Genomic DNA, 54,728 nt, shown 5'->3' with positions numbered 1-54,728 from the left:
GGCCGCCATTGGCCTCTCGCTATTGGGGGTGAAATTGGTGGCGGCCAATGCTCTTTTGGCAGGTCTGTTGAACATCATTCCCAACGTCGGACCAACCCTGAGCACGGTCTTTCCGATGTCGGTCGCGCTGCTCGATTCACCCGTCAAAGCACTACTGGTCTTGCTGCTCTATGTGGTGATCCAACACATCGAGAGCTACCTGATCACCCCTTCGGTGATGCACCACCAGGTGAAGTTGTTGCCTGGGCTGACCTTGATCGCTCAGTTCCTCTTCACGGTCATCTTTGGTCCTCTCGGTCTGCTCTTGGCGCTGCCCATGGCGGTCTGCCTGCAGGTTGTCGTGCGAGAGGTACTGATCCAGGACGTCCTCAACGGCTGGGAGCTCCCTGTGGGTGGGCGGCCATGACACCACGCAGTTTGCTGCTGCTGCTCTCCCTGGTGGTCCTTGGGCTCCTCGCCTGGCAACTGCGTTGGGTGCTGATGGTGCTGTTTGGCGCAGTGGTGCTGGCCGTGGCCCTGGATGTGCCGGTGAGCTGGCTGCGCAGGGTGGTCCGCTTGAGCCGTCCGCTGGCCCTGCTACTGGTCTTGATGGTTCTGGGCCTGCTGAGCTGGCAACTCGCAGAGCTGCTGCTGCCTGAACTGCTGGAGCAGCTCAACCAGTTGACCCAACTGGTTCCGGCCTTAATTGCGCGGCTGGCCGAACTGCTCGGCGGTGTCAGCGTTTTGGAAGGACTAGGTGGTCGACTCTCCGAGCTGATCACCATCGACAAGCTGCAGCCGATTGGCGCCCAACTGCTTGGCTTCGCCGGTGGCGCCGCCAGTGGAACGGTTCTGTTGCTGTTGATGGGTCTGCTGGCGATTCTCTTGGTGCTCGATCCACGCAGTCATCAGCGTCTGGTCCTGGCCCTGACGCCCGCCCACAGCCGCGCTTTGGTCCAGAACCTCCTCACCGAGAGCCGCCAGGCCTTGGGGGGCTGGCTGGCGGGGATGACCCTCTCGGCATCGGCGGTCTTCCTGCTGACCTGGGCTGGACTGGCCGCCCTCAAGGTGCCATTGGCCCTCTTGAGCGGGCTGCTCTGCGGCCTGCTCACCTTTGTCCCCACCATCGGACCGACCCTGGCAAGCCTGTTGCCTGTGGCGGTCTCCCTGTTGATCTCGCCAACCCTGGCCGTTCAAGTCATCGTGCTGCGCTTGGTGCTGCAAAACGGGGAGGCCTTCCTACTCACCCCGCTGTTGCTCAGCAGAACGGTCAACCTCTTGCCCACCGTGGCCCTCATGGCCCAACTCAGCCTGGGGGCATTGCTGGGCTTGCCCGGGGTGCTGCTTGCCCTGCCACTTGTGGTCGTGCTCCAGGTCTTCTCCCAACGGGTGCTGGTGGAGCAGGTCATGGACCGTTGGACCTGATCAGCGCTGCGGCTGACGGGATTGACGCATGAGGGTCGGGGTCAGCAAGAGCACGGTCACCGCCAAAAAGTGAAAGCGGGGTATCGCTAGCAAGCTGATCCAGGTGAAATGCTCAGCGAGGAGCTTCAGTTCAGAGCGCAGATCCCAAAGGGCAATGGCGGCGAGAAGGAGTGGGGCCCAGGGAATGCGACGCGTCATCGTCGGGAGAGCACGGGCAGCAGGGTCGGAGCAATCCCAATACTCGACCAGCTGCCGACCCCGATGCCGATGGTCAGGGCCACGGCAAACCAGAACAAGCTGCTGCCGCCAAAGAGGAGCAACGACACCAGAGGCAAAAGGGTGGTGAAGGAGGTGTACAGAGAGCGGGTCAAGGTGGCATCAACAGCTGCATCGACCTGCTCAAGCAGTGTCAGACCCTGCAGCGCGCGTTTTTGCTCTCGGATCCTGTCAAAGACGACCACCGTGTCATTCACCGAGTAGCCCGCCACGGTGATCAGAGCCACGGCAAAGAGGGAATTCACTTCGATGCCACTGATCAAACCAAGCCAAGCAAAGACCCCACAGGTGATCACGATGTCGTGGGCGAGGCAAAGCAGGGCCAGGCCCGCAAACACCCCGTCGTAGCGGAAGCTGATGTAAGCCGCGATCGCCGCAAAACTGACCAACAGGGAAATCAAGCTGCCCTTGAGCAGCTGAGAACCAAGGGTGGGGCCGATGGTGTTAATCGAGACCTGCTGCGGATCGACCGTGCCGATCACTGGAACCAGGCCCTGGATCAGGGCGCGGGTCTGTTCAGGCTCAAGATCCGGCAAACGCAGATCGACAGAACGACCGCGATCCAAGACCTGAACACCTGCATTCGACAGCTGAGGAGCGGCTTGTCCTGCCACCTCCGGCAGCGTGAGCGAACGCAACTGTTGACGAACGTCGGCGGCCTTGAGACCAGAGCAGTCAGCACCGCCGCAAGTGCGCTGGATCTCCACTTGAGTACCACCGGTGAAGTCCAAACCGGGCTTCAGGGGAGCTGCGATGCGAGGGTTGCTCCAACACAGAGCCATGCCGACCAGGCTCAGCAGAACCGCCAAAGCGGAGGCCAGCCAGCCCTGACGGCGGATGCGGCTGATGCGAAAGCGGGGAGCGGGGGCGGCCACGGCGGTCGAGGGGTCGGACATCAGGAGGCCTGGGCGGGAAGCTGAGACTGGGGCAGGAAGTTGGTGGAACGGCGGAGGGCGGGATAGCCCATCAACAGCCGCAACAGGGTGCGGGTGCAGGTCAGCGCAGTGAAGAGGCTGAGCACCAAACCAATGCCCAATGTCACCGCAAAGCCCTTAACCAGACCCGTTCCCAGAGCAAACAAGGCCACGCAACTGATCAGGCCGGTGATATGGCCATCCAGGATTGAGGAGAAGGCCAGCGAGAAGCCCGCATCAATCGAGCGAATCAGGGTATTCCCGCGCCGCAATTCCTCTTTGACCCGCTCAAAGATCAGCACGTTGGCATCAACAGCGATACCAACCGAGAGGATGAAACCGGCGATCCCAGGCAACGTGAGGGTGACCGGAATCAGGGCATACATCGCCAGGTTGAACAGGGCGTAGAGCGCCAAGGCCACGACGGCGACCGCGCCAGGCAAGCGGTAAACAACCACCATGAAGACGGCCACCAGGGCCAGACCGAGGAGAGCCGCCTGCAGGCTGCGTTGGACGTTCTCACTACCGAGCGTGGCACCAATGGTGCGCTGCTCGATCACTTCGACCGGCAACGGCAGTGAGCCGCCTCGGAGCTGAACCTCAAGGTCCCGGGCCTCTTCAGCGCTGAAGTTGCCCGTGATGCTTGCAGCACCTCCGCTGATGCCGGCGGGCTTGAACTCAGGACCAACACTGGCTTCGCTGATGGAGCGGCCGTCGAGAACGATGCCCAGCAGACGACCGCTGCCAGCAATGCTTTGGGTGAGTTGGGCGAATTTGCGGCCACCCTCGGTGTTGAAGCTCAACGTCACATCCCAGGCGCTGCCGGCCTGGTTCTGCTGCCGACCAGCTCCGGTGAGGTCCTTACCGGTGAGAGCAGCGGGCTCGAAGAGGTCAACGATTTTGGTGTTGACCGCGGCCAGAAGGAGCTCCAACTGATCGATCTCACTGCTACCCGCCGGGGCGCTGACCCCAGCTTCACTCAGAAGCTGTGCCAGACCGTCCGCATCCAGGTCAGCCGCCTTCGCTTGATCCTGATCCTTGGAGCGACGCAAATTCAGTACGGCTTGGGCCTGGCGCTTGAGCTTCAGCAGACCGCTCATCTGCTGTTCAGTGCCCGGCTTCTGAGCGCGAAATTCAAGAAGGGCCGTGGTACCCAGAACCTTGGCGGCACGGCTGGGATCCTGCTCGCCAGGTAGTTGCAGCAGCAGCTGATCGTCACCGATGGTCTGGAGGGTGGATTCACTCACCCCGAGGCCATTGATGCGGCGGTCCAGCACGTCCTTGACAGCCTCCAATTGCTCGCTCTGGACGCGCTTAATCGCGCCAGCTGGCATGACCTGCAGGGTCAGCTGACTGCCACCACGCAGGTCAAGGCCCAATTGCAGTGGGAAAGAGGTCAGAACGGCTCCGGCGGCAAAAGCCAGGGCCAGGATCAGGGCAAACCACCCCTGTTGACGTGCCATCTCAGACCTGGCCAGCCTTAAGCGCTTTGGCCGCTTCCACGATCTGATGCGGCTGAATGATCGTCAGATTTTCGAGGGTGCCGTTGTAAGGAGTCGGGATGTCCTGGGAGGACAGGCGGATGGGGCGTGCATCGAGATCGTCGAAGCAGTGCTCGGTGATCAGAGCGAGCAACTCGGCGCCAATGCCACCAGTCTTCATGCATTCCTCGACCACCAAGACCTTGTGGGTCTTGCGAATCGAGCGGGAGATGGTCTCCATGTCAAAGGGCTTCAGGCTGATCAGGTCGATCAGCTCAACGCTCACACCCTCCTTTTCCAGCTGCTCCACGGCCTTGAGGCAGTGGTGGCGCATGCGGGAGTAGGTGAGGATCGTGACGTCGCTGCCTTCCTTGACCAAGTCGGCCTGATCCAAGGCACAGGTGTAGTCGCCCTCAGGGATCTCTTCAGAGAGGTTGTAGAGCAGAACGTGCTCGAAGAAGAGAACGGGGTTGTTGTCTCGGATCGCCGCCTTCATTAGGCCCTTGGCGTTCGTCGGGGTGCTGACCGCCACGATCTTGATGCCAGGCACCGCGTGGAAATAAGCCTCAAGCCGCTGGCTGTGCTCAGCACCAAGTTGACGGCCCACACCGCCAGGGCCACGGACCACAGACGGGATCGTGAAGTTGCCGCCGCTGGTGTAGCGCAGCATCCCCATGTTGTTGGAGATCTGGTTGAACGCGAGCAGCAGGAAGCCCATGTTCATGCCTTCGACGATGGGGCGAAGGCCCGTCATGGCAGCACCAACCGCCATGCCGGTGAAGGCGTTCTCAGCAATCGGGGTATCCAGGACCCGCAGTTCGCCGTACTTGTCGTAGAGATCCTTTGTGACCTTGTAGGAACCGCCGTATTGGCCGACGTCTTCCCCCATCACGCAGACATGGGGATCACGGGCCATCTCTTCGTCGATGGCCTCACGCAGGGCGTTGAAGAGAAGGGTCTCTGCCACGGTTGAAAAGCGGGTCCGGCACTGGACCGGGGTGGGGCCAACCTATCTCAACCGCCTGCGGCGAAGGTCAGCAATAACAACACCGACAACAGCATTCCTGGTGAAAGGAGCAGCACCAGCAGCTGCAGGTCGTGGCCGGTCATGACGAGGAGGGGCAGCCCGTGACCAGAGGCTAGGGGGTTTCTTCGGCTTGTTTCCAACCCGGTAAGAGGCTGCGGATAAATGTCAGAAACAACCCCAAGCCAACAAAGGCAAAGGTGAACGTCGCCAGAAAGCTCATGCCGACCGCCAAGGTCTTCAGGAACACCGCGATGCTCTGAGCAAAGCCGGCTTCGTAATGGGGAGGATGCTCGGCGTAGTAGCCGACGACCTTGCCGGCCAACTGCAGAGCAAGCCAGCCCAAACCAAAGCTCGTCAACGAACCGCTCAAGAAGCTGATCGGACCCTTGCGCGGCCTCTGGGAGATCTGACCTTCGCTCGTCTGCTGAGCACTGGCGAGGTCTTGGCTGTCGCTTTGGGTCTCACTCACGCGGGGTGCATGGGGATGCGTTCAGACCAGCGTGGCACCAGAGCCCGTGCAACGGCACACCCAGAACGCAAAGCCAGCAGCCTCCAGGGCAGCGGCCAGCTGCTGCTGAGCCCGGGTAGCGGCCTCATGATCTGCGAACAACGCGAACATGCTCGGACCAGAGCCACTCATCGACACCGCCAGAGCAGCATCAGCGCGCCGAAGGATCGAGAGACCCTCACGCACGCTGGCCACCTCAGGCTCCACCACCTTCTGAAGATCGTTGCGAATCTCTTGAAGCGGACCTTCGCCGCTCAATCCCGTCAGCAGGGGTGCCTGACGCAGGGCCCGGCGGCGCTGCTCAAACTCCGCCTCACCTGAGAGATAGCTCGCCCCGAATTGCTCGCGGCACTGCTTGTAGGCCCAGGGGGTTGAGACGCTCGAGTCGGGATGCTTGATCAAGAGCACCCCCAGGGAGGGGGGCTTGGCCAGGCCAGCGGATTCCAGGACCTCTCCCCGTCCAAAGCAGAGCTGGGTTCCACCATCGATACAGAACGGCATGTCCGAACCGAGCTCAGCGGCCATGGCTGAGAGCTGCGCGCTGCTGAAGCCACAGCCCCAAAGGGTGTTCAGCCCCACCAGGGCCGCCGCACCGTTGCTCGAGCCTCCGGCCAGACCAGCACCAATCGGAATGCGCTTGGTCAGCTCCATGGCGACGCCCAGCTCCGGTAAGCCAACCCGCTGTTTGATCAGCTCCGCCGCCTTGACAATGAGGTTGTTGCCGTCGGTCGGAAGGTCCGCTCGGTCGCAGCGCAGGGTCACCGCCCCATCAGCCGTGGGACGAAGGCTGAGGTTGTCCGCCAAATCCAAGGTCTGCATCACCATCGCCAGCTCGTGAAAGCCGTCGGGGCGCAGGCCCAGCACCTCGAGATGCAGGTTGATCTTGGCGGGGGTGCTGACCTGCAGCTCTGCCATGGCGAGGTTGCGTGAGTTAGGAGATCAGCCGATTCAAGCCCGCCGCCAGGCGCACCCAACGCTCTGGCGACACCTCCTGAGGACGCTGCTGCAATTCAATCTCGGCTTCATCCGTCAGACCCTGCAACTGCTCGGCTTCCACCAGTCCGGAGAGGGTGTTGCGGAGCATCTTGCGACGGGCGGCAAAGCAGCGCCGCAGGAGCATCTCCACCGTTTTGGCCAGAGCAGGATCCAACCGTTGCTCCACCGGCAGGGGGTCGAGCGCCACCACCTCACTCATCACCTTCGGCGGCGGTTGAAAGCAGCGGGGGGGCACCGGGCAGACCGTGTTGCAGTGCGCCAACAACTGCATGCGCACACTCAGCGCCGAGAAGGCACTGCTACCGGGACGCGCCCGGATGCGCTCACCCACCTCCTGCTGCACCAACAGAACCAAGCGGCGATAGGGCCGGGCCACCGGGTTATCGAGGCGACCAACCAGGCGCTCCAACAGGGGGCCTGTGATGTTGTACGGGATGTTGGCGACCACGGCTGTGGCCTCGGGTAATTCGACGGCCAGCACATCCCCTTCGGTCAGAGCAAAGCGGGGGTTGGCTCCAAAGCGCTCCTGCAGCCCAGCCACCAAATCACGATCCAGCTCAACGGCACGAACCCCGCTGGCGGAGGACTCCAACAGCCGCTCAGTCAGTGCTCCACGGCCGGGTCCGACCTCAAGCACCGTGTCAGCGGAGGTCAACTCAGAGGCATTGAGGATCTGATCGAGCACGGACTGGTCCTTCAACCAGTGCTGGCCAAAGCGTTTGCGGGCGCGATGGGCCGCGAAGGACATCAGTTGGGGTGCAGGCCTCCCTCCACATTGCTCCAAGCCCGGCCCGATCAAAGCCAAGGCATCCAACGAACGGGCACACGACTGGGGGGAAGCGGAACCAATGCACAGATCCATTCCCAGCGGCAGTCCTGATACGCGGGATGCAGCTGCAACCACAGGTTCAAGGTCGTTTCAAGCCGCCGCCGCTTGGCGCCCTTCAGGGCAGCCACCCCCCAGCCATCCCGCCCTCGACAGGCTCGCCCCTTGACCTCCACCAACAGCAGGCGCTGAGGTTTGTGGAGGAGTAAGTCCAATTCACCCCAACGGCAGCTCCAGCGCTGCTCCAGCAGAGTCCAACCCGCAGCCTGCAGCAGACGCAGGGCCCGCTGTTCAGCCCAATCCCCTCGCCTTTGAGAAGCGGAGCGTCCCATGGCATCGGCCGCAGTCTGCACTGCTCTTGAGGCTTCCCCGACCTCCGGCCCTTGCGCTCCATCACTGCCCAGCGACGGACTGGGCCGTTCACCGCAACCCCAAACCGTCTGCATCAAGGCACCCTGCCTAGGGTTGCTCGATACCGGCTCTCCACCATGCGTCGCTTCTTCCGGTCACTGCTCTGCCCCGCGCTGTTGGCTCTGCTGATCAGTGCTGCAGTTCTGCCTGCCCAACCGGTGCAGGCGGCCATGGACTACGCCAAGCAAGTGCTGATCGGCCATGACTTCGCCGGAGTTGACCTGCACGGCGCCACCTTCAATCTGACGAACCTGCGGGAAGCTGATTTCCAAGGGGCCGACCTGCGCGGCGCCAGCCTCTATGGCGCCAAGCTGCAGGACGCCAACCTCGCCGGCGCCGACCTCAGTGACGCCACCCTCGATTCGGCCGTCCTCGATGGAACGGACCTACGCAACGCGGTGCTGGAAAACGCTTTTGCCTTCAACACACGGTTTAAAGATGTCCTGATTGAAGGGGCGGACTTCACCAACGTTCCCTTCCGCGGCGACGTGCTGAAAACCCTCTGCGCCAGCGCCAGTGGCACGAACCCCATCACCGGTCGCGCCACCAAAGACACCCTTGAGTGCAGCTGAGGCCGGCCCGCCATGAGCTTCGACGCCCGCAGCCTGGAGCGCCTCCAAGAACTGGGGCGATCGCTCCCCAAGCCCCTACCCAAACCAGAGAGCAGCAGCGAGCCGAAGGGCTCATCCGGCAAACGCCATCGCGTTGAAACCGAGACGAATCCCCAAGCTCTCTTTGGCGAGTTGATGAAGGCCAGCGAGGACGGCACCGTTCCGCCCCATCTGATGGATCGCCTGCGCCAGAGCGAAACCGATCAAGAACGGAAGCGCCAAGCCGCCCAACGGGAGCAACTTCAGGCCCTGCAAAACCGGACCAACCGCAACCCAACCGGCTTACAAGCACAAGGCAAACCCCAGGAACTCCGGCCGAACCAACAGCGCCGCCGCCCCGCCACGAGCGAAGAACAGGATCTCTACGTGGCCTTTCAACAACTTCTCTTGGAAGGGGACGAGGAAGACCAAGCCACCCCATAAGTAGTACAGGCAAACTATCCTGCAGGGGTTCCTGCGGCGCCCGTGGCCTTGCCAGCTTCCCTGTCATCCGACGGCCCGCTGCAGCTGTTGGGCCCACTGCGGGATGAGCCCCTGGGGCTAAGGCTGCCCCTCGCCGCCAGCACCGTGGCCGCTGGCTTCCCCAGCCCGGCCGATGACTACATCGATGTCGGCATCGACCTGAATGAAACCCTGATCCGGCACCCCAGCAGCACCTTCTTTCTGCGGGTGAGCGGCGATTCAATGGTCGATGCCGGAATCCAGCACGGTGATCTCTTGGTGGTGGACCGCAGCCTCGAGGCCAGGCCGGGCCACATCGTCGTGGCCGTGCTCGATGGCGCCTTCACCTTGAAGCGTCTGGTCCGCCACCAAGGCCGGCTGCGGCTCGAGGCAGCCAACAGCGCCTATCCCCCCTTGGAACTGCACCACTGCGGCGACGTGCAGATCTGGGGCGTGGCGATCCACGCCATTCACAGCCTCTCCACCCATGGCTGATGCCCTCGGGCTGATCGATGCCAACAACTTCTACGCCAGCTGTGAGCAGGCCTTCGATCCAGCGCTCCTGGGCCGTCCCGTCGTGGTGCTCTCCAACAACGATGGCTGTGTGGTCTCCCGCAGCAGTGAGGCCCGGCAACTCGGCATTGGCATGGGCAAGCCCTACTTCCAGATCGCCGAACAGCTCCAGCAGCACGGTGTGATCGTGCGCAGTTCCAACTACGCCCTCTACGGCGACATGAGCCAACGGCTGATGAGCAGCCTGGAGCCCTTCGTCGCCGACCTGGAGGTCTATTCGATCGACGAAGCCTTCATTCGTCTGCCGAGGCCCCAAAACGGTGACCTGATTCCCTGGGCCAGTGCCCTGCGTAGCCGGATTCGCCACAACCTGGGGTTGCCCATTGCCATCGGTCTCTCCACCAGCAAGGTGCTGGCCAAAGTGGCGAACCACATCGCCAAGGGGGATCGGCAACACGCGGGGGTTTTTGATCTCAGCCCACCCGAAGAGACCACAACCTGGCTGAAACAAACACCGGTGGAGGAGATCTGGGGTGTCGGCCGGCGCTTGAGTCGCTGGTGCCGGCTGCGGGGTGTCAGCACGGCGCAACAACTACGGGACATGCCCAGCGGAGAACTGCGGGCCAAAGCCGGGGTGGTGGGTCTGCGCCTGCAACTGGAACTGCAGGGCATCAGCTGCCTACCGCTGGAGCAGCAAGCCGGGGACAAGCAGGAAACCTGCGTCAGCCGCAGCTTCAGCCGGCCCGTCACAACCGAAGAGGAACTGCGCCAAGCCATCGCCAACTACGTCAGCCGCGGAGCGGAGAAGTTGAGGCGGCAACGGCAACGGGCCGGACGGCTCACGGTCTTTGCCCGCACCAGTCCCTTTGCCTCTGGCTTCTACAGCCAGGCCGCCAGCGTCAGCCTGCCCCTCGCCAGCAACGACACCGGCGTCCTGCTGCAGGCAGCCTGCCAGATGGTCCCCAGTCTTTATCGGCCCTACAAACGCTTTGCGAAGGCCGGAATCCTGCTGCAGGAGCTGCAACCCGAAAGTCAGTTGCAACACCACCTGCTGCAACCGCTCAGTGGCACCGAGCAGCAGCGGCGGGAGGCCCTGATGGCCAGCATTGACGATCTGAACCGCCGCCATGGCCGTGGAACAGTGCAGTGGGCCGCCTGCGGCCTACAGCCCGCTTGGTTAATGCGACGGGAGCAACTCTCCCGGGCCGCCACCACCCGACTCAGCGACCTCCCCACAGTCTGGGCGCGCTAAGGAGACTTAACAGCGCCGTATTTCGCGGTGCTCTGTTTCACGCAGAAGGTTTTTGCCTCCTCGATGGAGTCGAGCTTCTCGATGCGCTCGGCAACGCAGTTGCAGGTGTCTTGAACCATGCCAGGCGGCGGAGTTTTACCCGCGGCCTTGAAGTCCGCATTCATCGCCCTGGAGCACTGGTTCTGAATGATCTGAACGACCATGTTCTGCGCCGAGACCGGCACGGCAACAAACAGGCTGCTGCCGCTAAGAACAGCCACACCGGCGGCGCGAGTCGCGAGTGAACGGACGTCAGTCAGGGGAGAGACCGGAGAGCTTCAACCTTGTGATAGCGACGGTGGGCAGGAAAGAACAGAGCTGTAGGGAAAGGACATTCCGCCCTAAGCCGGCTGAGCGTCCTGGGACTCGGCAACGACGTCTTCAAAACTGGCCCGCCGCTGAGAATCGAGGTGGTCAATATGTTTTCGCTCGTTGTAATAGAGGTCCTGGAAACGCAGGGCATCGCTGTTGAGCTCGGCAAACATCGCTTCGATGCGGGTTTCCATATCGGAGCTCTCGGCCTCCGCCTCAGCGGGCGGAGCCTGGGAGTCATCCAGCAACCGGGCAATGCAGCGCTCCAAGGTCTCCAACCGCTGACTGCTCCAGGCATCCAGGAGGTGACGGGCACGCTTCATGCTCCGCTGGCGTTCCAACGCCGCGGTGGCACCCCGCAGTTGCAGGGGAGGGTTGCTTAGGGATAAGCGCTGAACGTCACTGGGCTCCAGCAGTGGTGTGAGACGAGCGAGCAATTCCGTAGACAGTCCTGAGTCGGGATCGTCCGCAAGCAGAAGCTGATCGCTCAGCAGGCGCGGCAGATCCAGATCGGTCAACTCCATGCCGGGATCGCTGCCCCGGTTGATCGCCTCCAGTCGTCCGACACCGAGGTTGTCCTCCTCCAAGGAGCTGATCACAGCCCAGAGCTGGCGGTGATGGGCAATGGCGAAATCATCAAGCTCACGGCGCCGCAACTCGGCGCGAATCGGACCGCGATAGGTCGGGCAATGGAGATAGAGCCGCAGGACCTCCGCTTCGGCCCGCTCCCGCAGACCCGCCTCACCGGGCTGCTCCCAACGGCGGGAGCGGCCATGCCAGCGCTGACCTTTGACCTGCTGACGCAGATCGTCCTCCAACTGCAGCGCGAGCCGGGCCTGTCCGCCACTGAGACGCTCGGCCACCTGCTGCAGGTAGCGGGATCGAACGGCGCTGGCAGGCAGCTTGCCCAGCAGGGCTACCAGGTCGGTTACCGCCTTTTGAAACTGATCGGCCTTGCTGAGATCGCAGCCGTGCAGAACCTGGTCGATCTGCCAATCGAGCCAAAGGGGAGATTGATCGAGCAGAGAACGGTAATCCGCTGCTCCGTGCACCTTCAGGAATTCGTCGGGGTCCTTGCCGCTGGGCAGGTGCAGAACCCGCAGCTCCAACTGGCCCTGGAGAGCCAGTTGCTCGACTTCGCCGATGGCGCGCTGGGCGGCACGGACCCCAGCACCATCGGCGTCAAAATTCAGGATCAGCCGCTTGCCATCACAGCAACGGCAGAGCTGGGTGATCTGCTGATTGCTCAGGGCCGTGCCAAGGGCCGCCACCGCATTGGTGATCCCAGCGGCATGGAGGGCAATCACGTCGAAGTAGCCCTCGACCACAACGGCGCGATCCGCCTTGCGAATCGCATTGACCGACTTGTCGAGGCCAAACAAATGTTTGCCTTTCTCGAAGACCTCGGTCTCCGGAGAGTTGAGGTACTTGGGCTCACCACCATCGAGGCTGCGGCCACCAAAGCCAATGATTCGGCCCTGGCGATCCGCAATCGGGACCATCACCCGATGGCGAAAGCGGTCGTAAAAGCCATCCCCCCCGCGGCGTGGCACCACAAGGCCTGCAGCCTCCAAGAGCTCCGGACTCAGTCCCTCCACCTGCTGGAGATGGCTTAAGAGACCATCCCAACGCTCTGGGGCATAGCCCAGGCCAAAACTCTCGAGGGTGGCCTCATTGAGACCACGACTGGTCTTCAAATAATCCAGCGCAGCGGCTCCCTCAGGAGCACGCAGTTGCGAGCGAAACCAACCAGCAGCCAAAGAGAGGGCCTTGTGGAGCTGATCGCGGCGAGAGAGCTGCTGACGAAGGCGCTCCTGCTGGGGGCCCTCGAGGGTTTCGACGGGAAGCTGGTACTTACGCGCCAACTCCAGGACCACGTCACTGAAGCTCTGGCGCTGCAACTCCATCAAAAACTTGATCGAGTTGCCACCAGCACCGCAGGAGAAGCAGTAGTAGAACTGCTTGGCCGGTGACACCGTCATCGACGGTGATTTGTCGTCGTGGAAGGGGCAAACCCCGACGAATTCCCTGCCCTTCTTTTTGAGCACGACGTGCTCACCCACCACATCGACGATGTCAGCGCGCTCTTTAACGGCCTCGATCGTGCGGGGATGGAGGCGAGGGACTGACACGCTCCGGGCGCAAGTGACGCTCCAGGATGGCAGGGCCAGCCTGTGGATGCTGTCCAGCACGCTGAGCTTCAGCCTGATGGGCGTTTGCGTCAAAGCACTGGGCGGACGGATTCCTGTGGCCGAGGTCGTCATGGCCCGCTCCGCCATCAGCCTGTTGCTCAGTGTGGTGATGCTGCGGCAGGCGGGGCTGGATCCCTGGGGACAGCGCAAAGGACTGCTGATCCTGCGGGGAGCCATTGGCACAGGAGCCCTCTTTTGCGTCTTCGCGGCTCTGGCAACACTGCCCTTGGCACCGGCCACGGTCCTTCAGTACCTGCAGCCCACCTTCACGGCACTGCTGGCCTGGCTGTTCTTGAAGGAACGGCTGGGAGCCAAGGTCTGGATCGCTGCTCTTCTGGGCTGGATGGCTGTGGTGATCCTCAGCAACCCAATGGAGCTCACGGGCATGCTTGGCCCATTCGGCAGCACATGGCTCGGGGTCCAGGCCTCGCCATTGCCCTTGGGGGGAGTTTTGCTGGCACTAGCGGGGGCGCTGCTATCCGCCTGCGCCTATGTCAGTGTCCGCGCCCTCGGCCGCACCGAGCACCCGCTGGTGATCGTCTTTTATTTCCCCTTGGTGGGATTGGTGCTCACCGCTCCCATGGTCCTGCTGCAGCCGGTTTGGCCAAGCAGCTGGGAACTCTTAGCCCTGGTTGGTGTGGGTCTGTTCACGCAGCTGGGACAGATCGGAATCACGAAGGGACTTCTTGGGATGCCGGCCGCACGGGCGACGGCCATGAGCTATGGACAGGTCCCGCTGGCGGCCCTTTGGGGCTGGCTCCTGTTCCAGGAGCCCTTGGACCCTGACACCACCACAGCAGCGATCCTGGTGCTGACCGCGACGCTCTTGAGCCTGAAGCCCGAGCGACGCAAGTCCGCTTAGGTCTGTTCTCCCTTCAAGGGCAGGGGGTAGGTCAACCAGTCCTGGGTTGCTCCGTCTTCGCTGCCGCTGGGGCGAGCCAAGCGCCAACTCTGGCCTCGCTCGCCCCGCTGCAGATAGAGGTCAAAGGCGCTGTCAACACGGATGGGGTCCCCTGCGAGGCGCCAATCAAAACGGCCACTGAGATGGATGCCCTTGCCGCCACCGATAGGAAGGCTCTCCTGGGACTCCACGCGAACGCGACTGACCTGCGGCGGACCAGCAGCATCCAAGGTCAGGGCATCGGCGATCGAGCGTTGGGTCAGGTCGATCTGGAGTGCCAGAGCCGAGAGCAACACCTTTTGGGGCGGCTGCCCGGAACCGACACATCCCCCGAGCCCCAGGCCCAGTACGGCCGTCAACAGCAGGGCGAAACCCCAACTCAACAGGCGGGAAAGTGGTGCAAGGCGATCAGCCTGGGTGGTCAGACCGGGCAGCATGGGCAGCAGTAAGCGTCTCCCCATGATCGGCTGGCTGCAAGGGCAACTCGCCGATCGCTGGCATCTGAACAACCGATTCGCCGTTCTGCTGGTCTGTTCAGGCGTGGGCTACGAAGTCCACATGCCCCGCAGGCACTGGGATCAGCTCGGGGGGAACGGCACAGAAGCCACCCTTCATATCCACCAGGTCATCCGTGAGGACAGCTGGACGCTCTACGGCTTCTCTGCGCGGCATGAGCGGGATCTATTCCGCGAGCTTGTGGCCGTCAGCGGCGTTGGGCCGCAGATGGCCCTGGGGCTACTCGGTCTTCTGAGTTGCGAAGAGCTGGTGCGAGCGATTGTGCAGGCCGACCTGCGTCAGCTCTGCCAGGCGCCCGGGGTGGGCAAGCGCACCGCAGAGCGGCTCTCAGTGGAGTTGCGAACGCGGCTGCAGGAGCGCTACGGCGAGAGCCTGCAGTTGAGCCAAGCCGATGATCTTCAGGCCGGCGACGGCGTAGGGGGTCCAGCGGAGGGCGTCAGGGAGGAAGTTCAGCTGACCCTTGCGGCCCTGGGCTACGAAGCACTGGAGATCAACCGGGCCCTGCGGGCCGTCAGCCAGCAAAGCCAGGAGTTGGGTGAGGACGGTGACGCCTGGCTACGTGAAAGCCTGCGTTACCTCTCCCGCGATGCAGCCTGAGGCGTGGTCTGCCCCACGGGGCAGTAAGTTGGTTGTTTGCACCGTCAGGGCCAGACGCCGCGCATGTCGCTCGACACAACCAAGAAGCAGGAACTAATCAACGCTCACCAGACCCATGGCACCGACACCGGTTCCGTGGAAGTTCAGGTGGCGATGCTGAGCGAGCGCATCAGCAAGCTGAGTGGTCACCTGCAAGGCAACATCCATGACTTCTCGTCCCGCCAGGGTCTGCTGAAGATGATCGGTCGCCGCAAGCGCCTCCTCAGCTACCTGCGCAGCAACAGCGAGAAGCGCTACACCGACCTGATCCAAAAGCTGGGCATCCGCGGCTGAGATGGCAAAGGAGGGGAAAAACCGCTCCCGCCCACAAACAGGTGGCGGCGGACTTGCTCCAAGCGTCCCCTCGAGCCAATCCAAAGCAACCAAAGGTCGTTCCACACCGACCAACCCACAGGCCATCCCACCCGCCGTCGCCAATCGCATGGCACGACGTGTGGCCATCGCCACCGGGCTCCCCACCTTGATGGGTATGGGCAGCTTCATCGGCAGTTATGTGGTGGTGAGCCGTGGTCTGTTGGACATTCCCCCCGTCGCCACCCTGGTGACGTCTGGGGGGTTTTTCCTGTTGGGACTGGTTGGATTGAGCTACGGGGTCTTGTCAGCGAGTTGGGAAACCTCAGCAGGAAGCCTGCTGGGATTTGAGCAGGTCGGCGTCAACATCAACCGCCTGCGCAACTCTGTTAAGCGGCCACCAGCTTCGAGCTGAGACGTGCTCGGAAGGCCTGCGCCTCCAGACTGCTGAGTGCGGCGCGGCTATCGCGCACGCAGAACTGGTGGCCCAGGCGCACATAACGAACTTGGCTTTGGTCCTTGACCATGGCCACGACGGGGACCCGCACGCCGCCCTCATCTTTTTCGGTGCGGTGCTGGTTCAGGCATTCCCGCAGCTTGTGCTGAATGGCAATGTCACTGGCCTGGTGACCATCCAGTTCCACCACCAAAAACTGCAGCTCATCGATCACGCGACAGTCGTCCACGATCAGCTGAACCTGCTCGTCTCGCCGGTCGACGGACGCCCAGACCAACAGGCGGGCATCGACCATGAGGTGATCCGAGAGGCGGGCATAGGTCTTCGGAAAGACGACTGCTTCGCAACTGCCGCTGAGATCCTCGAGTTGAAGGACGGCCATGCGGTCACCCTTTCTGGTGGTCACTGGCCGCAGTCCCGAAACCATGCCCACAACACTGACCCTCGCCTTGTCGGCTTGCTCCTCGAGACCACCGAGGCCCACCGGTGAAAGCAGCTGGACAGGACGGGTGAGCTGCTTGAGGGGGTGATCGGAGAGGTAAAAACCGACCAACTCCTTCTCAAGCCTCAGCTTCTCAGTGGGGGGGTAATCCTTCACTGGTGCCGCCTTTGGAGCGGTGCTCACATCGTTGCCGCCCCCCTGGGATCCATCGGCTTCGTTGGCTTCAGGAGCCGCAAACAGATCAAAGAGGTTGCCTTGACCACTGGCTCGATCACGGGCCCTGGAGGCCGCCCAATCAACGATCAAGTCCAGGTCTGCCATTAGCTGAGCCCGGTTGGCCTCAGGTTCGAGGGCATCCATGGCGCCGCAGTGGATCAGCGCTTCAAGGGAGCGACGGTTCAAGGTGGTCCCTGGAATCCGGTCGCAAAGATCAGCCAGAGACTGGAAGGGACCATCATTCGTGCGGGCCTCTAACAGGACGCGAATCGCCCCATCCCCAAGGTTTCGAACAGCCGAGAGACCGAACAAGATGCGATCACCGACGGGGGTGAAGTCAATGCCAGAGGCATTCACATCGGGGGGCATCACCTCGATCCCCATCGCATTGCAATTGGAGATGTAGCGCTGCACTTTGTCGGTGCTGCCGGCATTCACCGTGAGCAGCGCCGCCATGTAGGCCACGGGATAGTGAGCCTTGAGGTAGGCGGTCTGATAGGTCACCGCGCCGTAGGCGGTGGAATGGCTCTTGTTGAAGCAGTACTCCGCGAAGAGCACCATCTGATCGAATAGCTCATCGGCGATCTTGGCGTCGACGCCGCGGTCACTGGCCCCCTTCACAAAGATGCCTCGGTGCTTCTGCATCTCCGACACCTTCTTTTTGCCCATGGCCCGGCGCAGCAGATCTGCTTCTCCAAGCGAATAGCCAGCCAGATCCTGAGCGATCTTCATGATCTGCTCTTGGTACACCATGATCCCGTAGGTCTCCTGCAGGATCGGTTCCAACTTGGCGTGTGCGAAATCAATCGCCTCACGGCCGTGCTTACGGTTGATGAATTTCGGGATCAAACCAGCATCCAGCGGGCCGGGTCGATAAAGGGCAAGGATCGATGAGATGTCCTCAAGGGATGAGGGTTTGAGGTCGCGCACGATCTGTCGCATCCCACTGGATTCCAACTGGAAAATGCCTTCGAGATCTCCGCGGGCCAAGAGACCAAAGGTGCCTGGATCGTCCAGCGGAAGGGCATCAGGATCGATGCTCACTCCAGAACTCTGGTGAACCAAATCGACGGTCTTGTCGATCATCGTGAGGTTTTTCAACCCCAGAAAGTCCATCTTCAGAAGGCCCATCGACTCCACGTCTTCCATGAAGTACTGGGTGATCACCTGACCGTCGTTGTTGCGTTGCAACGGCACAACTTCATCGAGGGGATCCGCGGCAATCACAACGCCGGCGGCATGGACGCCAAAGGTTTTGTTGGTGCCCTCGATGCGCATGGCCATGTCGACCCAACGCTTCACCGCGGGGTCGCCGAGATACTTCTCTCGGAACTCAGGAGCTGGTGATTCCTCGCCAATCATCTCCTTGAGCTTGGCGGGCTTTCCGCGCACCACCGGGATCAACTTGGCGAGACGATCGGCATCGCCGTAGGGGATGTCCAGCACGCGGGCCACATCCTTGAGGACGGCCTTCGAGGTCATCCTGTTGAAGGTGATGATCTGAGCGACCTTGTCTTCGCCGTAGCGCTCGGTGACGTAGTCGATCACCTCTCCACGTCGCTCGATGCAGAAGTCCGTGTCGATATCAGGCATCGACTTCCGCTCTGGATTCAAGAAGCGCTCGAACAGCAGACCGTTCGTGACCGGATCAATGTTGGTGATGCCCAGGGCGTAGGCCACCAGTGAACCGGCGGCGGAGCCTCGACCAGGGCCGACGGGGATGCCGTTGTCACGGGCAAATCGGATGTAGTCCCAGACCACCAGGAAGTAGGTCGGGAAGCCCATTTGCTCCATCACCTGAAGCTCGAAGTCAAGCCGTTCCCCGTAGGTGGGTTCGAAACCGCTGTCCTCGGGCAGACCCAATCGCACCCGCAGGCCCTGCTCGGTGACCTCACGCAGGTAACTCACCGGCGTGTGTCCCTCAGGAATGGGGAAACGGGGCATTTGGTAGCGCCCAAGAATGTCGTAGTCCTCAACCTTTTCGGCGACCAGTGCCGTGTTGGCGACAGCCTCGGCCACGACCTCAGGCTCGAGATGGTCGGCGAAGAGCCCGAGCATTTCCTGCTCGCCTTTGATGAATTCGGTGCCTGTGTAGCGAAGACGCTTCTCGTCGGTGACCAGCTTGCCGGTCAGGACGCAGAGCAGGGCGTCATGGGCTTCGGCGTCGTTGCTGGTGAGGTAGTGGGCGTCGTTGGTCGCCACCAACGGGATCCCCAATTCTTTGGAGATCTTGGCCATCTCCACATTGACGATCCGATCTTCCGGGGACCCATGGTCTTGGATCTCGAGGTAAAAATCGTCACCGAAGACCCCCTGATACCAGCGGGCCACATCCCGAGCAACGTCTGGTCGGTCCCGCAAGATCGCCTGGGGAATCTCTCCGCCGAGACAAGCGGTGGCAATGATCAAACCCTCGCTGTAGCGCTCGAGGGTTGGTTTATCGATGCAGGCCCTTGAAAAGATGCCCCGACCTCGCATGCCGCGCAGGTGGCTGATGCTGGTCAACTTGACCAGATTGCGATAGCCGACGGCGTTCTTGGCCAGAACAACCAGGTGATAGCGGCGCTCTTTCTTCGGTGGGTTGGGGTCATCAATGGAGCCATTGATGACATACATCTCGTTGCCAATGATCGGCTTGACCGAGCTGCCGCGGCAGAGCTTGAGCAGCTCAATGGCGCCATACATGACGCCGTGGTCCGTCAGGGCAATCGCCGGCATGCCCAACTCCTCCGCCCGCTTGACCATGGCCGGCAGCTGACTCGCCCCATCCAAAAGGCTGTAATCGCTGTGGTTATGGAGGGGGACGAAGGCCAAGCGGGAAGAAGACAATGGGGCCAGGGCTGGGCCCAGGCTAAGCCGGCAACACCAGATTCAGGGCTTTGCTCGCCAGTTCTTCAGCTCAACACCCCATCCCTAGCGATCAAGGAACCAGGGACGCCTGGGGACGCTTCTCCATGACGCGAGCGGCCTGCTCGTAGTGGTAAGCCACCTGCAGGAGGCGCTCCTCTTGGAGCACGCCGGTGATCAGCTGAACACCAATCGGCAGGCCCGAACCATCGAAGCCACAGGGAAGGCTGATTGCAGGCAAGCCAGCCATGTTCGCGGGGATCGTCAGCAGATCAGCCAGGTACATCGCCAGGGGGTCTTCAGCATGGGCGCCAAAGCCAAAGGCAGTGGTTGGAGAGGTGGGGGTCAGAAGCACATCGACCTGGCCAAAGGCCGCGTCAAAGTCGCGGCGGATCAAGGTGCGGACCTGCTGGGCCTTCTTGTAATAGGCATCGACATAACCGGCGGAGAGGGCGTAGGTGCCGATCAAAATTCGACGCTTCACCTCATCGCCAAAGCCTTCCGCCCGGCTGCGGGACGTCATTTCCGCCAGGCTGCCGGCCTCTTCTGCGCGATAGCCGTACTTCACGCCGTCGTAGCGGGCCAGGTTGGCTGAGGCCTCCGACGGAGCAATCACGTAATAGGTCGCAATGCCGTCGTTGAAGCGAGGGCAACTGACATCGACGAGGTCACAGCCCAGGGCTTCCAGCTGGGCGGCGGCGGCCATCACCGAGGCCTTGACCTCAGGATGCAGACCTTCCGCTTCAAAGCACTCCCGCACGATCCCGACCCGCAACCCGGCTACGGGCTGGGTCAAGGCAGCCCGATAGTCGGGCACAGGTGCCTTCAAGCAGGTGGAATCCCGAGGATCCTCACCAGCAATGACCTGAAGCAGCTCAGCCGCATCAGAGACGCTGTTGGCGAAGGGGCCCACCTGATCCAGGGAGCTTGCGAAAGCAACCAAGCCGTAGCGGCTGACGCGCCCATAGGTGGGCTTCAAGCCGACGACGCCGCAGAACGAGGCGGGCTGGCGAATGGAGCCACCGGTATCCGAACCCAGAGCACCCACGCACTCGCCGGCCGCAACAGCAGCGGCACTGCCACCGGAGCTTCCCCCTGGAACCTTCTCGGAGTTCCAGGGGTTACGGCTAGGGCCGAACACCGAGGTCTCGGTGGAGCTGCCCATGGCGAACTCATCGAGATTGGTCTTGCCAAGCAAGACCGCGCCCGCGCCCCACAGGCGCTCGGTCACCGTGGATTCGTAGGGGGGAACAAAGTTCTCCAGCATCCGACTGGAGCAGGTCGTACGGATCCCCCGGGTGCAGAGGTTGTCCTTGATTGCAAGCGGGACACCGGCCAACGGGGGCAGCTCGGCTCCGGAGGTCCTCAGGGCGTCAATGCGGTCGGCATCGGCCCGCGCCCGCTCTGCGGTGACCTCGGTGTAAGCGTTGACGCTGGGTTCGACCGCCTCAATCCGGCTGAGGTGATGGTCGGTGAGCTCGCGCGCGGAGACATCGCCACTCTTGAGCTGGTCGCGCCACTCGGCGATACCCATCAAACCCAGGTCCAAACCAAGGGTTGACGCTATCAGCCAACCCGGGGTCCCTCAGGACCTCAGCCCCCTGCCTCTATGGTCAGGGGTTCAGCCCGCCGGGTCTTGAGCAGGGCATGGTTGATCTCAGCTGCCCCTTCACTGCGCAGATCAGCCAAGAAAGGAGGAAGGGCGGCCTCCAGGCTGCTGCGCCGGATGTAGGGGCCAAACCAGTAGGTCACATCCGGCTGCCTGGTTTCGACCCGGGCCCACCAAGCCATGCCAAACCCGTTGGCAATGCTGCGCAGAGGCCGAAGAAGGGGGGTCATCCAGGCGTATGGCGATCAACCCATTGTGGCTCCGGATCGGCAGAGCGCAGCATTAGAGCTTGATGTCGGAGGAGAACGTCGCGGAGGGATCGGCCCCATCAGCGGAGTCATCCGAAAGCTCAACGGCCCCATCCCCCTGATCCGGCATGGGTTGGGCATCAGCCTGGAACTCAGCCATGACATCGTTCACGAGCTGTTCAGCCCGGACCTCCTCGGCAGGGCTGATCGCCACTTCGGCTACGGCCGTGCTGTCCTCTTCGGGGAGTTCCAGCGGAGGAGGCGTGGGCATCTGCGGACGCACAATGCGAGGAGCAGGAGCGGCTCCGGAGATCTTCTGCATCCAACTGCGGCGAGCGACCTCGTAGAGCACCATCGCGGTGGCCACCGAGGCGTTCAGGCTGGGGGTTGCACCCCGGATCGGGATCCGCACCAGCTGATCGCAGTGCTTGCGGGTCAACATCGAGAGGCCATCGCCTTCCGAGCCAGTCACCACCACCAAGGGACCATCGAGATCAGCCTCACTGAGGGCAACGCTGCCCTCACCGGCGAGACCGATGACGCGATAACCCTCGTTCTTGAGGCTGTCGAGGGCTCGGTTCAAATTGACCACACGGGCCACGGGTAGGTGCTCCAAAGCACCCGCTGCCACCTTGGCGACCGAACCGGTCAGCCCCGCACTACGCCGTTGGGGCAGGACAAGGCCGTGGGCCCCCAGGGCTTCAGCACTGCGAACGATCGCCCCGAGATTGTGAGGATCAGTGATGCCATCAAGGGCCATCAACAGGGGCGGTTCGCCCAGATCACGACAACCGTCGATCAGGCTGCCCAGGTCCAGGGTGTCGGCCGCAGCGGCCTGCATGACGATGCCCTGGTGAACCGCTCCATTGGTCAGCTGGCCCAGGCGTGACCAGGTGACTTCCTCCACCAACACCCCGCCAGACTTGGCCTCGCGCAGCAACTGAAGGAAGCGGGGCTGGAAGCGCATCTCAGGGGTACACCAGATGCGATGCACCGGACGGCCGCTCTCCAGGGCTGCCTGGGCAGCGTGGCGGCCCCAGATCAAGTCATCGGCGGGATAGGCGTTGAACCGTTCGGCTTCGCCGACCGGAACCTCAACGGCAATCGGCTTGGCCTGATCGCGATCGCGGGAGAACGGTTTGCGACCGCCGCGCGGATCCTCGCGACGTCCGGCAAAACGGCCCCTACCGCTATCGCGGCCACCGTCGCGTCCAGAATCTGAGCCAGCATCACGGAAGCGGTCGGAACCGCGGCCCTTCAAGAACGGGCGACCCTGGGGACGAGCCCCACGCCGCTCAGGGCGACTGGAGGCATCGCCACGGCTATCAGGCCGTCCCTCTGAACGGGAGAACCGCTCACGCCCCTGACCGGCAGAACCGCGGTCTTCGCCATCGGGACGCCACTCACCACGGGGGGAGAAAGGACGGGAGGAGCTGCCTCGGAAGCCAGGTCGGCCGCCGCCGGGCCTGCCCGCTGGGCGACCGCCAGGACGGCCGCCTGAGCGGTAAGCAGGACGGTCTCCACCAGCCTCGTCTCCACCGAAGCGATCTCCTCCAAAGCGGTCGCCACCCCGGTCGGCACTCGACCGCTCACCGCCGAAACGATCGCCGCGGCGCTCTGCACCCGATCGTTCACCACCAAAACGGCCTCCGGCACGGGGAGGTTTTCCACCGCCAGAACCCGAACGCTGGTCTTTACGACGATCAAAACGGGGGCTCATGGTTGTCAGGCAAAGGGGTTATCAGTCGGCGTCCTCGAGTTCTGCCAGCAGCTGTGCAAGGCGGCTGGGGTTCTGCAGAAAGAGCCAGCCCACCATTGTCTCAAATCCCGTGGCCTTGCCATAAACACCGGCCTCGCCTTTGCGGGGCCCCCGGCCCGCCTTATTGCGGCCTCGCCGCACCCACTCCAGTTCTTCCTCCAGGAGAAACCCCTTCTGCTGCAGGCGATCCAAGGCTTCAGCTTGAGCATCGGCACGGACGTCGGCGACAACGGCCCGGTGCAGATCAGCGCTCCGCCCAGCTTGGCGGCAACGGCGCATGCGCTGATGCAGCTCCCAGACGGCATCACCAAGCCAGGCGAGTTGAAGTGGACCCAACTCCCCGGTCAATCCCGGCGGTTGGAGCTGGATCAACCAGGCGGACGAATCAGGCTGCGATTGATCCGAGGGCAGTGTTGAGGTCGGGCTGGAGATGGAGGAACTCCTCAAGCCTTACCAGTTTCACCGTCTGGACGACCCTCGCGTTACCGACCACCAAAAACTGGATCTTCTGGTCGTTGCAGTGCTTGGCGAACTGCACGAGAGCACCGAGACCAGATGAATCGATGAAGTCGATCTTGCTCAGGTCAATCACCAGCGGCTGGGGGGTGCTGGTGAGGTGGTCGTTGATGAAGGCGAGAAATTGCTTCTCGGAGTAGGCATCCAACTGCCCGGTGAAGCTGAACAGAAGACAACCGTCCTGCTGTTCAAAACCACCGCGTAGAGAGACGGTCAATCGCTGCAGATCAGTGATGGCTGCTGACCTCTGACGTCACTGGCGAACGCAGTGTAATGAGAGTTTTCGAAACGGGCAGGACCGAAACAAAGTTCGATCGATCAGCCGCGTCGCTCGCTCATCAAGGCTGCAAAGCGGCCGAAGTGGTGGTCCGCATCGTGGGGCCCCGGACTGGCCTCTGGGTGGTACTGAACCCCGAAGATCGGCTTCTGGCGATGGGCAAACGCCGCAACGGTACGGTCGTTCAAATTCAAGTGAGTGACTTCCATCTGATCAGCCGGGAGGGAGTCGGCATCCAAAGCAAAGCCATGGTTTTGGCTGGTGATCTCCACCACGCCCGTGGTGCCGCAGGGGTGGTTCAGGCCGCGGTGGCCGTACCCGAGCTTGAAGGTGGTTCCGCCCAGGGCCAGTCCGAGAATCTGGTGTCCGAGGCAGATCCCAAACAGGGGGAGATTCTCGTGCGCGACGAGAGCTTTCGCCAGGGCAATCCCACTGGACACGGCCGACGGATCACCAGGACCGTTGGAGAGAAAGACGCCTTCGGGCTGCCGCTCCAGCACCTGCTCCGGGGTGGCATCAGCTGGCAAGACCGTGACATCACAGCCATGGGCTACGAGTCGCTCGAGAATGGCCCGCTTGATCCCGAAATCGATCGCAACGACCCTGTAAGGGGTGGCCGGGTTGTCCTGCAGACGTTGATCGAAGCTCGCCGGACAGAGGGACGTCCAGCTGTAGGGCTCAGGGGTTGAGACCTCCTTGGCGAGGTTCAGGCCCGCCATCGACGGCATCGCCCGAACTTGCTCCAACAATTGCTGTGGCGTGCTGCCATCGGTGCTGATGGCGCCATTCATGGCCCCACCCTCGCGCAGATGGCGGACCAGAGAACGGGTGTCGATGCCGGAAATACCGACGACAGAGTGATGCTGCAACCAGGCGTCCAGGCTCCCTTCACTGCGCCAGTTGCTCTCCCTTGGGGCCAACTGACGGGCGATCACACCGCGCACATGGGGGGCATCGGCCTCTTGATCGCTGCTGTTCACCCCGGTGTTCCCCAGCTCGGGGTAGGTAAACGTGACCAACTGTCCGGCGTAGCTGGGGTCGGTCATGACCTCCTGATAGCCCGTCATGCCGGTGTTAAACACCACCTCGCCCAAGGCGGTCGCCTTGGCGCCAAAGGCTTCACCACGCAACACCAGGCCATCAGCCAACACAAGGAGGGCTGGTTGAGAAGTCGGTGAGCTGCTCATCCCTTCATCATCCCGTAAGGGGGTTCTAAGCCAGGGCCTGATTGAGGCTGCGCAGCCTTGCGTAGGCACTACCGCTCACCATCGCAGCCTGGGCTTGTGGCAGGGCCGCCTGGACGGACTCAGCCAAGCCAGCCGCCCAAATCACCAGGGCCGCATTGAGGGCCACCACATCCTGTTGAGCCTGGGTGCCCTGCCCCTGCAGGACCGCGTTAAGGATGCGGGCGTTGTCCTCGAGTTCTCCACCTTGGAGGGCCTCCATCGGAGCAAGGCTCAGCCCAAGAGACTGGGGATCCAGCAGCTGGCGCTCCACCCGAGCATCGCGAATCAGGCGCAACTCACTGGGACCGGAAAGGGAGGCCTCATCCAGGCCGCCATGGCCGTAGACCACGACGGCACGACGACATCCCAGTCGAGCCAGAGCGTCGGCCATGGGATCCAGGAGATCAGCAGCGCCGACGCCCAGCACTTGATAGTCCGGGCGGAGTGGGTTGACCAGGGGACCCAACAGGTTGAACACCGTCCGTACCCCTAGGGCCCGACGAAGCGGCGCCAATCCCACCAAGGCGGGATGCCAGCCAGGGGCAAACAAAAAGGTCACTCCAGCGGCGTTCAAGGCTTGAACCACCTGATGGGTCGGAGCCTTGAGGTTCAGCCCTACCGCTTCGAGAACATCGGCGGAGCCGACCTTGCCACTGGCACTGCGATTTCCATGCTTGGCCACCTGGGCGCCGCAGGCGGCAGCAACAAACGCAACCGCGGTGGAGATGTTGAAGGTGTTGGCCCCATCCCCACCGGTGCCGCAGGTATCCACCAGAGGGAGCTCAGGGCGATCACAGGGGAGAGGGGCAGCCGCCCGCAAGACCTCGGCCATGGCCGCCAGTTCTTCACCCGTGACCCCCTTCGCCCGCAGGGCAGCCAGCAGAGCACCCGTCATCACGGGCTCCAGTTGCTCGGAGAGCCAACCCTCCATCAGGGACTGAGCCTGGGATCCCTGCAGGGACTCACCGCACAGAAGTTGATCGAGAAGAGCTGACCAGGACTGGGAGGCTGCCATCAAAAAGGGTGATCAGGGTTGGTCTCTAGCAAGAAATAGGTTCAGGGATTGTCCTGATCGGACGTATCAAAACCAGAGCCCACGGCCTGCGGGGCAGCCTCGACCCCTGGGCGGTATCCGGCAGCCCAGATGGCTCGCGTGCGCTGATGCAACTGTTCGAGGCTCAAGCCCCAGAGGCGCAAGGTCTTGTGCAGATCGTCCTGAAGATCAGAGGCGCCGGGAAATCCCTCGTAGCGCATCAACAAGCGGCCGAGCTCCACCAGATCGGCATCGACGGGAGCCTCAGTGGCTAGCAACCGGTCCACCAGGTCGCGTTCGGTTGCATAAAGAGGATGTACCTGTTGGTTCTCGTCCATCGACCTAACGGAGGAAGCGCCGGAACAGCATCGCTCAACAACGCTGTTCTGGGGTCGCTGCCTAGGTTGGCGGGACCTTGCCTGGATTCATGGCGGCGATCCGCTTCGGACTGATCCTGCGCTACCTGCGGCCCTATCGCCGCACGGTGCTTCTGGGCGTCGCCGCGCTCGTGGTCGTCAACGTCCTGAGCGTCACCATTCCGCTGATGGTGCGGGCCGTCATCGACGACCTCCAGGACGGTTTTACCTACGGCACCGTGCTGCGCATGGCCGGGATCATCGTGGTGCTCGCGACCCTGATGGGTGGCGTCCGCCTGCTCTCACGGATGCTGGTCTTTGGGGTGGGCCGGCAGGTCGAGGCCCAACTGAAGCAAAAGATCTTTGACCACATGCTCCGCCAGGAGCCCGGTTGGGTCCAGAGCACCGGTAGTGGCGAAGTCATCAGCCGGGCCACCAGCGACGTTGAGAACGTCCGGCGCCTTCTGGGTTTTGCCGTCCTGAGCCTGACGAACACAGTCCTCGCCTATGCCCTGACCCTGCCGGCGATGCTCGCCATCGACCCGCTCTTGAGTCTGGCCGCGGTGGGGCTCTACCCCTTGATGCTGATCACTGTTCGCCTATTCGGCGGCCGGATGATGCGCCAGCAACGCCGGCAGCAGGAAGCCCTAGGGGAATTAAGCGATCTGATCCAAGAGGACCTCTCGGGCATCAGCGCCATCAAGATCTATGGCCAGGAACGCACGGAGCGGGACGCCTTCGAGAGGCGTAACAAGCGCTATCGCGACGACGCCCTGCAATTAGCCCGGACCCGAAGCACACTTTTCCCGCTGCTGGAAGGCATTTCCTCGGTCAGCCTGCTGTTTCTGCTGGCCCTCGGCAGCGGACAGCTTGAAAGCGGCCGACTCTCCATCGGCGACCTTGTGGCCTTGATTCTTTATGTCGAGCGCCTGGTCTTTCCCACCGCCCTCCTTGGCTTCACCCTCAACACCTTTCAAACCGGTCAGGTGAGCCTGGAGAGGGTTGAAGAGCTGTTGCGGCGCACACCGCGTATCCAATCCCCCGCCGCTCCACTCCCGATTCCCAGACGGACCGGCAGCCAAGCGGCAGGAATCGAAGCGCGAGGTCTGACCTTGCGCTATCCGGATGCAGAGCGAAACACCCTCGAGGACGTCAGCTTCAGCCTGAACCCCGGTGAACTCGTGGCCGTCGTCGGGCCCGTGGGATGCGGCAAAACAACCCTGGCCAGGGCGCTGGGCCGGATGGTGGAGGTCCCCCAGGGGCAGCTTTACCTCGACGGGACCGACATCACAGAGCTGGAGCTCGAGCGGCTGCGCCAACAGGTCGCCCTGGTGCCCCAGGAGGGGTATTTGTTCACCGCCACCCTGGCTGACAACCTCCGCTATGGAGACCCTGAAGCCGATCAAACACGGGTGGAGCAAGCCGCCGAGCAGGCCCGGCTTGCCGCTGATGTACGGGGGTTCCCGGATCGCTACAAGACCCTGGTGGGAGAGCGCGGCATCACCTTGAGTGGTGGTCAGCGCCAACGCACGGCCCTCGGACGAGCCTTGCTCGTTCAGGCTCCGCTGCTGGTTCTCGATGACGCCCTGGCCAGCGTCGATAACAACACCGCCGCAGAGATTCTCAGCTCAATTCGAGCACAACAGGACCGAACGATCTTGATGATCAGCCACCAGCTCTCAGCAGCGGCGGCCTGTGATCGGATCTTGGTGTTGGACGAAGGACGCCTGGTGCAACAGGGTCACCACAGCGCGCTGTTGGAGCAACCTGGCACCTACCGGCGCCTCTGGGAACGTGAACAGGCGGAAGAGCAACTCAGCCAAGTGGCCTGAAAGACGACATCGTTCTTGCAACAACTCCAGACAAGAGCGCTGGAGCTCGCTTAGCTGGAGGGAATGCCTCCGCTGAGCGTCCCATGCTCACCAGCACCGCCTACCGCCTGCGCTGCACCCTGACGTTTGGCGATATCTACGGCCAAATCCTGATCTGGATGTTGGTGATTTTTGTCAGCCTGGCGGCCGGACTCGCCCTAATGGGCGCCAGTAAACCCTTGGTCGCTCTTGTTGGCGTCGGACTGATCCTGGTGTTGTCGTTGCCGTTTTTGCTCTTTGCCTTCACCACAACGCTGCTGAATCACATCGCACTGGAATCCACTTCGGCCGAGGGTTGAACTCTCTAGGCTCTTGCCAGCAAAGGCTTCTGTGGTGTTCGGACTGTTTCAGGGAATGGGTGGATCCAAAGCAAACCTGATCGCTCCAGAAGCCGCCCTGCCAGGGCGCCCCGATCCCATCAACACCGCCGAGAGGCACGTGGTGCTGGGCACGGCGCTGAAGGCCCCCTTGAGCACCAGCCAACAGGAAGCCCTCTTTGGCTGCGGTTGTTTCTGGGGCGCGGAAAAAGGGTTCTGGCGACTTCCAGGGGTCATCACCACAGCGGTCGGTTATGCCGGTGGCTACACCCCTAACCCCACCTATGAGGAGGTTTGCTCGGGCCGGACGGGCCACACGGAAGTGGTGCGTGTGGTTTGGGATGTGAATGCGGTGGATTTCAGCGATCTCCTGAAGCTCTTCTGGGAGTGCCACAACCCAACCCAGGGCATGGCCCAGGGGAATGACACCGGCACCCAGTACCGCTCCTCGATCTACGTCCACGACCCGAAGCTCCTGGAGGTCGCCAAGGCGTCCTGTGATCGCTACCAACAGCTACTAGATGGCGCAGGGAAAGGAGCCATCACCACGGAAATCGCTGTTGGTCAACCCTTCTTCTTCGCCGAGGGGTACCACCAGCAGTACTTGGCACGCCCGGGCAGCCGCCCCTACTGCTCAGCCCAACCGCAAGGTGTGTTGCTCGACCAGCAGTGGGAGGGCTGCCATTACCAACTTCCCGCCGCGGTTTGGCAGCACTATGACTGGAGCGTCAGCCACTGCGTCCTTCGGGGAGACAACACCCCCATCGGCCTCTGATGCTCGGATTCGCCCTACTCATGGCTCAAGCCATGCAGTCCCCGTGGTGGGAGGACTACGCGATCAAAGACCACTACCTCTGCCATGACAAGGGCATGCTCGTGATCGAGCGGAACCAATCCCAAGCCTCACTGATCAGCGGTGGTCACCGCAGAACCTTCTTTCGGCTGCAAAGCAATGAACCCGGAGTCCGCTACAGCAGCGACGGCATGGAAATGATCCTTCGCGGTGATGAACTCACCCTTGAGCAACTGCCGATGCGAATGCAGTGTTTGCGCGTGGATCAGGTCTGATGAATCCGTTGCCCGATCGCACCGTGATCATTGGAATGCTGGCCACTTTGGGCTTGGTGTTTGCCCTGGTGTTTTGGTATGTCCGCCTGGCGCCCAGCACTGAATCACCGATGCTCTGGAAAGACCCACCGGCCCTGGAGAGCCCCAGCTCCCCCCAGAGTCGACCTGCTGAGGTGATCTGAAACGGACAGCTCTGACTCTGCCCCCCTTGGGAGTGAGCGTCGGTTGCGGAACAATGGCTCCGGCGCTGACGCGGAGCCAAGACCTATCACCGAATCGGCTGAGACCAACGCCCCTCGGCAGTTGCATCCCCTCCCCCGTGGCTTGGTGGAGCTCTACGGGTTGCTGGCCGTGCTGTTTGTCCTGGTGCCCGAATGGATGGCCGATGGAGCGCTCTCCAGCCTGAAGCCCGGTCGTCTTGGCAGTGCTTTGCCGCCCGCTGCCAACGCCTGGCAGAAGGTCCCTGAACTGCGCCTGGCCTCGATGAACCTGCGGGAATTGAGGGAGCTGGCCCAGGCCCTCCGCCTCTGGGGCTATGCGGGCTTAAACCGCGAACAACTGAGCCGCAGGATGCTGAGAAAAATTCGCTCGAAACGCGGCAAAGCGCTGTGATAACTTCTTTCTCGCCGGGGCGTAGCGCAGCTTGGTAGCGCACCACTTTGGGGTAGTGGGGGTCGTGGGTTCAAATCCCGCCGCTCCGATTTGATCACCGGCAAGTTCACCAAGAGCCACCTCTCCCGGGGTGGTTTTTTTGTGTCCTGAATCCGACAGGGACGGGTTAACTCTTTGAATCGGACTCCAGTCGTGTCATCACGTGATAGCCCTGGAGCCAGCGGTTAACTCTGGGACGCAGACCCGGCGGCACCTCCTCAAGCAATTGCGACAACTCCAGCGCCGCCAGGCGATGAAGTTCGCGCACATCCACATGCCAAAGGGCTTCCGCTTCACGGATCAGACGTGCCCACGTGCGGCTGCGCTGCCAGCGCTGGACCTTACTGACCGCACAGGGCCTTGAGGGATGACCACGAGCATGAGCAGACATGCGTTCAACCAGAACTCACCCACCAAAATGAAGAACTTGCTCACACAGTCCGTGAAATGAGCGGGTCCGCTTCCTGTTGCTGAAGCAAATCAGGCGCTGCGCAGGTCACCTGCCTCATCAACCGGAGCAACCGGAAAGTTCAGCAGCGCCACCTCCCGCTCTGACAAACGGCGACTCCAGGCTCCACTGACCGGCTGATTCCAGCGGAATCCAGCCTCACGGGCCTTGTGGCGCTCCTCATAGGACAGGCGTGCCCTATAGAGGCGGCGCGGCTCCATCGCCTGCAGCAAAAGGCTCTCGAGGTCATCACAGCGCTCAAACACCTGGGCTAAATAAATGCAGTCGGTCAAGGCGCGATGGGCCGCCCAAACCGGAACGCCGTAGGCCAAGGCCAGATCACGGACCGAAGGTGTGGATCGCAGCTGGCGCTCCTGGGGCCAGCGAATGTCCTCCATCGAGCAGAGCCAGGGTTTCGTCAAGGCAGGGAGCGAACCAAGGCCGAACCACTGTTGATCGAAGGCAGCGTTATGGGCCAGCAACAGATCAGCGGCGTCGACCATCGCCTCGAAGCAGGCCAAGCCGGCCTGCCAGGGCTGAGGACGTTGGGTCAGGGCTGGTGCGATGCCATTCACTGGCTCAGCCGCATTGCTCTGGCAAGGCAAGAGGAACGAGACCTGACTGAGCACGGAGCGATCTGGAACTGAAAACAGAACGGCGCCGACCTCGATACAGCGGTGCTCACCTGGGGAGAGTCCCGTGGTCTCCGTGTCGAGGATCAAGAGTCGCTCAGGTGGCCCCGGCGGCGAGGCACTAGCGACTGGGGAGGGATCAGGTTGCTCAGGCAGATCAGGGACGGGGTCCAAGAAAGATTCCGGAACCGGTTGATGCTCAGCTTCCGGCTCCGGCTCGGTACGTGCCACTGACACAGATCCACTGACCAGACTGAGCAGATCAACCTGCTCCCAAGCAGAGAGCGTCTGTTGATCGCCCATCTCAGCGTCACCCCTGGCCATCTCCACCTCTGCAGTGGCCCCATGATCTCAGCCTTGGCCAGCCCCTCCCTAGGGTTTGAGGAACTGTTGAGTCGGCCTTGGCCCAAGCCCTGAAGAGCGGTAATCGCGCTCCCCTGATCGCCCTACAGGATCAGAACGGCATTGAGCGCCGCAGCGATCAACTGTCCGGCAAGTCCCTCGTGCTGTTCTTCTATCCCAAGGACGACACCCCAGGCTGCACGATGGAAGCCTGCGCCTTCCGCGATAGCTACGCAGACCTGCAAGCTCTGGGGGCGGAGGTTTGGGGAGTCAGTGGCGACAACGCCAACAGTCACCAGCGCTTCGCCAGCCGCCACAACCTGCCCTATCCGCTGCTGGTGGATCACAACAACCAGCTGAGAAAAGCCTTTGGTGTGCCCGGTGTGCTGGGCCTTCTGCCGGGTCGTGTCACCTACGTCATCGACGCTGCGGGGGTGGTCCGCCACGTCTTCAACAATCTCCTGGACGGACCGGCCCATCGCCGTGAGGCCCTGGATTGCCTGAAGCGCCTGCAGGCCGCGTGAGCTGGCGGCAGCGGGGAAGTCTTTGGTGCTGGACCCCTCCCCAACCCAAGGGATTGGTCGAGTTCATTGGCGGCAGCTACCTGGCCGCGACACCGCAGATCAGCTACCGACGGCTCTTGGAAGCGCTGGCGCGGCAGGGGTTCGCGATCCATGCCTGGAGCTACGTCCCAGGGTTTGACCATCAGGCCCAGGCCAATCAAGCCTGGAAGGCCTTTCGCCAGAGGCGGGACCCCGAGCAGCCCGCACCACTGCGGCTCGGCCACAGCCTGGGCTGCAAACTTCACCTGCTCGCTCCAGATAACGGTCGAGGCTGCAGCGCATTGGCCGCGATGAGCTTCAACAACTTCTCCGCGGAGCGCAGCGTGCCACTCCTGGCAGAGCTCGGACCAGCCCTTGGGGTAACCAGTGAGTTCAGTCCGTCCCCCGAGGAGACGCTGCGCCTGATCGCGCGGAATTACAGCCAAGCCAACAACCTGCTAGTGCGCTTTCGCAGCGACCAACTCGATCAGAGTGCACGTCTTCTGCAGGTGCTTCAAAACCGGAGCCAAGACAACTCCCAATTGATCGAGCGGGCTGGGGATCACCTGACCCCAGCCAGCGCCGGGCTTCGCCAAAACCTGCTGGGGGGATGGGCCGATGATCCAGCCCGGCAGAGGGAACTGGATCAACTGGCCGATCAACTGCTGCAGTGGTGGAAGAGCCCGAATCAGACCCGCAACTGATCGAGGACCGAGCGATCCTCGAGGGTTGAGGTGTCGCCACTGACCTCCTGACCGGCAGCCAGGGAACGCAGGATTCGGCGCATGATCTTGCCGCTGCGGGTCTTCGGAAGGGCGTCGCTGAACTTGATCACATCGGGGCGGGCAATGGGACCGATCTCTTTGCCCACATGGCTGCGAAGCTCTGCAATCAAGGCGTCATCACCACTGCGACCGGCCTCAAGGGTGACGAAGGCCACGATGCCCTCACCCTTGAGATCATCCGGGCGGCCCACCACAGCGGATTCGGCCACGGCGGGGTGGCTCACCAGGGCGCTTTCAATTTCCATCGTCCCAAGGCGGTGGCCGCTGACGTTGATCACGTCGTCGACCCGGCCCATCACCCAGAAGTAGCCGTCGGCATCGCGGCGAGCACCATCACCGGCGAAATAGATGTGGGACCCATCAGCAGGGCGAATCTCTTCCCAGTAGCTCTTGCGGAAACGGTCGGGATCCCCGTGCACCGTTCGCATCATCCCCGGCCAGGGCCGACGAATCGCGAGGTAACCCCCTTGATCGGCTCCTTGGGAGTTGCCGTCGTGGTCGACGATGTCGGCCTGAATGCCTGGAAGGGGAAGGGTTGCTGAGCCCGGCTTGGTCGGTGTCGCCCCAGGCAGGGGGCTGATCATCACCCCCCCGGTTTCGGTCTGCCACCAGGTGTCGACGATCGGACACCGTCCTCCACCAATCACATCCCGATACCAGATCCAGGCCTCCGGATTAATCGGCTCACCCACGGTGCCAAGGATCCGAAGGGAGCTCATGTCGTACTGATCCGGCACCTCACGGCCGCTCTTCATGAAGGCGCGAATCGCCGTTGGTGCGGTGTAGAAAATCGTGCAGCGGTGTTTCTCGATCAGCTCCCAGAAGGCACCCGGCTTGCTGGGGCGAGGCGCACCCTCATACATCACCGTCGTGGCGCCGTTTGAAAGGGGTCCGTAGACGATGTAGCTGTGGCCGGTGATCCAGCCCACATCCGCCGTGCACCAGTGCACATCGTCTTCACGGATGTCGAAGATCCACTGGAAGGTCAGGTGAGCCCAGAGGTTGTAGCCGGCCGTGGTGTGAACCACACCCTTGGGTTTCCCCGTGGAACCCGAGGTGTAAAGGACGAAGAGGCGGTCTTCGCTCTCCATCGGCTCGGCCGCGCAGTCGCTGCTCTGGCCATCCACCAGCTCATGCCACCAGTGGTCGCGGCCGAACTCCATGCCACAGCCAGAGTCGATGCGCTTGACCACAAGGACGTGGTCAACGCTTGGAGCCCCACCTTTGGCCGCCAGCGCTTCATCAACGGCGGGCTTCAGGGAAACGGGCTTGTCCTTGCGGAAGCCGCCATCAGCGGTGATGACGACTTTGGCCTCGCCATCGATCAGACGATCGCGCAGGGCATCGGCGGAGAACCCACCGAAGACCACGGAATGGGGTGCGCCGATACGGGCACAGGCCAACATGGCAATGGCAGCCTCAGGAACCATTGGCATGTAGAGGGCCACCAGGTCACCTTTACCGATGCCCAGGGCCTTCAGGGCGTTGGCGGCTTTGCAAACTTCCGCATGCAGTTCGCGGTAGCTGAAGCGGCGCACATCACCCGGTTCGCCTTCCCAGATCAGGGCCGTCTTGTCCGCCCGAGGCCCATTGAGGTGGCGATCCAAACAGTTGTAGGAGAGATTCGTTTGCCCCCCCTCAAACCAGCGCGCAAAGGGTGGATTGCTCCAATCGAGCACCGTCTCAAACGGCTTAAACCAATGCAATTCCTGCCGAGCGGCCTCACCCCAGAAGGAATCGGGATCGGCCTGGGCACGGGCCGCCAGATCGCGATAGGCCTGCAATGAGCCGATCCGAGCCGCTGCGGATAGGGCCGCCGGTGGATCAAACACCCGCGCTTCATTGAGCACCGACTCGATCCCGGTCTCGGACATGGTCCATCGACAACGCAATGGAGCCATTCAAGCGAGGAAAAAGCCCTCTCTGAAGCGCTGTAACGCTGTTGCAGGGTTCAGGATGGGGTGATGGCTCATCCCGCTGGCTGCCTGTTTGACCTCGATGGGCTGCTGCTCGATACCGAACCCCTGCATGCGCAGGCCTGGCAGCAGGCCGCCCGTCACTTCGGTCGAGCCCTAAGCGAGGGAGAGCTCATGCAATTGCGGGGGCGCCGGCGCCTGGACTGCGCCGATCAGGTCCGCCAGTGGATCAGCGCAAGCGGCCTGGACGTCCCCAGCACTGAGGCACTCTTGGCCATCCGACAGCCGATCGCCGAGGCGCTCTTGATCCAGGCCCAACCGATGGCAGGGGCTCAGGCCCTTGTTCAACGCTGCCTCGACCTGGGCCTACCGATGGCCCTGGCCACCAGCAGCTCAGGGGATGCGGTGAAGCTCAAAGCCAAGCCACACCCCTGGCTTGAAGCGATACAAGAACGGGTCCATGGAGACGACCCGGAGCTCAAACGCGGCAAGCCCCATCCGGACGTCTTTCAACTCGCCGCCCAGCGCTTGGGGGTGAGCTGCGAGGAAAGCTGGGCATTCGAAGACTCACCAGCCGGGGCGCAAGCCGCCTTGGCTGCCGGCTGCCGCGTCTTTGTGGTGCCGGCACCAGGGGCCGATCGAAATCTCTACCCGAACAAGGTCACTGACTTTCTCGACTCACTCCAAGATGTTTTAGCTCTACTGAACGAAGGAACTCAGTAGAGACGACTCAGAACAAACTCGGGTAACTCCAACAGTGCCGTACGGCAATCGGAGGGTGGCAGGAAGCTCAAGGCTTCATAGGCCTCGTTGGCGAAGGTTTCAGCCAAGGTGCGGGAGCGCTGAATGGCGTTACTGCCGCGAACCAACTCAAGAGCTTGCTCCAGATCACCTTCTTGGTTGAACTCACGCTCAATCAGGACAGCCAAGGCAGGGCGCTCCTCAAGGGCGTACAACGCTGGAGCAGTCAAATAGCCACTGGCCAGGTCGCTGGCGGCTGGCTTACCCAGCTGTTGATCGCTGCCGGTGAAATCGAGGATGTCATCGACCACCTGGAACGCCAGACCGAGTTGACGGCCAAAGCGATAGAGGTCATCGAGCTGGGCTTCGGGCAGATCACTCAGCACTCCAGCAGCCCGAGCGCTGTTGGCGATCAAGGACGCGGTCTTGCAGTAGCTCTTCTCGAGATAGGTCTCGAAGCTCTGGCCCGTGTCGTAGCGGTAGAGACCTTGCTTCACTTCTCCATCGGCGAGATCCATGATCACGCGGGAGAGCAGCTTGACCACCTCGAGGTTGTCGAGGTTGGCGAGGTGCCAGCTGGCCTGAGCAAACAGGAAGTCGCCGGCCAGAACCGCAACGCGGTGGTTGAAACGGCTGTGAACTGTGTCCACCCCACGACGCGTGGAGGCTTCATCCACGACGTCGTCATGGACGAGTGAGGCCGTATGGATCATCTCAGTGATCTCAGCCAGGCGCCGATGGCGACTGGTGAGCTCACCCTGGGGCGCGAGGGCCCGGGAAATCAGGAGAACAATGCCAGGACGGAGCCGCTTACCACCCGCACTGAACAGGTGCTCTGCAGCGGCCTGAAGAATCGGATGGCCAGCACCGATCAGGCTGCGGAGATCACTCAGCAGAGCCTCGAGATCGGACTCGACGGGCTGTAGCAGCTCTGCAACGGTGGCCATGACCCCCAGCGGTGGATTGATCCTAGAAGGCGCCAACCTCCGACCGCTGCCTAAGCGGGGCCAAGACAGCGGGATTCATCAGAACGCGGCATCCAGATCAACGCCTGACAGGAGCTGTTCACGCCCACCAGCCGCGCGAGGGCTCGATTGAAGGCCGAAGGATCAGCGGTGGTGGCAAAGAGGTACCGGGAGGGCTGCGCCATGGCCCCCTGTTGACCAGAGGCCAAAAGACCGGCCTTCTCCAAAACATCCGCTAGATGACGTGCCACGGCAGGAGCAGGGTCCAGGACCGCCATCGCCGGGCCCACAAGACGGCGGATGGACTCGATCACAAAGGGGTAGTGGGTGCAGCCCAAAACAATCGTGTCGGCACCAGCAGCCAGCATCGGCTGGAGATAGCTCATCAACCTGGCATCGCAGTCGGAGCCCTCCAGGTCGCCCTGCTCTACCAGCTCCGCCAGACCCACGCAGACCTGCTCCACCACCTGAACGGCCGTGGCATAGCGACCGACGGTGGCGCGATACAGCTGCCCTTGAAAAGTTGCCGGCGTGGCCATCACTCCCACCACTCCGGAGCGGGTCAGCTGAACCGCAGGCTTCACCGCCGGCTCTAAGCCCAAGATCGGCAGCTTGGGGAAGCGCTGTCGCAGGGGTTCCAACGCCACGGCTGAAGCGGTGTTGCAGGCCACCACAATCGCCTTGCAACCTTCAGCAACCAGATAGTCAGCAATCGCCAAGCTGTTGGCCTGAATCTCGGTTGCCGAGCGGTTGCCATAGGGAACATGGGCCTGATCCGCCACGTACAGCAAGGACTCAGCTGGCAGAGCATGCACCACCTGACGCCAGATGCTTAAACCGCCAACGCCGGAATCAAACAGACCGATGGGGGCCCCACTCATGGGTAAGCCACCAGGTAATTGAGGATGCCCATAGCGATAGCAACAGCCAGCCGCCGGCGGAAACCGGGATCGGCCAATCGGGGTGCATCCAATTGCCCCGTGACAAAGCCCATCTCCACCAAAGCCGCCGGCATCACCGTGCGGCGAATCACAAAGAAGCGACCGGAGCGCGCTCCCCGGTCAGGCGTTCCCGGTGAAGCTGCCAAGAGCTGGTTCTGAATCGATTGGGCCAAGCTCAAGGAGCGGCCTCCTTGGAAGTAGAAGGTCTCCACACCATTGACGTCTGGGCGATTCATGCTCAGGGCATTGGCGTGGATGCTCACAAACAAGTCCGCACGGTTGTTATTGGCCAGCGCCACCCGAGGAGGCAAGTCCACATCCACTTCCGAGGAACGGGTTAAGAGGACGCGAACACCCTTGGCCTGAAGGATCTGAGCCACCTGGAGACTCACATCGAGAACGACGTCCGTCTCCCGCAGGTTGTTGATTCCGATCGCCCCAGGATCCGGGCCGCCATGGCCGGGGTCGAGGACCACCGTGTAACGACCCGCGGGAACCGATGGAAGGTCCCCAAGTTTGGGAATCGGTCCGCGGGGCAGCTGCAGGGCAGGGGGCGGAAGGGCGCGCCAACTGGGGCCTTGGGGGCGTTCGAGACTTCCTTCGCCGATGGCCCGAAGACCGCGGACACTCGGTCCAAAGTCCATGGACCAACGATCGACATCGGTACCAACCAACTTGATCTGACGGGGATCCAGCCGGGTGCCAGGCTCAAACTCAATCACCAAGCGCGTGGCGTTGTCGGTCGGTCGACCGATGCGAACCTCTCGAATCGCACCATTGCCCGCCAAGGTTCTGGAGCGTTGAGGCGCCCCGGGCAGGTCCACCCAGATCCGAGGGCCCACACCACCGCTACCCCCCTCAAAAAAAGCCTGAAGACGGGTGGCTGGTGGGGTCCTCAGCTCCAGAACACCGTCGCGACTGATGGCCCAGGCCGACAGAGCACTCCAGGCGCGGGCCGGAAGCGCCGAGAGGAGCGTTACGCAGGGAAGCAGCAGGGCTAATCCCAGACGAGACAAGCGTCTGACTGGGCGATGCAGCGTCTGTGGCGACACAGATCTCGCCTTAAAACAAAGCGGGTTTGCGGTGCTGAAGGCTTGGCATCTGAGCCTGAATCCGCTGGCGATGGCCGACGTCGATGGGTGCCACGGCCTGCCCCACGGAGGTGCCGGCATCCGAGAGAACGGTGCCCCAAGGATCGATCACCAGGGAATGGCCGTGGGTCTGGCGTCGCGCTCCGTGCTGGCCTGTCTGCGCCGGGGCAACCACGTAGGCCGTGTTCTCGATGGCGCGTGCCTGCAACAGAACATTCCAGTGGTCCTTGCCCGTAAAGGCGGTGAAGGCCGCGGGGATGAACAACAGATCAGCCCCCTCGGCAGCCAGGTGCCGGTAGAGCTCAGGGAAGCGAACGTCGTAGCAAATGGAGAGGCCAACGCGGCAGAGGCCGGGAACCGCCACCACAGGAGGCAAGGCGTTTCCGGGTTGAACGGTCGCCGATTCCTGGTAGGTGTTGCCGTCAGGCAAATCGACGTCGAAAAGGTGAATCTTGTCGTAGGTCGCCAGGATTTGACCGTCCTTCGCCACCAACTCGGCCCGGTTGCTGGTCAGTCCAGATCCAGCGGGAACCGGATAACCACCGCCCATCAGGGTCACCTGATAGCGGCGAGCCATGGTGATCAGAAAGCGCTGCGCCTGCTCTGCGATCAGCGCGGCCTGCTCAAGGCGCTGGCTGTCCTCGCCCATGAAGGCGAAGTTCTCCGGCAAGCCGACCAACTCGGCACCACGGCGAACAGCCAGCTCAATCTGCTCTTCGGCGGCAGCGAAATTGGCGGTTAGATCAGCGCTGCTATTGAGCTGGATTGCCGCAGCCAGAAAGCTTGTCAACGCTGGAGTTTTGCCACCGAGACCACTGTAAGGGTGGCCGCAATGGGATCAAGCGGCCTGCAGAACGCCCGGGCTGGTTTGGGTGGGAACCATGGTCATGGTGTCGACGGCCGCACAGCAGGCGAAATCGGCGTCGTGGTTCCCCAAACCCATCAGACGTTGGCCGTGGCTCGCCGCCCGCAAGCACGTTTCGGTGTCATGGCGCCACTGTTGCCACAGGGCCAGGGCAGCCAAGGCTTCGTCATTGGCACAGCGCACCCCGACGTGGGGAGAGACGGCCAATTCCATCGCGGCAGAAATCACGGCGCCGGCCGCCAGGCTGTCCTCCAGGGAGTAGTCGCCCTCCCAGCCACTGCCGACGACCCAAACCCGCTCGACCCCATGGTCGATCAGTCGTTTAGCGACGGCGGTTCGATTAGGCAGGCAGGCCGTGACCAGCAGCGGCACAGGTTTGACCGCCTCCAGCGAGCGGGTTCCATTGGTGGTGCTGATGAAGATGCGCTTGCCGCCCACCACCTCTGGAGTGACCGCCAGAGGGGAATTCCCCAGGTCATAGCCCTGGACCCGCTGACCGCCCCGTTCCCCAGCCCGGAGGCAGCGCTCGGGCACCCAGGCATCAGCCGCCTGGTTGAGGGCCTCGAGGTCCGCGAAGGCCTGAATCGCTTCGGCACCGCTCTGCAGTGCACAGGCGATGGTGGTGGTGGCCCGCAGGACATCGATCACCACGGCCGCATCGGGCCCACCCTCAGCCACGGGGCGCAGGCTGGGAACGTTCTCCGAGGTGTGGAAATAGGAGATCTGCACGACCGCAGTGGCTCAAGGGGGTGCGTCACAGTAGGCAGAACCTGCTGAAAAGTTGAGAGCGCCATGGGATCTGCGGCTAACGCGAATGGATCCCAACGTGATCTCAGGGGCTTTCTGGAGCTACTGGAAGCGCGGGGCCAACTGCGCCGCATCAGTGCCCCTGTGGACCCCGATCTCGAGCTTGCAGCGATTGCCGATCGGGTCTTGGGCTGTGGCGGCCCAGCCCTGCTCTTCGAGAACGTCAAAGGCTCGAGCATTCCGGTAGCGGTGAATTTGCTGGGGACCCTGGAGCGGGTCCTCTGGTCGATGGGGATGGAGAGGCCCGAGGAGCTGGAGGCCCTTGGGGAGCGCCTGGCTCTGCTCCAGCAACCCAAACCCCCCAAAGGTCCGCGGGAAGCCATCCGGTTCGGCTCCGTCTTGCTGGATGTGCTGAAGGCCAAGCCCGACCTCGACCTGTTGCCCCCTTGCAGACAGGAGGTTTTCCAGGGCGATGCCGTTGACCTCGATCGCCTGCCGCTGCTTCGGCCCTGGCCGGGTGATGCCGGCCGCATCATCACCCTCGGCCTGGTCATCACCAAGGACCCAGAGACCGGCACCCCAAACGTCGGGGTCTATCGGCTTCAGCAGCAGTCCATCAACACGATGACCGTGCACTGGCTGAGCGTGCGGGGCGGTGCGCGCCACCTGCGCAAGGCCGCAGCCCTGGGCAAGCCGCTGGAGATTGCCATTGCCATCGGCGTTCACCCTCTGCTGGTGATGGCTGCCGCCACCCCGATTCCGGTGCAACTGAGCGAGTGGCTCTTTGCTGGGCTCTACGCCGGTGAGGGGGTGCGTCTGGCGAAGTGCAAAACCGTGGACCTGGAGGTTCCAAGCCACAGCGAAATCGTGCTGGAAGGAACGATTACCCCCGGGGAAGAACTGCCCGACGGCCCCTTTGGCGATCACATGGGCTTTTACGGAGGTGTTGAGCCGTCACCACTGGTGCGCATCCAATGCGTCACCCAACGGCGTAATCCGACCTACTTCACCACCTTCAGCGGGCGTCCGCCCAAGGAGGACGCCATGTTGGCGATCGCCCTCAATCGGATCTACACGCCGATCCTGCGCCAGCAAATCCCTGAAATTGTCGACTTCTTCCTCCCCATGGAGGGCCTCAGTTACAAGCTGGCGGTGATCGCCATCGATAAGGCCTATCCGGGCCAAGCCAAGAGAGCAGCCATGGCCTTCTGGAGTGCTCTACCCCAATTCACCTACACCAAGTTCGTCGTTGTCGTCGATCAGTCGATCAATATTCGCGATCCTCGGCAGGTGATCTGGGCGATCAGCTCCTTGGTCGATCCGCAGCGGGATCTCTTCGTCCTCGAGAACACGCCATTCGACACCCTCGATTTCGCAAGCGAGCAACTGGGACTGGGGGGGCGCCTCGCAATCGATGCCACAACGAAGATGGGACCCGAGCGCAACCACCCCTGGGGTGAGCCCCTACAGCGGCCCGCCGACCTGGAGGCCCGCTTGGACGAGCGCTGGGAGGAACTGGGATTGGCCGATGTCGGTCAACAGGATCCCGACCCGGCCCTGTTTGGCTACGTGCTCGAGCAGGTTCTCGAGCGACTACAACGGCCGACCTAAGCCATGCTGCGGCGCAGTGGTCTACAGGCACTCCAGGCGTTGCTGCACCTCGCCATGGCCAGCCCACGCTGGTGTTCGGTCAATGACATCGCAGAAGCCCAGGGGCTTCCGGCTCCGACGCTCGAGCAACTGCTCCTGCAACTGCGGCGAGCCGACCTCGTGGAAGCCAAACGAGGCCGTCAGGGGGGCTACCGCCTCAGCCGCCGAGCTGAATCCATTCCAGTCAGCGAAGTCCTCAACGCGGTCGGGGCGCCCCTGGCGCTGAACGCCCCCGGGGAGAGCAGCCGAGCTGAACAGCAGGTGCTCAACAGCATGGGACGACGGCTTCAGGCCGCCCTGGATCGAGAGCTCAAGCAACTAACTCTCCAGGAGCTCCTCTTTGACCTCCAGAGCTGGCAGGAGTGCCTGAGTAATGGGGGAGGGCTAATGCTCGGTTAGAGCAGCGCGTCCCGTTGCAGATAGACGCGAATCAACTTCTCATCCATCAGCCCAGATCGAGCCACCGAAGCCTCGTTGCAGCGCTCGAAGACACCCAACAACGTGGCCGCCTCAAAGGGGTGACCCATCTCCGTCGCGATCGCCGCCACTTCATCGACAGTGCAGACCTCATTCAGGCGTGCACGAAGCTCCGGGTTGTCCTGGATCAGAGCGAGAAAGCCAAAGAGAGACGGAAGTTGCTCAGCCATGAACCCGTTTGGGTGGGTGGTCTCAGTTTGGCGAGAAGAGCTGAATTTCAATCACTTCCTACGCTCGCTGAAACCAAGTCGTTCTCCATGTCGCTCGCCCTGGGCACCACTACCGGCCGCAGCCTCAAGGGCCACGTTCGGGTCCCTGGGGACAAGTCGATCTCCCATCGCGCTCTGCTCTTTGGAGCCATCGCCGAGGGGACGACCCGAATCGAGGGACTGCTTCCAGCTGAGGATCCCTTGAGCACCGCCGCCTGTTTGCGGGCGATGGGGGTCGAAGTCTCGGCAATCGAAGCCGGGAAGACCGTGGTCGTCGAAGGCGTCGGCCTCGACGGTTTCCGAGAACCCGAGAGCGTGCTGGATTGCGGCAATTCCGGCACGACCATGCGCCTCATGCTTGGCCTACTGGCGGGGCGCTGCGGACGCCACTTCGTTGTGACCGGTGACGACTCCCTGCGGCGCAGGCCGATGAAGCGGGTGGGTGGCCCCCTGGCGGAAATGGGCGCCAGCATCCATGGACGCGCGGGCGGGAACTTGGCCCCACTGGCAATCGAGGGCCGTCAACTCAAGGGGGCAACGATTCGCACCCCGGTCGCTTCCGCCCAAGTGAAGAGCGCCATCCTGCTGGCGGCCTTGACGGCTGACGGGCCGACCACGGTGATCGAGCCGGTCCAGAGCAGGGACCACAGCGAACGGATGCTGCGCGCCTTTGGCGCAGAACTCACGGTGGGGGGAGCCGGGCAAACCGAGGTCACCGTGATTCCGGGCGCGAGGCTCAAAGGCCAGGACGTCGTTGTCCCTGGAGATATCAGTTCGGCAGCCTTCTGGTTGGTCGCTGGTGCGATCACCCCAGGCTCTGACCTCACCATCGAGAACGTCGGTCTCAACCCAAGCCGAACGGGGATTCTCGATGTCCTCGAGCAGATGGGGGCCCGCATTGAGGTCCTCAATGCCCGGGATGTGGCTGGTGAGCCCGTGGGTGATCTGCATGTGGTCCACGGCCCCTTGAAGGCCTTCACCATCGGCAGCGATCTCATTCCCCGGCTGGTGGATGAGATCCCCGTGCTGGCGGTCGCCGCCTGCTGCGCCGAGGGACGCAGCCGGGTGACGGGAGCCGAGGAACTCCGGGTGAAGGAAACCGATCGCCTGGCGGTGATGGCCCGTCAACTCGGGGCCATGGGGGCACAAATCGAAGAGTTCCCCGACGGAATGACCATCCAAGGTGGTGTCCAGTTGCACGGCGCTGAAGTCGACAGCGAAACCGATCACCGCGTCGCCATGAGCCTGGCCGTGGCAGCGCAGATCGCGTCCAGTGCGACCACGATCCAGCGCCCAGAAGCGGCGGCTGTGTCTTACCCCGGCTTCTGGAATGACCTCGAACGGCTTCAAGCTTGAAGCCCGAAGCACCGGCGACGGCAGCTTCAGCCTGTTCAGTCCGGAGTTCGGCGAAGCCTTCCACAGCAGCCGCGGGGCCCTTACCGAAGCGCGTGAAAAGTTTGTCGAGCCGGCTGGGCTCGAGCGCTTTCCCCCAGGCAGCAGCCTTCGGGTTCTCGATGTTTGCCTTGGAACGGGCTGCAACACGGCGGCACTCCTAGAGGCCTGCGGCAGCCACCAGCTCACACTGCAGTGGTGGGGACTCGAGCTCGACCAAGAGCCCTTGGCTCAAGCCCTCGCCAGCCCAGCCTTCTGCGCCCAATGGCAACCCGGCACGGTGGCGCGCCTCCAAGAGCTCTGCAGCGGCGAAGGCATGCTTTGGGGAGACGCCAGAGAAAGGGTCCAACCGCTTGTTGAACAGCTGAAGGGGCAGTTCGATCTGGTGCTGATGGATGCCTTCTCACCCAGTCGCTGTCCTCAGCTCTGGAGCGTTGAATTTCTCGGTGCACTGGGGGCCCTCTTGCGGCCCGAGGGCAAACTGCTGACCTACTGCAGTGCCGCAGCCATAAGGCAAGCCTTGCGGCTCGCCGGCCTGGAACTGGCGGCGATCGAGGCCCCCTGCGGTCTGCAACAGCACAAACAGGATTGGAGCGGCGGCACGGCCGCAAGCCCATCCCCCGTCGCTCGCGGTCCGCGCCTGCGCCCACTGTCGGCGATGGAGGAGGAGCATTTGCTCACAAACGCGGCAGAGCCCTACCGCGACCCCGGCTTCAGCCTGGACCGCAAGACGATCCTTCAACGGCGGCAACAGGCCCAGGCCCGGGCCATGCAAGAGGGCAACGTCGAGGGCACCAGTGCCTGGCGCCGGCGCTGGGGCCTGACGGGCAACCACCAGTAGATTCCCGCTCAGCTACCTGCCCTTGCCGATGCTCGCCGTTGCCGTGTTGGCTGCCGGAAAGGGCACCCGCATGAAAAGCGACCTGCCCAAGGTGCTCCAGCCCCTCGCGGGAGCCACCCTGGTGGAGCGTATACTCGGCAGCTGCCGTGCCCTGAAGCCGCAGCGCCAGATCCTGATCGTCGGGCACCAGGCCGAGCGCGTCGAGCAATCCCTGAGCCAGCACGACGGGCTGGAGTTTGTCCTGCAGCAGCCCCAGAACGGCACCGGCCATGCCGTCCAGCAGCTGCTGGCGCCCCTAGCGGATTTTGACGGGGATCTTCTGGTCCTCAATGGTGATGTGCCCCTGCTGCGGGAAGAGACGATCACGGCACTGCTTGAGCAGCACCGCAGTTCCCAGGCTTCCGTGACGTTGTTGACCGCAAGGCTGGACGATCCAACCGGCTATGGACGGGTCTTCGCCGATGCCAGTGGCCAGGTCTCAGCCATCGTTGAGCACCGCGATTGCACGGACGAGCAGAGGGCGAACAACCTCACCAACGCCGGGATCTACTGCTTCAACTGGAAGAAGCTGGCCGCGGTCTTGCCCCAACTCAGCACGGATAACGACCAGGGGGAGCTGTACCTAACGGACACCGTGGCGATGCTCAGCCCCGCCATGCACCTCGAGGTCGCCGATGCCGATGAGATCAATGGCATCAACGACCGCTATCAGCTGGCCCAGTGCGAAGCGGTGATTCAGCAGCGCCTCCGTCGCCATTGGATGGCCGAAGGCGTGACCTTTATCGATCCGGACAGCTGCACCCTCAGCGATGGCACCCGTTTCGATCGCGATGTCGTCGTCGAACCGCAGTGCCATTTCCGCGGAACCACGACCATCGGCCGGGGCTGCCGCATTGGTCCCGGGAGCTTCCTCGAGAACGCCAGCGTTGGCGAAGAGGTCGAAGTGCTCTATTCAGTCCTGCGTGATGCAGTCGTCGCTGATCGCTGCTCGATTGGCCCCTACGCCCAGCTCAGACCCGGGAGCGAACTGGCCCGGGACTGCCGAATCGGCAACTTTGTCGAAGTCAAAAAGAGCCAAATCGCCGCAGGAAGCAAGGTCAATCACCTCAGCTACATCGGGGATGCCCAGCTGGGGGAAAACGTCAATGTGGGTGCAGGGACCATCACCGCGAACTACGACGGGGTCAACAAACACCAGACCGTCATTGGCGCTGGTAGCAAGACCGGGGCCAACTCGGTGCTTGTCGCGCCGATCACCCTGGGGGCCAATGTCACGGTGGGAGCCGGCTCCACCTTGACCAAAGATGTTCCCGCTGGTGCCTTGGCCTTGGGCCGAGCCAAGCAACTGGTGAAGGAGAACTGGTCCTAGGCGGGCAAGAACGCGGCAGCCTGGCTCAAACCTGAGGCAGCAGAGGAATCAGACGCTCGAGTGCAACACCGCGACTCGCCTTAAGCAGCAGCACATCACCGCTCAAGAGCCACTGCTGCAGCGGGCCAGCAGCGAGGTCAGGTTCCTCGACCACCGCTAACCGGGGAAGGGCCGTGGCGGCCTGGGCCATGGCCTCAGCTTCAGCTCCGCTTGCCACGATCACTAAGCCATCGAGGCCCAAGGCCGCTGCCCGCGCTGCCACTTGACGATGCAGGGCCACACTCTGATCCCCCAGTTCAAGCATGGTTCCGAGGACCGCAAAACGGCGGCCGGGCTGCCCTGCCAGGAGATCCAAGGCCGCCAAGACGGCTTCTGGGGAGGCGTTGTAGGTCTCATCCAACAAGGTCAGACCACCGATCTTCTGGCGGCGGTTGCGTCCTCCGGGCACATCCACGGCCATCTGCGTCAGGGCGGCCGTGGGCACCCCCAATTCAGCGGCAACGGCCAAGGCCAAGAGCAGATTGCGGGCGTTATGGCGCCCGTCCAGCGGCAGGTGGATGCGTGATCCATTGACGCTGATCACCCCCGCAGCTTCCTCCCAATCACCGATCCAATCGGCATCCCTGGCGCCGTCTTCATCCGCCAAGGCCACCCGAGCGACCCGGCCGGACCAGACCCGCGCGAGGGCCACCTCTAGGAGGGGATCGCCGGCAGGCACCACGAGCAGTCCGTCCTGTCGCAGGGCTGCCGTGATTTCCAACTTGGCCTGGGCAATCGCCTCGCGGCTGCCCAAGCGACCAATGTGAGCGGTCCCGATATTGGTCACCACCGCCACGTCCGGGGCCGCAGCGTGACTCAGGCGTTCAATCTCGCCAAGACCCCGCATCCCCATCTCGACGACCACCGCCCGGTGTTGCTCGCCCGCGTTCATCAAGGTGAGCGGAACGCCGATGTCGTTGTTTTCATTGCCCCGGCTGGCTTGCACAGGCCCCAGGGGCAGCAGTGCGGAGCGAATCAGTTCTCGCGTGGTGGTCTTGCCCGCCGAGCCGGTCACGGCCACCACAGGGCAACGCAGCATCTGGCGGTGCAGCAACGCCAACTGCTGGTAGGCCTCCAAGGTGTCATCGACGAGCCAATGGAGAAATCCCTTGGGAACAAGATCCTTCCTGTCGCGTTGAACAACGGCGGCCAGCGCACCGATGGCCGCCGCCTGGGGCAAGAACGCATGGCCATCAAAGCGCTCACCCACCAGGGGAATGAACAGCTGTCCGGCGCAGAGCTGCCGGCTGTCGGTGCAAATCTCGACCTCAGCAGACCCGGGTTCCCACTCCTGTGGGGCACCCTGGGGTGCACCCCAACGGGCTATCAGAGCGCCAAGCTGCATCGGCTCAGGTGGACGGAGATTCAGCGAGGACGATCATGCCTTCACCCACCAGGGCATCTCTGGCGATGAGGCCAGAGCGGGAATCGCGCAGCTCCAAGTGGTCGTACCCCAACTGCAGCGCCCATTGCTGCCAGAGCTCCGCACGACGCTGCTGCTCCTGCTGGCTCAAGGCGGGGAATGCCCGCCGCACCTGGAGGATCAGCAGGGATTGATCGGCCACACCCTCCGCCTGCACCAAGAGGCCATCGGCCTCGGGTCGCTGCACGAGCTCAACCAAGGGATCCGGGGCGTACGGGCCCTCCAGGCCTTCAGGCTCAAGATCGGCTGGCGGCTCCTGGATCGGCGCCATCAACGCCTCCTCCAGCGGAGATGGCGGCAGTGGAGCCTCTTGGGCCGCCGTCGGTTCGCTGATCGCCTTGGGGGCCTGCTGCGGCACGAGCTCTTCTTGAATCACAGACGAAGGAGCCGGTGCCTCCACGGCATTCGGGGTGATGGGCCATCTGTTCAGCAACAGGGTTGTTGATCCCAAGGCAAGAGCGACCAGCAGCAGACCTAGACCGGGCCAAAACAAGGGAGCCAGATCAGCCGGCCACCAGGCCGGTGCCGGCAGGGTTCCCTGGCGATTGCGCCTCCAAAGCTCCTGAGCACGCAGGAGGAGGTCAGCACGCACAGCGCGAAGGTCCTCCGCCAGGGAGACCCAAGGATTCCGGTAGGGCGCTGGCAGATTGCTGCGCCGTTCAGTAGGTGGCGGTGCGCTCAGCGTGCGTTCCGCCGGCGCAGCAGCGAGAGGGGATTCCGCAAGCCCGAATTCGGCACGGCTTCAGAACCTTGATCCTCTCCATGCCGGCTGGGATCAGCCTGTTGTCCCAGGGAGAACTGCTCGACGGCCTGGGCATCGGGAGTGGGCTCCTTCACGCCTTTGACCTCCTTGTACATCCGGTCGTACTCCAGGGCGGAGCGATCCCAACTGAAGTTGGCCTGCATCGCCCGCCGCTGCAGCTCCGTCCAACTCTGGCGATGGCGGTACGCCTCCCAGGAGCGAACGATCGAGGTGTAGAAGTCGAGGGGCTCGTAGCGGTCGAAGCCAAAGCCAGTGCCGGAGTGGTCATTGGGGTCATGGGGCGGAACCGTATCGACCAGACCACCAACGCGGCGCACCACCGGAATGGAGCCGTAGCGCATCGCCAGGAGCTGACTGATGCCGCATGGCTCAAAGCGGCTCGGCATCAAGAACGAATCGCTACCGGCGTAGATCAAGCGCGAGAGCGCGTCGTCATAGGTCAGGAAGACCGCAAAGCGACCTGGATAACGGGACGCCATCTGCCATAGGCCCGCCTCCAGGTGACGATCCCCCGTTCCAAGCACCACGATCTGACTGTCGGAGTAGGCCAAGACCCGGTCGGCCACTTGAAGCAACAGGTCAATGCCCTTCTGGTCGACCAAACGGCTCACAACACCCATCAGGTAGCTGTCCGGATTCACCGCCAGCCCCATGCGCTCCTGCAAAGCCCGCTTGCAAGCAGCGCGGCCCGAGAGATCATCCGCGGAAAAATTGGCGGGAAGGCTGGAATCGGTAGCCGGATTCCAGGCGTCTTGATCGATGCCGTTGAGGATGCCGCGCAGCTTGCCGCTGACAAAATTCAACAGGCCATCGAGATTCTCGCCGTACTCGGGTGTCCGGATCTCTTGGGCATAGGTGGGTGAGACCGCATTGACCCGATCGGCGTAGAGCAAGGCCGCCGCCATGGTGTGATCACCCTGCATGTACCAGGGGCACCAGGTCATCCGGTCCAGCTTCCAGCGCCAGGGACCCTGGTACTTCAGGTTGTGGATGGTGAAGACCGTGCTGATCTCGGGGTCCTGGTGCATCCAAACCGGAATCATCCCGGTATGCCAGTCGTGGCAGTGCAGGATGTCGGGCTTCCAGTGGTGCCACGCAAACTCGGAAACAGCGCTGGCGAAAAACGTGAAACGCCAGTCCTCGTCTTCCCCGCCGTAGATCCGCTCAGGATCGAAGACAGGGTGCCCCACCAGATACAAAGGCAAACCATTGCTGGGGTGGCGGGTTTCGAACACCGCAAAGTCGGTGCCCATCGTGTGCCCCCGCCAGACGGGATCAGCGGGGATCTGCAGCAGGCTCCACAACCGGCCGTAGCCGGGCATGATCAGACGAACGTCATGGCCAAGCGGGGCCAAGGCCGGGGGCAGGGAGCCGACGACGTCCCCCATGCCTCCCACCTTGACCATCGGTGCACATTCAGCCGCAGCAAAGAGCACCCGCATGGCGATGGGATCGCAAGTGGGCGCAACTTTACGGGCAGTCCCTAGGGAAGAACCGTCACCAAGGTGCCGACTTCGACGAGCTCAAACACTTCCTGAACGTTTTCCTCGTAGAGGCGCACGCAGCCGTGGGAGACAGCGCGACCGACCGTCCAGCGATGGGGGGTGCCATGGAAGCCCGCCACGGTGCAGCCGTTCACGCTGAGATAGCGCTCACCATCCCAAGCATTTTCCTTTGGGGTGCAGTTGCGATGGAAGCCAATCCAGCGGGACCCCAGCGGATTCTTCGGTCCTTGACCCACCTTGTTTCCATTGCCCGGATGCTGCCAAACCGGCTTGGCCACCTTTTCGAGAACGCGATGGGTACCGGCGGGTGTTTCCCAACCATCGGTGCCGACGGCGGCGGGGTAGCGATGCAGCATTCGGCCATCCTTCATGACCATCAGCTGACGGGTCTGGCGGTCCAACACCAGATGCAGACCCTGCTGGCTCTTGAGCTCAACGGGGATACGCGAGAGAGCCACCGTGTCGCTGATGACTGGCGCTGGAGGGGGAATGGGATCGGGTTGCCGCGCCTCAGCCACCTGAGGAAGCAGGGCCAAAGCGAGGGGCGCCACAAGGGCGAAGCCAGTCGGACGGGAGAAGGTCACGGGTCGAGCAGCAGTCTCACCTAGGACTAGCTACAAGACTGGTGGTGTGCTACGGCAGCCAGTCGGAGCCGGAGAAATCAGGAGAACGCTTCTCCAGGAACGCATTTCTGCCCTCCTGCCCCTCCTCCGTTCGATAGAAAAGATGGGTGGCTTGACCGGCCAGTTCCTGGATGCCGGCCAGACCATCGGTCTCAGCATTGAAAGCCGCCTTCAGGCAACGGATTGCGGTGGGGCTGTGTTGCATCACCTCGCGCGCCCAACGCACCCCCTCCGCTTCCAACTGATCGAGGGGAACCACTGCGTTCACCAATCCCATGTCCAGGGCCTCTTTGGCGCCGTACTGGCGGCAGAGAAACCAGATTTCGCGGGCCTTGCGTTGGCCGACGACCCGAGCGAGGTAGCCCGCGCCAAACCCGCCATCAAAGCTGCCCACGCGGGGTCCCGTCTGGCCAAACCGTGCGTTGTCCGCCGCCAGGCTGAGGTCACAGAGCAGGTGCAAGACCTGACCACCACCAATGGCGTAACCCGCCACCAGAGCGATGACCACCTTGGGCAGGCTGCGGATCAGGCGCTGCAGATCGAGGACATTCAGTCGCGGCAGGCCGTCATCCCCCACATAGCCACCGTCCCCGCGGACGCTCTGATCGCCCCCGGCACAGAAGGCGTAGCCGCCATCGGGGGCTGGACCCACGCCGCCGAAAAGGACCACTCCCACCTTCGGGTTGTCTCGCACCCGTGAGAACGCATCAAACAGTTCGCTGACGGTTTTGGGACGAAACGCATTGCGCTTCTGGGGGCGGTTGATCTGAATCCGAGCGATGCCCTCGTCGCTCAGATCAAACAGGATGTCCTCATAGGAGCCCTGGGGGATCCACTGCACGGCGACCGCAGCGGCTGACATCAGCTGGTGGCGAGTTGGACCATTGTGCGGCGCAAGGCCTGACGCAACTGGGCATCCGCCTGGCGGTCGGTCCGCAGCACAAGCAGGCTCAGGGTTTGCTCCTGCGCCCAAGCCAAAGCCTCTGGCAACGCCGCCAGGCTCGCGACGCCTCGCGAAGGAATGCCGTAGCCCTCGGCCCAGCGCCGAGGGTCCAAGGCTTGCGGCATGGCGAACAGGAGCTCGAAATCCAAGGCCGGACGGATCGGCAACTGCTCAAAAATGCCGCCGCCGCCGTTATCCACCATCACGACCGTCAAGCGAGCAGCACGGTCCCGAAGCTGCTGGTGCCATAGCCATCCATTGGCATCGTGCAGGAGGGCTAAATCGCCGCTGACGAGCAGCAGGGGGCCAGTGCTGCAGGCCAAACCAGCCGCCATGGATAGCGTTCCATCAATGCCAGAAGCTCCGCGGAAGCCATAGGTCTGGCGGCAGGGAGCATCAGGGGCCGAGAAACTTTCCCAATCCCGAACGGGGCTACTGCTGGCCAACATCAGGCCCCAATGGGCCGGGACCAGACGGCTGAGGCATCGGGCCAACGCAGGCTCGGAGGGGTCAAAGCCATCGAGCTCCTCATCTAGCCGCTGCTGAACCTGCTGCTCGGCGGCGAGCCAACGGGTGATCCAGCGCTGGTTATCGCCTGAGGGGTGCCCTTGCCGCCTGGCCTCAGGCAGCTGATGCCACCAGGATTCCAAGCCACCGGACCAGCGCTCCGTGGCGCTGCCCACGGCATCGAGGTTGCGGGGGTCCTGCTCCGTCACCAACAGCTGAGGCCCAGCGCACTGCTGGATCCAGCCCTGGAGCCGGCGACTGGCTGGCACTGGGCCCAGGCGCAGCAGCTGGGGTGACGCGGGTAGGCGGTGACCGTCCGCCAGCAGGAGGTCGTAGCTGTGGATGCACTTCAACCCCGGCCAACCCCGCAACCCCGAGAGCACGTCCGCGAACACCGGCCAACCGGTGCGCTCTTGCAGACGTTTCAAGGCAGTGGCAAACCCCGGGAGGGCTTCCGCGCTACCGCGCCAGGGACCGGCCACCACCACGCCTGGACGATCAAGATCCAAGGGTGGAGGGGCCTCTGGCTCAGGGATGAAGCCATGGCCACTGACCTCCTCAAGAACCAGCGATCGCAACTCCGATTGCAACCGGATGAGACTCTCCCCCGAGGCATGCAGGGGTTCCTCAAAGGGCAGGTTGCAGTGGACGGGGCCCCAAGGGGGAACCAGTGCTGCTGACCAGGCCTCCTGAGCGAGTCCCCGCAGCGCCGCTCTCTCCATGGCCGCTAAGCCGGAGGGATCACCCTGAAGAAAACGCCGGCAGGAGGTGGACAGAAAGGTCTCCTGATTGACCGTCTGATTGGCACCACAGCCCTTCAAACGATGGGGGCGATCGGCGCTCAACACCAGCAGCGGTATGGCCCCAAAATCAGCCTCCACCACAGCTGGCAGCAGGTTGGCCACCGCTGTTCCCGAGGTGGTGACCAGGGCTGTCGGCCGTCCATCGCCCCGACTCAGGCCCAAGGCCAGAAACGCCGCAGAGCGCTCATCCACTCCGCAGAACAAATCCAATCCCTGCTCCGCGAGCAAGCCAGCGGCCAAGGCCAATGGAGCTGAACGGCTTCCAGGGCAAAGCACCAGACGGCTCAGGCCCTGGCGTTTGAGCTCCAGTAACAGCTCCAGTGCGGCCTGAAGATTCGCCTCGGCACTGCAGGGGTGGGGAGAGGGAAGAGGCACCGAGCCGGGCCATTGATCAGGATGTGGCGATCATGCCGGTCCAGGCTCAACCGATGGAGACACCGCCTCAAGCACCCGGCTCTGCGGCAAAGGGCTGGAGGTCAATCCTCGTCTGGTTGGGCATAGCCCTGGTGCTGCGCTGGGCCGTGATTGAACCGCGTTGGATTCCCTCGGGCTCGATGCTGCCCACACTGCAACTGCAGGACAGAATTCTTGTGGAGAAAATCAGGCCCAAGCTCGGTTCTGGCATTCCAACCGGAAGCGTGGTCGTCTTCCATGCTCCGCAACAACTCGTGGATGCGGGCTACGACCCAACCGCAGCCCTGATCAAGCGCGTCATTGGACAACCCGGCGATGTGATCGAAGTCCGTGGGGGCAACCTGCTGCGGAACGGAGAGCCGGTGCCTGAACCCTGGAGAAGCGAAGCGATCGACTACGACTTTGGCCCGGTGACCGTCCCCGATCACCAGCTCTTGGTGCTGGGGGACAACCGAAACGCCAGCCTTGATTCCCATGTCTGGGGACCGCTACCCGAGCAGGATTTGATCGGCACCGCCGTGCTCCGTTACTGGCCACTCAACCGCGCCGGCTTCATTCGGTTCCCCGCCCCAGAGCCGGACAATCAGCTGGGGTAGGGTGCAAACCTGACGTGGAGCACGCCGGAATGTTCAACCCGGAGTTCCTGACCAGCGACAGCGAACCGATCAGTGGCAACTCCCTGATCCAGTACCTGCAGGAACAGTCTCCGGACGTGTTGCAACGCGTCGCTCGTTCCGCCAGCGGCGACATCCAAGACATCATTCGGCACAACGTCCAAGGCCTGCTGGGGATGATCCCCGGCGAGCAGTTCGACGTCAAAATCACCGCCAGTCGCGATCACCTGGCGGGCTTATTGGCCAGCGCGATGATGACCGGGTACTTCCTGCGCCAGATGGAGCAGCGCATGGAGTTGGAAGCGACCTTGTTTGACGACGACGCTGCTGATGCCGACCCCGGCGAACTCAGGCTCTAGATCCAGCCTTCAGGGCGATTCTTCGCTGGGAACAACGCCTGTGCGCACCAGCAACTGATCGATCGACGCCAGGTAATCCCAATTGCCTTGGCTCGGTGCCCACTGCCGTTGCTCGAAGGCATCAGCCAACTGGGCCAGTTGCTGGTTGGAGCAGGGAACTGGGGCGTCGTAATGGGCTGGCACCAGCCAACGCACCTGGGGCAGTTGAGACAACTCCCGAAGCCAGCGGACCACGACCGGACGCGCCCGGGGGAAAACCAGGCGCTCCAGAACCGGCGCAACCAGGAGGGGGCTGCCCTGCTGGGTCAGAGCCGCAAAGGC

At 62.9% G+C, this 54,728-nt stretch carries 63 protein-coding genes and 1 tRNA gene (2 of these 64 cut by a window edge); 27 read left to right on the top strand and 37 right to left on the bottom strand.

Annotation, left to right across the window (positions count from 1 at the left end; translation table 11 throughout):
• Together MY494_RS01160 and MY494_RS01155 are read left to right on the top strand one after the other, a co-directional pair.
• A protein-coding gene (locus MY494_RS01160; RefSeq protein WP_247910917.1) for an AI-2E family transporter crosses the window boundary here: on the top strand, positions 1–406 show its 3' end. Its footprint begins 653 nt before the window's first position; only the last 406 of its 1,059 coding nucleotides appear in the window; its start codon lies off the left edge, out of view; it ends in the stop codon at positions 404–406.
• Positions 403–1,404 (top strand): AI-2E family transporter, encoded by a 1,002-nt coding sequence (locus tag MY494_RS01155; protein ID WP_247910916.1) that lies wholly within the window; start codon positions 403–405, stop codon positions 1,402–1,404. The genes MY494_RS01160 and MY494_RS01155 overlap by 4 nt, the downstream gene beginning before the upstream one ends.
• On the opposite strand, the gene MY494_RS01150 is transcribed toward MY494_RS01155, so the two are convergent.
• The 8 genes from MY494_RS01150 to MY494_RS01115 all read right to left on the bottom strand — a co-directional run bounded on the left by MY494_RS01150 (position 1,405) and on the right by MY494_RS01115 (position 7,878).
• A complete protein-coding gene (locus tag MY494_RS01150) occupies positions 1,405–1,602 on the bottom strand; it encodes a hypothetical protein (RefSeq protein ID WP_247910914.1) in 198 nt (65 codons plus the stop codon). It lies immediately after the preceding gene.
• Positions 1,599–2,576 carry a protein translocase subunit SecF gene (secF, locus tag MY494_RS01145; RefSeq protein ID WP_247910913.1) on the bottom strand — a complete coding sequence of 326 codons (978 nt, stop codon included), beginning with the start codon at positions 2,574–2,576 and terminating at the stop codon, positions 1,599–1,601. Before secF ends, MY494_RS01150 begins: the two co-directional genes overlap by 4 nt.
• Positions 2,576–4,057, bottom strand: a complete 1,482-nt coding sequence (secD, locus tag MY494_RS01140) for a protein translocase subunit SecD (RefSeq protein ID WP_247910912.1) — start codon at positions 4,055–4,057, stop codon at positions 2,576–2,578. The genes secF and secD overlap by 1 nt, the downstream gene beginning before the upstream one ends.
• Position 4,058: 1 nt before the next feature.
• Positions 4,059–5,042, bottom strand: a complete 984-nt coding sequence (locus MY494_RS01135) for a pyruvate dehydrogenase complex E1 component subunit beta (protein ID WP_247910910.1) — start codon at positions 5,040–5,042, stop codon at positions 4,059–4,061.
• A gap of 172 nt (positions 5,043–5,214) precedes the next feature.
• The gene (locus MY494_RS01130) at positions 5,215–5,571 is read right to left on the bottom strand and encodes a DUF3082 domain-containing protein (protein WP_247910908.1); all 357 of its coding nucleotides are present in this window, start codon (positions 5,569–5,571) and stop codon (positions 5,215–5,217) included.
• A gap of 21 nt (positions 5,572–5,592) precedes the next feature.
• Positions 5,593–6,525, bottom strand: a complete 933-nt coding sequence (gene ispE / locus MY494_RS01125; RefSeq protein WP_247910906.1) for a 4-(cytidine 5'-diphospho)-2-C-methyl-D-erythritol kinase — start codon at positions 6,523–6,525, stop codon at positions 5,593–5,595.
• A gap of 16 nt (positions 6,526–6,541) precedes the next feature.
• Positions 6,542–7,354 carry a 16S rRNA (adenine(1518)-N(6)/adenine(1519)-N(6))-dimethyltransferase RsmA gene (gene rsmA / locus MY494_RS01120; protein WP_247910905.1) on the bottom strand — a complete coding sequence of 271 codons (813 nt, stop codon included), beginning with the start codon at positions 7,352–7,354 and terminating at the stop codon, positions 6,542–6,544.
• A gap of 47 nt (positions 7,355–7,401) precedes the next feature.
• Positions 7,402–7,878 (bottom strand): YraN family protein, encoded by a 477-nt coding sequence (locus MY494_RS01115; RefSeq protein WP_371820638.1) that lies wholly within the window; start codon positions 7,876–7,878, stop codon positions 7,402–7,404.
• A gap of 42 nt (positions 7,879–7,920) precedes the next feature.
• Here MY494_RS01115 and MY494_RS01110 point away from each other — a divergent pair, with 42 nt between their 5' ends.
• The 4 genes from MY494_RS01110 to MY494_RS01095 are packed head-to-tail and all read left to right on the top strand — an operon-like array spanning position 7,921 to position 10,660.
• Positions 7,921–8,415: a pentapeptide repeat-containing protein gene (locus MY494_RS01110; protein WP_247910904.1), complete on the top strand. Its 495-nt coding sequence runs from the start codon at positions 7,921–7,923 to the stop codon at positions 8,413–8,415.
• A gap of 12 nt (positions 8,416–8,427) precedes the next feature.
• Complete coding sequence (locus MY494_RS01105; RefSeq protein ID WP_247910903.1) at positions 8,428–8,877, top strand: hypothetical protein; 450 nt, start codon at positions 8,428–8,430, stop codon at positions 8,875–8,877.
• Between the two features lie 60 nt (positions 8,878–8,937).
• The gene (locus MY494_RS01100) at positions 8,938–9,390 is read left to right on the top strand and encodes a LexA family protein (protein ID WP_371820733.1); all 453 of its coding nucleotides are present in this window, start codon (positions 8,938–8,940) and stop codon (positions 9,388–9,390) included.
• Positions 9,383–10,660 (top strand): Y-family DNA polymerase, encoded by a 1,278-nt coding sequence (locus tag MY494_RS01095; RefSeq protein ID WP_247910902.1) that lies wholly within the window; start codon positions 9,383–9,385, stop codon positions 10,658–10,660. The genes MY494_RS01100 and MY494_RS01095 overlap by 8 nt, the downstream gene beginning before the upstream one ends.
• Here the strand turns inward: MY494_RS01095 and MY494_RS01090 are convergent.
• A complete protein-coding gene (locus MY494_RS01090) occupies positions 10,657–10,920 on the bottom strand; it encodes a hypothetical protein (RefSeq protein ID WP_247910901.1) in 264 nt (87 codons plus the stop codon). The genes MY494_RS01095 and MY494_RS01090 overlap by 4 nt on opposite strands.
• A gap of 120 nt (positions 10,921–11,040) precedes the next feature.
• A complete protein-coding gene (gene dnaG, locus MY494_RS01085) occupies positions 11,041–13,143 on the bottom strand; it encodes a DNA primase (RefSeq protein ID WP_247910900.1) in 2,103 nt (700 codons plus the stop codon).
• 46 nt (positions 13,144–13,189) lie between these two features.
• Here dnaG and MY494_RS01080 point away from each other — a divergent pair, with 46 nt between their 5' ends.
• Positions 13,190–14,065, top strand: coding sequence for a DMT family transporter (locus tag MY494_RS01080; protein ID WP_247910899.1), 876 nt, complete (start codon positions 13,190–13,192; stop codon positions 14,063–14,065).
• Here MY494_RS01080 and MY494_RS01075 read toward each other — a convergent pair.
• Positions 14,062–14,541 (bottom strand): hypothetical protein, encoded by a 480-nt coding sequence (locus tag MY494_RS01075; protein ID WP_371820732.1) that lies wholly within the window; start codon positions 14,539–14,541, stop codon positions 14,062–14,064. The genes MY494_RS01080 and MY494_RS01075 overlap by 4 nt on opposite strands.
• Before the next feature lie 22 nt (positions 14,542–14,563).
• Here MY494_RS01075 and ruvA point away from each other — a divergent pair, with 22 nt between their 5' ends.
• From ruvA to MY494_RS01060, 3 genes are all read left to right on the top strand, one after another.
• Entirely contained in the window at positions 14,564–15,217 is a 654-nt protein-coding gene (gene ruvA / locus MY494_RS01070) for a Holliday junction branch migration protein RuvA (protein ID WP_247910897.1), read from the top strand.
• 63 nt (positions 15,218–15,280) lie between these two features.
• Positions 15,281–15,550 carry a 30S ribosomal protein S15 gene (gene rpsO / locus MY494_RS01065; RefSeq protein WP_185187548.1) on the top strand — a complete coding sequence of 90 codons (270 nt, stop codon included), beginning with the start codon at positions 15,281–15,283 and terminating at the stop codon, positions 15,548–15,550.
• Position 15,551: 1 nt separating this feature from the next.
• Positions 15,552–15,983 (top strand): PAM68 family protein, encoded by a 432-nt coding sequence (locus MY494_RS01060; protein ID WP_247910896.1) that lies wholly within the window; start codon positions 15,552–15,554, stop codon positions 15,981–15,983.
• Here the strand turns inward: MY494_RS01060 and MY494_RS01055 are convergent.
• The 10 genes from MY494_RS01055 to MY494_RS01015 form a co-directional block, all read right to left on the bottom strand.
• The gene (locus MY494_RS01055) at positions 15,958–19,497 is read right to left on the bottom strand and encodes a DNA polymerase III subunit alpha (RefSeq protein WP_247910895.1); all 3,540 of its coding nucleotides are present in this window, start codon (positions 19,495–19,497) and stop codon (positions 15,958–15,960) included. The genes MY494_RS01060 and MY494_RS01055 overlap by 26 nt on opposite strands.
• A 106-nt stretch (positions 19,498–19,603) precedes the next feature.
• Positions 19,604–21,064 carry an Asp-tRNA(Asn)/Glu-tRNA(Gln) amidotransferase subunit GatA gene (gene gatA, locus MY494_RS01050; RefSeq protein ID WP_247910894.1) on the bottom strand — a complete coding sequence of 487 codons (1,461 nt, stop codon included), beginning with the start codon at positions 21,062–21,064 and terminating at the stop codon, positions 19,604–19,606.
• A gap of 59 nt (positions 21,065–21,123) precedes the next feature.
• Complete coding sequence (locus tag MY494_RS01045) at positions 21,124–21,369, bottom strand: DUF1816 domain-containing protein (RefSeq protein WP_247910893.1); 246 nt, start codon at positions 21,367–21,369, stop codon at positions 21,124–21,126.
• 52 nt (positions 21,370–21,421) lie between these two features.
• Complete coding sequence (rlmB, locus tag MY494_RS01040; RefSeq protein WP_371820637.1) at positions 21,422–22,648, bottom strand: 23S rRNA (guanosine(2251)-2'-O)-methyltransferase RlmB; 1,227 nt, start codon at positions 22,646–22,648, stop codon at positions 21,422–21,424.
• Entirely contained in the window at positions 22,645–23,094 is a 450-nt protein-coding gene (locus tag MY494_RS13265; protein WP_371820636.1) for a hypothetical protein, read from the bottom strand. Before MY494_RS13265 ends, rlmB begins: the two co-directional genes overlap by 4 nt.
• Positions 23,095–23,128: 34 nt before the next feature.
• A complete protein-coding gene (locus MY494_RS01035; RefSeq protein WP_256463417.1) occupies positions 23,129–23,518 on the bottom strand; it encodes a Mini-ribonuclease 3 in 390 nt (129 codons plus the stop codon).
• Positions 23,519–23,531: 13 nt separating this feature from the next.
• Positions 23,532–23,879 (bottom strand): STAS domain-containing protein, encoded by a 348-nt coding sequence (locus tag MY494_RS01030; protein WP_247910889.1) that lies wholly within the window; start codon positions 23,877–23,879, stop codon positions 23,532–23,534.
• 101 nt (positions 23,880–23,980) lie between these two features.
• Positions 23,981–25,126 carry a glutamine-hydrolyzing carbamoyl-phosphate synthase small subunit gene (gene carA / locus MY494_RS01025; RefSeq protein ID WP_247910888.1) on the bottom strand — a complete coding sequence of 382 codons (1,146 nt, stop codon included), beginning with the start codon at positions 25,124–25,126 and terminating at the stop codon, positions 23,981–23,983.
• Positions 25,127–25,151: 25 nt separating this feature from the next.
• Positions 25,152–26,180 carry an anthranilate phosphoribosyltransferase gene (gene trpD, locus MY494_RS01020; RefSeq protein WP_247910887.1) on the bottom strand — a complete coding sequence of 343 codons (1,029 nt, stop codon included), beginning with the start codon at positions 26,178–26,180 and terminating at the stop codon, positions 25,152–25,154.
• Positions 26,181–26,221: 41 nt separating this feature from the next.
• Positions 26,222–26,536, bottom strand: coding sequence for a DUF3288 family protein (locus MY494_RS01015; protein WP_247910886.1), 315 nt, complete (start codon positions 26,534–26,536; stop codon positions 26,222–26,224).
• Between the two features lie 89 nt (positions 26,537–26,625).
• Here MY494_RS01015 and MY494_RS01010 point away from each other — a divergent pair, with 89 nt between their 5' ends.
• From MY494_RS01010 to MY494_RS00980, 7 genes are all read left to right on the top strand, one after another.
• Positions 26,626–28,386 (top strand): ABC transporter ATP-binding protein, encoded by a 1,761-nt coding sequence (locus MY494_RS01010; RefSeq protein ID WP_247910885.1) that lies wholly within the window; start codon positions 26,626–26,628, stop codon positions 28,384–28,386.
• Between the two features lie 83 nt (positions 28,387–28,469).
• Positions 28,470–28,724: a hypothetical protein gene (locus MY494_RS01005; RefSeq protein ID WP_247910884.1), complete on the top strand. Its 255-nt coding sequence runs from the start codon at positions 28,470–28,472 to the stop codon at positions 28,722–28,724.
• 55 nt (positions 28,725–28,779) lie between these two features.
• Positions 28,780–29,517, top strand: coding sequence for a peptide-methionine (S)-S-oxide reductase MsrA (msrA, locus tag MY494_RS01000; protein ID WP_371820731.1), 738 nt, complete (start codon positions 28,780–28,782; stop codon positions 29,515–29,517).
• Between the two features lie 32 nt (positions 29,518–29,549).
• Positions 29,550–29,810: a hypothetical protein gene (locus tag MY494_RS00995; RefSeq protein WP_247910882.1), complete on the top strand. Its 261-nt coding sequence runs from the start codon at positions 29,550–29,552 to the stop codon at positions 29,808–29,810.
• Positions 29,810–29,992: a hypothetical protein gene (locus MY494_RS00990; protein ID WP_247910881.1), complete on the top strand. Its 183-nt coding sequence runs from the start codon at positions 29,810–29,812 to the stop codon at positions 29,990–29,992. The genes MY494_RS00995 and MY494_RS00990 overlap by 1 nt, the downstream gene beginning before the upstream one ends.
• Positions 29,993–30,113: 121 nt before the next feature.
• On the top strand, positions 30,114–30,422 hold the full coding sequence (locus MY494_RS00985) for a hypothetical protein (RefSeq protein ID WP_247910880.1): 309 nt from the start codon (positions 30,114–30,116) through the stop codon (positions 30,420–30,422).
• Positions 30,423–30,437: 15 nt separating this feature from the next.
• Positions 30,438–30,511, top strand: a tRNA-Pro gene (locus tag MY494_RS00980).
• A 77-nt stretch (positions 30,512–30,588) separates the two neighbouring features.
• Here the strand turns inward: MY494_RS00980 and MY494_RS00975 are convergent.
• Both MY494_RS00975 and MY494_RS00970 read right to left on the bottom strand, forming a co-directional pair.
• Complete coding sequence (locus tag MY494_RS00975) at positions 30,589–30,852, bottom strand: hypothetical protein (RefSeq protein ID WP_247910879.1); 264 nt, start codon at positions 30,850–30,852, stop codon at positions 30,589–30,591.
• Positions 30,853–30,941: 89 nt separating this feature from the next.
• Positions 30,942–31,865, bottom strand: coding sequence for a 3'-5' exonuclease (locus MY494_RS00970; protein ID WP_247910878.1), 924 nt, complete (start codon positions 31,863–31,865; stop codon positions 30,942–30,944).
• A gap of 77 nt (positions 31,866–31,942) precedes the next feature.
• Between MY494_RS00970 and MY494_RS00965 the strand changes: the two genes are divergently transcribed.
• Both MY494_RS00965 and MY494_RS00960 read left to right on the top strand, forming a co-directional pair.
• Positions 31,943–32,407 (top strand): peroxiredoxin, encoded by a 465-nt coding sequence (locus tag MY494_RS00965; RefSeq protein WP_247910877.1) that lies wholly within the window; start codon positions 31,943–31,945, stop codon positions 32,405–32,407.
• Positions 32,404–33,129 carry a DUF1350 family protein gene (locus MY494_RS00960; RefSeq protein WP_247912084.1) on the top strand — a complete coding sequence of 242 codons (726 nt, stop codon included), beginning with the start codon at positions 32,404–32,406 and terminating at the stop codon, positions 33,127–33,129. The genes MY494_RS00965 and MY494_RS00960 overlap by 4 nt, the downstream gene beginning before the upstream one ends.
• Here the strand turns inward: MY494_RS00960 and acs are convergent.
• A complete protein-coding gene (gene acs / locus MY494_RS00955; RefSeq protein ID WP_247910876.1) occupies positions 33,114–35,084 on the bottom strand; it encodes an acetate--CoA ligase in 1,971 nt (656 codons plus the stop codon). The genes MY494_RS00960 and acs overlap by 16 nt on opposite strands.
• Positions 35,085–35,174: 90 nt before the next feature.
• Between acs and MY494_RS00950 the strand changes: the two genes are divergently transcribed.
• Positions 35,175–35,849, top strand: coding sequence for an HAD family phosphatase (locus MY494_RS00950; protein ID WP_247910875.1), 675 nt, complete (start codon positions 35,175–35,177; stop codon positions 35,847–35,849).
• Here the strand turns inward: MY494_RS00950 and sds are convergent.
• From sds to MY494_RS00925, 5 genes are read right to left on the bottom strand one after another with little or no spacing between them, the layout of a single operon-like run.
• Positions 35,843–36,814, bottom strand: coding sequence for a solanesyl diphosphate synthase (gene sds, locus MY494_RS00945; RefSeq protein WP_247910874.1), 972 nt, complete (start codon positions 36,812–36,814; stop codon positions 35,843–35,845). The two genes, MY494_RS00950 and sds, sit on opposite strands and share 7 nt — an antisense overlap.
• A gap of 50 nt (positions 36,815–36,864) precedes the next feature.
• The gene (murI, locus tag MY494_RS00940) at positions 36,865–37,713 is read right to left on the bottom strand and encodes a glutamate racemase (RefSeq protein ID WP_247910873.1); all 849 of its coding nucleotides are present in this window, start codon (positions 37,711–37,713) and stop codon (positions 36,865–36,867) included.
• Positions 37,710–38,789 carry an N-acetylmuramoyl-L-alanine amidase gene (locus tag MY494_RS00935; RefSeq protein ID WP_247910872.1) on the bottom strand — a complete coding sequence of 360 codons (1,080 nt, stop codon included), beginning with the start codon at positions 38,787–38,789 and terminating at the stop codon, positions 37,710–37,712. Before MY494_RS00935 ends, murI begins: the two co-directional genes overlap by 4 nt.
• Before the next feature lie 46 nt (positions 38,790–38,835).
• On the bottom strand, positions 38,836–39,654 hold the full coding sequence (locus MY494_RS00930; protein ID WP_247910871.1) for a carbon-nitrogen hydrolase family protein: 819 nt from the start codon (positions 39,652–39,654) through the stop codon (positions 38,836–38,838).
• 48 nt (positions 39,655–39,702) lie between these two features.
• Entirely contained in the window at positions 39,703–40,458 is a 756-nt protein-coding gene (locus MY494_RS00925; protein ID WP_247910870.1) for a 2-phosphosulfolactate phosphatase family protein, read from the bottom strand.
• Positions 40,459–40,521: 63 nt separating this feature from the next.
• Between MY494_RS00925 and MY494_RS00920 the strand changes: the two genes are divergently transcribed.
• A complete protein-coding gene (locus MY494_RS00920) occupies positions 40,522–42,087 on the top strand; it encodes a UbiD family decarboxylase (protein ID WP_247910869.1) in 1,566 nt (521 codons plus the stop codon).
• 3 nt (positions 42,088–42,090) lie between these two features.
• Positions 42,091–42,525: an Rrf2 family transcriptional regulator gene (locus MY494_RS00915; RefSeq protein ID WP_247910868.1), complete on the top strand. Its 435-nt coding sequence runs from the start codon at positions 42,091–42,093 to the stop codon at positions 42,523–42,525.
• On the opposite strand, the gene MY494_RS00910 is transcribed toward MY494_RS00915, so the two are convergent.
• Positions 42,522–42,773, bottom strand: a complete 252-nt coding sequence (locus MY494_RS00910) for a Nif11-like leader peptide family natural product precursor (RefSeq protein WP_247910867.1) — start codon at positions 42,771–42,773, stop codon at positions 42,522–42,524. The two genes, MY494_RS00915 and MY494_RS00910, sit on opposite strands and share 4 nt — an antisense overlap.
• Before the next feature lie 87 nt (positions 42,774–42,860).
• Here MY494_RS00910 and aroA point away from each other — a divergent pair, with 87 nt between their 5' ends.
• From aroA to glmU, 3 genes are read left to right on the top strand one after another with little or no spacing between them, the layout of a single operon-like run.
• Positions 42,861–44,168: a 3-phosphoshikimate 1-carboxyvinyltransferase gene (gene aroA / locus MY494_RS00905; protein WP_247910866.1), complete on the top strand. Its 1,308-nt coding sequence runs from the start codon at positions 42,861–42,863 to the stop codon at positions 44,166–44,168.
• Entirely contained in the window at positions 44,143–45,045 is a 903-nt protein-coding gene (locus tag MY494_RS00900; protein ID WP_247910865.1) for a tRNA (5-methylaminomethyl-2-thiouridine)(34)-methyltransferase MnmD, read from the top strand. Before aroA ends, MY494_RS00900 begins: the two co-directional genes overlap by 26 nt.
• 28 nt (positions 45,046–45,073) lie before the next feature.
• Positions 45,074–46,414 (top strand): bifunctional UDP-N-acetylglucosamine diphosphorylase/glucosamine-1-phosphate N-acetyltransferase GlmU, encoded by a 1,341-nt coding sequence (gene glmU, locus MY494_RS00895; RefSeq protein WP_247910864.1) that lies wholly within the window; start codon positions 45,074–45,076, stop codon positions 46,412–46,414.
• Between the two features lie 25 nt (positions 46,415–46,439).
• Here the strand turns inward: glmU and murF are convergent, their stop codons facing one another.
• From murF to menD, 6 genes are all read right to left on the bottom strand, one after another.
• The gene (gene murF / locus MY494_RS00890) at positions 46,440–47,798 is read right to left on the bottom strand and encodes a UDP-N-acetylmuramoyl-tripeptide--D-alanyl-D-alanine ligase (RefSeq protein WP_247910863.1); all 1,359 of its coding nucleotides are present in this window, start codon (positions 47,796–47,798) and stop codon (positions 46,440–46,442) included.
• A gap of 4 nt (positions 47,799–47,802) precedes the next feature.
• Complete coding sequence (locus MY494_RS00885) at positions 47,803–48,468, bottom strand: hypothetical protein (protein ID WP_247910862.1); 666 nt, start codon at positions 48,466–48,468, stop codon at positions 47,803–47,805.
• A gap of 86 nt (positions 48,469–48,554) precedes the next feature.
• Complete coding sequence (glgA, locus tag MY494_RS00880; protein ID WP_247910861.1) at positions 48,555–50,081, bottom strand: glycogen synthase GlgA; 1,527 nt, start codon at positions 50,079–50,081, stop codon at positions 48,555–48,557.
• A gap of 41 nt (positions 50,082–50,122) precedes the next feature.
• Positions 50,123–50,728, bottom strand: coding sequence for a L,D-transpeptidase (locus MY494_RS00875; RefSeq protein ID WP_247910860.1), 606 nt, complete (start codon positions 50,726–50,728; stop codon positions 50,123–50,125).
• A gap of 49 nt (positions 50,729–50,777) precedes the next feature.
• Positions 50,778–51,629 (bottom strand): 1,4-dihydroxy-2-naphthoyl-CoA synthase, encoded by an 852-nt coding sequence (menB, locus tag MY494_RS00870; protein ID WP_247910859.1) that lies wholly within the window; start codon positions 51,627–51,629, stop codon positions 50,778–50,780.
• Entirely contained in the window at positions 51,629–53,395 is a 1,767-nt protein-coding gene (menD, locus tag MY494_RS00865; protein ID WP_247910858.1) for a 2-succinyl-5-enolpyruvyl-6-hydroxy-3-cyclohexene-1-carboxylic-acid synthase, read from the bottom strand. The genes menB and menD overlap by 1 nt, the downstream gene beginning before the upstream one ends.
• 53 nt (positions 53,396–53,448) lie before the next feature.
• Between menD and lepB the strand changes: the two genes are divergently transcribed.
• Complete coding sequence (gene lepB / locus MY494_RS00860) at positions 53,449–54,030, top strand: signal peptidase I (RefSeq protein WP_247910857.1); 582 nt, start codon at positions 53,449–53,451, stop codon at positions 54,028–54,030.
• A 29-nt stretch (positions 54,031–54,059) separates the two neighbouring features.
• The gene (locus tag MY494_RS00855; RefSeq protein WP_247912083.1) at positions 54,060–54,407 is read left to right on the top strand and encodes a DUF760 domain-containing protein; all 348 of its coding nucleotides are present in this window, start codon (positions 54,060–54,062) and stop codon (positions 54,405–54,407) included.
• Between the two features lie 9 nt (positions 54,408–54,416).
• Here MY494_RS00855 and MY494_RS00850 read toward each other — a convergent pair whose 3' ends face one another.
• Positions 54,417–54,728, bottom strand: the 3' portion of a protein-coding gene (locus tag MY494_RS00850) for a DUF4336 domain-containing protein (protein WP_247910856.1). 849 nt of this gene lie beyond the right edge of the window; only the last 312 of its 1,161 coding nucleotides appear in the window; its start codon lies beyond the right edge, outside the window — the gene reads right to left on this strand; it ends in the stop codon at positions 54,417–54,419.

Source organism: Synechococcus sp. A10-1-5-1 (genome assembly GCF_023115425.1).
Lineage (GTDB): Bacteria > Cyanobacteriota > Cyanobacteriia > PCC-6307 > Cyanobiaceae > Vulcanococcus.
Note: the sequence above shows the minus strand (reverse complement) of the source record. Positions and strands in the feature narration are given on the sequence as shown.

Coding starts and splice junctions, on each gene's coding strand:
- MY494_RS01155 (WP_247910916.1), top strand. CDS start 403: ATGACACCACGCAGTTTGCTGCTGCTGCTCTCCCTGGTGGTCCTTGGG.
- MY494_RS01150 (WP_247910914.1), bottom strand. CDS start 1,602: ATGACGCGTCGCATTCCCTGGGCCCCACTCCTTCTCGCCGCCATTGCC.
- secF (WP_247910913.1), bottom strand. CDS start 2,576: ATGTCCGACCCCTCGACCGCCGTGGCCGCCCCCGCTCCCCGCTTTCGC.
- secD (WP_247910912.1), bottom strand. CDS start 4,057: ATGGCACGTCAACAGGGGTGGTTTGCCCTGATCCTGGCCCTGGCTTTT.
- ispE (WP_247910906.1), bottom strand. CDS start 6,525: ATGGCAGAGCTGCAGGTCAGCACCCCCGCCAAGATCAACCTGCATCTC.
- rsmA (WP_247910905.1), bottom strand. CDS start 7,354: ATGTCCTTCGCGGCCCATCGCGCCCGCAAACGCTTTGGCCAGCACTGG.
- MY494_RS01115 (WP_371820638.1), bottom strand. CDS start 7,878: ATGCAGACGGTTTGGGGTTGCGGTGAACGGCCCAGTCCGTCGCTGGGC.
- MY494_RS01110 (WP_247910904.1), top strand. CDS start 7,921: ATGCGTCGCTTCTTCCGGTCACTGCTCTGCCCCGCGCTGTTGGCTCTG.
- MY494_RS01105 (WP_247910903.1), top strand. CDS start 8,428: ATGAGCTTCGACGCCCGCAGCCTGGAGCGCCTCCAAGAACTGGGGCGA.
- MY494_RS01095 (WP_247910902.1), top strand. CDS start 9,383: ATGGCTGATGCCCTCGGGCTGATCGATGCCAACAACTTCTACGCCAGC.
- MY494_RS01080 (WP_247910899.1), top strand. CDS start 13,190: ATGCTGTCCAGCACGCTGAGCTTCAGCCTGATGGGCGTTTGCGTCAAA.
- MY494_RS01075 (WP_371820732.1), bottom strand. CDS start 14,541: ATGCTGCCCGGTCTGACCACCCAGGCTGATCGCCTTGCACCACTTTCC.
- ruvA (WP_247910897.1), top strand. CDS start 14,564: ATGATCGGCTGGCTGCAAGGGCAACTCGCCGATCGCTGGCATCTGAAC.
- rpsO (WP_185187548.1), top strand. CDS start 15,281: ATGTCGCTCGACACAACCAAGAAGCAGGAACTAATCAACGCTCACCAG.
- MY494_RS01060 (WP_247910896.1), top strand. CDS start 15,552: ATGGCAAAGGAGGGGAAAAACCGCTCCCGCCCACAAACAGGTGGCGGC.
- gatA (WP_247910894.1), bottom strand. CDS start 21,064: ATGGGTATCGCCGAGTGGCGCGACCAGCTCAAGAGTGGCGATGTCTCC.
- MY494_RS01045 (WP_247910893.1), bottom strand. CDS start 21,369: ATGACCCCCCTTCTTCGGCCTCTGCGCAGCATTGCCAACGGGTTTGGC.
- carA (WP_247910888.1), bottom strand. CDS start 25,126: ATGAGCAGCTCACCGACTTCTCAACCAGCCCTCCTTGTGTTGGCTGAT.
- trpD (WP_247910887.1), bottom strand. CDS start 26,180: ATGGCAGCCTCCCAGTCCTGGTCAGCTCTTCTCGATCAACTTCTGTGC.
- MY494_RS01015 (WP_247910886.1), bottom strand. CDS start 26,536: ATGGACGAGAACCAACAGGTACATCCTCTTTATGCAACCGAACGCGAC.
- MY494_RS01010 (WP_247910885.1), top strand. CDS start 26,626: ATGGCGGCGATCCGCTTCGGACTGATCCTGCGCTACCTGCGGCCCTAT.
- MY494_RS01005 (WP_247910884.1), top strand. CDS start 28,470: ATGCTCACCAGCACCGCCTACCGCCTGCGCTGCACCCTGACGTTTGGC.
- msrA (WP_371820731.1), top strand. CDS start 28,780: ATGGGTGGATCCAAAGCAAACCTGATCGCTCCAGAAGCCGCCCTGCCA.
- MY494_RS00995 (WP_247910882.1), top strand. CDS start 29,550: ATGCAGTCCCCGTGGTGGGAGGACTACGCGATCAAAGACCACTACCTC.
- MY494_RS00990 (WP_247910881.1), top strand. CDS start 29,810: ATGAATCCGTTGCCCGATCGCACCGTGATCATTGGAATGCTGGCCACT.
- MY494_RS00975 (WP_247910879.1), bottom strand. CDS start 30,852: ATGTCTGCTCATGCTCGTGGTCATCCCTCAAGGCCCTGTGCGGTCAGT.
- MY494_RS00970 (WP_247910878.1), bottom strand. CDS start 31,865: ATGGCCAGGGGTGACGCTGAGATGGGCGATCAACAGACGCTCTCTGCT.
- acs (WP_247910876.1), bottom strand. CDS start 35,084: ATGTCCGAGACCGGGATCGAGTCGGTGCTCAATGAAGCGCGGGTGTTT.
- MY494_RS00950 (WP_247910875.1), top strand. CDS start 35,175: ATGGCTCATCCCGCTGGCTGCCTGTTTGACCTCGATGGGCTGCTGCTC.
- sds (WP_247910874.1), bottom strand. CDS start 36,814: ATGGCCACCGTTGCAGAGCTGCTACAGCCCGTCGAGTCCGATCTCGAG.
- murI (WP_247910873.1), bottom strand. CDS start 37,713: ATGAGTGGGGCCCCCATCGGTCTGTTTGATTCCGGCGTTGGCGGTTTA.
- MY494_RS00920 (WP_247910869.1), top strand. CDS start 40,522: ATGGGATCTGCGGCTAACGCGAATGGATCCCAACGTGATCTCAGGGGC.
- MY494_RS00915 (WP_247910868.1), top strand. CDS start 42,091: ATGCTGCGGCGCAGTGGTCTACAGGCACTCCAGGCGTTGCTGCACCTC.
- MY494_RS00910 (WP_247910867.1), bottom strand. CDS start 42,773: ATGGCTGAGCAACTTCCGTCTCTCTTTGGCTTTCTCGCTCTGATCCAG.
- aroA (WP_247910866.1), top strand. CDS start 42,861: ATGTCGCTCGCCCTGGGCACCACTACCGGCCGCAGCCTCAAGGGCCAC.
- MY494_RS00900 (WP_247910865.1), top strand. CDS start 44,143: ATGACCTCGAACGGCTTCAAGCTTGAAGCCCGAAGCACCGGCGACGGC.
- glmU (WP_247910864.1), top strand. CDS start 45,074: ATGCTCGCCGTTGCCGTGTTGGCTGCCGGAAAGGGCACCCGCATGAAA.
- murF (WP_247910863.1), bottom strand. CDS start 47,798: ATGCAGCTTGGCGCTCTGATAGCCCGTTGGGGTGCACCCCAGGGTGCC.
- glgA (WP_247910861.1), bottom strand. CDS start 50,081: ATGCGGGTGCTCTTTGCTGCGGCTGAATGTGCACCGATGGTCAAGGTG.
- menB (WP_247910859.1), bottom strand. CDS start 51,629: ATGTCAGCCGCTGCGGTCGCCGTGCAGTGGATCCCCCAGGGCTCCTAT.
- lepB (WP_247910857.1), top strand. CDS start 53,449: ATGGAGACACCGCCTCAAGCACCCGGCTCTGCGGCAAAGGGCTGGAGG.
- MY494_RS00855 (WP_247912083.1), top strand. CDS start 54,060: ATGTTCAACCCGGAGTTCCTGACCAGCGACAGCGAACCGATCAGTGGC.